The 56,560-nt window shown below is 64.9% G+C and carries 50 protein-coding genes and 7 pseudogenes (2 of these 57 running past the window's edge); 15 read left to right on the top strand and 42 right to left on the bottom strand.

Going from position 1 to position 56,560, the window contains the following annotated elements; genetic code table 11:
- The 5 genes from H5V44_RS13140 to H5V44_RS13120 form a co-directional block, all read right to left on the bottom strand.
- On the bottom strand, positions 1 to 429 hold the 5' end (the start) of the coding sequence (locus H5V44_RS13140; protein WP_185193580.1) for a DUF1611 domain-containing protein. It extends 663 nt beyond the left edge of the window; the window shows 429 of its 1,092 coding nt (coding positions 1-429); it begins with the start codon at positions 427 to 429; its stop codon lies off the left edge, out of view.
- A gap of 76 nt (positions 430 to 505) precedes the next feature.
- A complete protein-coding gene (locus tag H5V44_RS13135) occupies positions 506 to 1,450 on the bottom strand; it encodes a Vms1/Ankzf1 family peptidyl-tRNA hydrolase (protein WP_185193579.1) in 945 nt (314 codons plus the stop codon).
- A 214-nt stretch (positions 1,451 to 1,664) separates the two neighbouring features.
- Positions 1,665 to 2,015: a DUF5802 family protein gene (locus tag H5V44_RS13130; protein ID WP_185193578.1), complete on the bottom strand. Its 351-nt coding sequence runs from the start codon at positions 2,013 to 2,015 to the stop codon at positions 1,665 to 1,667.
- 142 nt (positions 2,016 to 2,157) lie between these two features.
- Positions 2,158 to 2,478, bottom strand: a complete 321-nt coding sequence (locus H5V44_RS13125) for a hypothetical protein (RefSeq protein WP_185193577.1) — start codon at positions 2,476 to 2,478, stop codon at positions 2,158 to 2,160.
- Positions 2,468 to 3,514: a zinc-binding dehydrogenase gene (locus H5V44_RS13120; RefSeq protein ID WP_185193576.1), complete on the bottom strand. Its 1,047-nt coding sequence runs from the start codon at positions 3,512 to 3,514 to the stop codon at positions 2,468 to 2,470. Before H5V44_RS13120 ends, H5V44_RS13125 begins: the two co-directional genes overlap by 11 nt.
- Before the next feature lie 110 nt (positions 3,515 to 3,624).
- On the opposite strand from H5V44_RS13120, the gene dnaJ reads away from it, so the two are divergent.
- The gene (dnaJ, locus tag H5V44_RS13115) at positions 3,625 to 4,803 is read left to right on the top strand and encodes a molecular chaperone DnaJ (protein ID WP_185193575.1); all 1,179 of its coding nucleotides are present in this window, start codon (positions 3,625 to 3,627) and stop codon (positions 4,801 to 4,803) included.
- 189 nt (positions 4,804 to 4,992) lie between these two features.
- Here the strand turns inward: dnaJ and H5V44_RS17620 are convergent.
- From H5V44_RS17620 to aglJ, 3 genes and pseudogenes are all read right to left on the bottom strand, one after another.
- Positions 4,993 to 5,339: pseudogene (locus H5V44_RS17620) on the bottom strand (type II toxin-antitoxin system PemK/MazF family toxin).
- A 47-nt stretch (positions 5,340 to 5,386) separates the two neighbouring features.
- Positions 5,387 to 5,693, bottom strand: a pseudogene (locus H5V44_RS13110) (MarR family transcriptional regulator).
- Positions 5,694 to 5,906: 213 nt separating this feature from the next.
- Entirely contained in the window at positions 5,907 to 6,830 is a 924-nt protein-coding gene (gene aglJ, locus H5V44_RS13105; protein ID WP_185193574.1) for an S-layer glycoprotein N-glycosyltransferase AglJ, read from the bottom strand.
- 983 nt (positions 6,831 to 7,813) lie between these two features.
- Between aglJ and H5V44_RS13100 the strand changes: the two genes are divergently transcribed.
- A complete protein-coding gene (locus H5V44_RS13100) occupies positions 7,814 to 8,260 on the top strand; it encodes a sugar phosphate nucleotidyltransferase (protein WP_185193573.1) in 447 nt (148 codons plus the stop codon).
- 801 nt (positions 8,261 to 9,061) lie between these two features.
- Here H5V44_RS13100 and H5V44_RS17880 read toward each other — a convergent pair.
- The 4 genes from H5V44_RS17880 to H5V44_RS13085 all read right to left on the bottom strand — a co-directional run bounded on the left by H5V44_RS17880 (position 9,062) and on the right by H5V44_RS13085 (position 12,639).
- The gene (locus H5V44_RS17880) at positions 9,062 to 9,193 is read right to left on the bottom strand and encodes a hypothetical protein (RefSeq protein ID WP_281381267.1); all 132 of its coding nucleotides are present in this window, start codon (positions 9,191 to 9,193) and stop codon (positions 9,062 to 9,064) included.
- Between the two features lie 137 nt (positions 9,194 to 9,330).
- A complete protein-coding gene (locus H5V44_RS13095; protein ID WP_221625716.1) occupies positions 9,331 to 10,833 on the bottom strand; it encodes an FGGY-family carbohydrate kinase in 1,503 nt (500 codons plus the stop codon).
- Between the two features lie 43 nt (positions 10,834 to 10,876).
- Positions 10,877 to 11,683: an ABC transporter permease subunit gene (locus H5V44_RS13090; protein ID WP_185193572.1), complete on the bottom strand. Its 807-nt coding sequence runs from the start codon at positions 11,681 to 11,683 to the stop codon at positions 10,877 to 10,879.
- Entirely contained in the window at positions 11,680 to 12,639 is a 960-nt protein-coding gene (locus tag H5V44_RS13085; RefSeq protein WP_185193571.1) for an ABC transporter permease, read from the bottom strand. Before H5V44_RS13085 ends, H5V44_RS13090 begins: the two co-directional genes overlap by 4 nt.
- Positions 12,640 to 12,928: 289 nt before the next feature.
- Here H5V44_RS13085 and hisD point away from each other — a divergent pair, with 289 nt between their 5' ends.
- The 3 genes from hisD to H5V44_RS13070 all read left to right on the top strand — a co-directional run bounded on the left by hisD (position 12,929) and on the right by H5V44_RS13070 (position 16,346).
- Positions 12,929 to 14,179 (top strand): histidinol dehydrogenase, encoded by a 1,251-nt coding sequence (gene hisD, locus H5V44_RS13080; RefSeq protein ID WP_185193570.1) that lies wholly within the window; start codon positions 12,929 to 12,931, stop codon positions 14,177 to 14,179.
- Positions 14,180 to 14,231: 52 nt separating this feature from the next.
- Positions 14,232 to 15,011, top strand: a complete 780-nt coding sequence (locus tag H5V44_RS13075) for an SDR family NAD(P)-dependent oxidoreductase (RefSeq protein WP_185193569.1) — start codon at positions 14,232 to 14,234, stop codon at positions 15,009 to 15,011.
- 135 nt (positions 15,012 to 15,146) lie between these two features.
- Complete coding sequence (locus H5V44_RS13070) at positions 15,147 to 16,346, top strand: extracellular solute-binding protein (RefSeq protein ID WP_185193568.1); 1,200 nt, start codon at positions 15,147 to 15,149, stop codon at positions 16,344 to 16,346.
- 16 nt (positions 16,347 to 16,362) lie between these two features.
- On the opposite strand, the gene H5V44_RS13065 is transcribed toward H5V44_RS13070, so the two are convergent.
- The 3 genes from H5V44_RS13065 to hutI all read right to left on the bottom strand — a co-directional run bounded on the left by H5V44_RS13065 (position 16,363) and on the right by hutI (position 20,405).
- Positions 16,363 to 17,478 carry a glycerol dehydrogenase gene (locus tag H5V44_RS13065; RefSeq protein ID WP_221625715.1) on the bottom strand — a complete coding sequence of 372 codons (1,116 nt, stop codon included), beginning with the start codon at positions 17,476 to 17,478 and terminating at the stop codon, positions 16,363 to 16,365.
- A gap of 142 nt (positions 17,479 to 17,620) precedes the next feature.
- Entirely contained in the window at positions 17,621 to 19,195 is a 1,575-nt protein-coding gene (gene hutH / locus H5V44_RS13060) for a histidine ammonia-lyase (protein ID WP_185193567.1), read from the bottom strand.
- Positions 19,185 to 20,405, bottom strand: a complete 1,221-nt coding sequence (gene hutI / locus H5V44_RS13055; RefSeq protein WP_185193566.1) for an imidazolonepropionase — start codon at positions 20,403 to 20,405, stop codon at positions 19,185 to 19,187. The genes hutH and hutI overlap by 11 nt, the downstream gene beginning before the upstream one ends.
- 584 nt (positions 20,406 to 20,989) lie before the next feature.
- Here hutI and H5V44_RS13050 point away from each other — a divergent pair.
- Positions 20,990 to 21,640 (top strand): helix-turn-helix domain-containing protein, encoded by a 651-nt coding sequence (locus H5V44_RS13050; protein ID WP_185193565.1) that lies wholly within the window; start codon positions 20,990 to 20,992, stop codon positions 21,638 to 21,640.
- A 78-nt stretch (positions 21,641 to 21,718) separates the two neighbouring features.
- Positions 21,719 to 22,840, top strand: coding sequence for an ABC transporter ATP-binding protein (locus H5V44_RS13045; protein ID WP_185193564.1), 1,122 nt, complete (start codon positions 21,719 to 21,721; stop codon positions 22,838 to 22,840).
- A 1-nt stretch (position 22,841) separates the two neighbouring features.
- Here H5V44_RS13045 and H5V44_RS13040 read toward each other — a convergent pair whose 3' ends face one another.
- The 7 genes and pseudogenes from H5V44_RS13040 to H5V44_RS13015 form a co-directional block, all read right to left on the bottom strand.
- On the bottom strand, positions 22,842 to 23,966 hold the full coding sequence (locus H5V44_RS13040) for a pyridoxal phosphate-dependent aminotransferase (protein WP_246403970.1): 1,125 nt from the start codon (positions 23,964 to 23,966) through the stop codon (positions 22,842 to 22,844).
- Between the two features lie 89 nt (positions 23,967 to 24,055).
- A complete protein-coding gene (locus H5V44_RS13035; protein WP_246403968.1) occupies positions 24,056 to 25,039 on the bottom strand; it encodes a C-terminal binding protein in 984 nt (327 codons plus the stop codon).
- Positions 25,040 to 25,186: 147 nt separating this feature from the next.
- Positions 25,187 to 25,630 (bottom strand): RidA family protein, encoded by a 444-nt coding sequence (locus H5V44_RS13030; RefSeq protein ID WP_185193562.1) that lies wholly within the window; start codon positions 25,628 to 25,630, stop codon positions 25,187 to 25,189.
- Between the two features lie 61 nt (positions 25,631 to 25,691).
- Positions 25,692 to 26,366 carry a M20/M25/M40 family metallo-hydrolase gene (locus tag H5V44_RS13025; RefSeq protein WP_343067749.1) on the bottom strand — a complete coding sequence of 225 codons (675 nt, stop codon included), beginning with the start codon at positions 26,364 to 26,366 and terminating at the stop codon, positions 25,692 to 25,694.
- A gap of 14 nt (positions 26,367 to 26,380) precedes the next feature.
- A pseudogene (locus H5V44_RS18200) lies at positions 26,381 to 26,771 on the bottom strand (RNA-guided endonuclease TnpB family protein); the annotation flags it as partial.
- Positions 26,772 to 26,905: 134 nt separating this feature from the next.
- On the bottom strand, positions 26,906 to 28,642 hold the full coding sequence (gene hutU, locus H5V44_RS13020) for a urocanate hydratase (RefSeq protein ID WP_185193561.1): 1,737 nt from the start codon (positions 28,640 to 28,642) through the stop codon (positions 26,906 to 26,908).
- 197 nt (positions 28,643 to 28,839) lie between these two features.
- Positions 28,840 to 30,270: a YjiH family protein gene (locus tag H5V44_RS13015; protein ID WP_185193560.1), complete on the bottom strand. Its 1,431-nt coding sequence runs from the start codon at positions 30,268 to 30,270 to the stop codon at positions 28,840 to 28,842.
- A 424-nt stretch (positions 30,271 to 30,694) separates the two neighbouring features.
- Between H5V44_RS13015 and H5V44_RS17295 the strand changes: the two are divergent.
- Positions 30,695 to 31,069, top strand: a pseudogene (locus tag H5V44_RS17295) (transcription initiation factor IIB family protein); the annotation flags it as partial.
- A 764-nt stretch (positions 31,070 to 31,833) separates the two neighbouring features.
- Positions 31,834 to 32,283, top strand: coding sequence for a UPF0179 family protein (locus H5V44_RS13005; protein ID WP_185193559.1), 450 nt, complete (start codon positions 31,834 to 31,836; stop codon positions 32,281 to 32,283).
- A 69-nt stretch (positions 32,284 to 32,352) separates the two neighbouring features.
- On the opposite strand, the gene H5V44_RS13000 is transcribed toward H5V44_RS13005, so the two are convergent.
- Complete coding sequence (locus H5V44_RS13000) at positions 32,353 to 33,171, bottom strand: succinylglutamate desuccinylase/aspartoacylase domain-containing protein (RefSeq protein ID WP_185193558.1); 819 nt, start codon at positions 33,169 to 33,171, stop codon at positions 32,353 to 32,355.
- Between the two features lie 60 nt (positions 33,172 to 33,231).
- Here H5V44_RS13000 and H5V44_RS12995 point away from each other — a divergent pair.
- A pseudogene (locus H5V44_RS12995) lies at positions 33,232 to 33,390 on the top strand (DUF309 domain-containing protein); the annotation flags it as partial.
- 41 nt (positions 33,391 to 33,431) lie between these two features.
- Here the strand turns inward: H5V44_RS12995 and H5V44_RS12990 are convergent.
- From H5V44_RS12990 to H5V44_RS12980, 3 genes and pseudogenes are all read right to left on the bottom strand, one after another.
- Positions 33,432 to 33,926 (bottom strand): DUF309 domain-containing protein, encoded by a 495-nt coding sequence (locus H5V44_RS12990; RefSeq protein WP_185193557.1) that lies wholly within the window; start codon positions 33,924 to 33,926, stop codon positions 33,432 to 33,434.
- 166 nt (positions 33,927 to 34,092) lie between these two features.
- Positions 34,093 to 34,596: pseudogene (locus H5V44_RS12985) on the bottom strand (tyrosine-type recombinase/integrase); the annotation flags it as partial.
- Between the two features lie 30 nt (positions 34,597 to 34,626).
- Positions 34,627 to 35,307, bottom strand: a complete 681-nt coding sequence (locus H5V44_RS12980) for a hypothetical protein (RefSeq protein WP_185193556.1) — start codon at positions 35,305 to 35,307, stop codon at positions 34,627 to 34,629.
- A 76-nt stretch (positions 35,308 to 35,383) separates the two neighbouring features.
- Between H5V44_RS12980 and H5V44_RS12975 the strand changes: the two are divergent.
- Positions 35,384 to 35,704: pseudogene (locus H5V44_RS12975) on the top strand (DUF309 domain-containing protein); the annotation flags it as partial.
- Positions 35,705 to 35,713: 9 nt separating this feature from the next.
- Here the strand turns inward: H5V44_RS12975 and H5V44_RS12970 are convergent.
- From H5V44_RS12970 to udk, 3 genes are all read right to left on the bottom strand, one after another.
- Complete coding sequence (locus H5V44_RS12970; RefSeq protein ID WP_185193555.1) at positions 35,714 to 36,748, bottom strand: AIR synthase-related protein; 1,035 nt, start codon at positions 36,746 to 36,748, stop codon at positions 35,714 to 35,716.
- 69 nt (positions 36,749 to 36,817) lie between these two features.
- The gene (locus tag H5V44_RS12965; RefSeq protein ID WP_185193554.1) at positions 36,818 to 37,714 is read right to left on the bottom strand and encodes an alpha/beta fold hydrolase; all 897 of its coding nucleotides are present in this window, start codon (positions 37,712 to 37,714) and stop codon (positions 36,818 to 36,820) included.
- Entirely contained in the window at positions 37,711 to 38,400 is a 690-nt protein-coding gene (gene udk, locus H5V44_RS12960; RefSeq protein ID WP_185193553.1) for a uridine kinase, read from the bottom strand. Before udk ends, H5V44_RS12965 begins: the two co-directional genes overlap by 4 nt.
- A gap of 217 nt (positions 38,401 to 38,617) precedes the next feature.
- Here udk and H5V44_RS12955 point away from each other — a divergent pair, with 217 nt between their 5' ends.
- Positions 38,618 to 40,018 carry an ABC transporter substrate-binding protein gene (locus H5V44_RS12955; RefSeq protein WP_185193552.1) on the top strand — a complete coding sequence of 467 codons (1,401 nt, stop codon included), beginning with the start codon at positions 38,618 to 38,620 and terminating at the stop codon, positions 40,016 to 40,018.
- Between the two features lie 257 nt (positions 40,019 to 40,275).
- On the opposite strand, the gene H5V44_RS12950 is transcribed toward H5V44_RS12955, so the two are convergent.
- The 7 genes from H5V44_RS12950 to H5V44_RS12920 form a co-directional block, all read right to left on the bottom strand.
- Entirely contained in the window at positions 40,276 to 41,052 is a 777-nt protein-coding gene (locus H5V44_RS12950) for an ABC transporter ATP-binding protein (protein WP_185193551.1), read from the bottom strand.
- Positions 41,049 to 41,927, bottom strand: coding sequence for an ABC transporter ATP-binding protein (locus H5V44_RS12945; RefSeq protein ID WP_185193550.1), 879 nt, complete (start codon positions 41,925 to 41,927; stop codon positions 41,049 to 41,051). The genes H5V44_RS12950 and H5V44_RS12945 overlap by 4 nt, the downstream gene beginning before the upstream one ends.
- Positions 41,920 to 43,251: a branched-chain amino acid ABC transporter permease gene (locus H5V44_RS12940; RefSeq protein ID WP_185193549.1), complete on the bottom strand. Its 1,332-nt coding sequence runs from the start codon at positions 43,249 to 43,251 to the stop codon at positions 41,920 to 41,922. Before H5V44_RS12940 ends, H5V44_RS12945 begins: the two co-directional genes overlap by 8 nt.
- Positions 43,248 to 44,186: a branched-chain amino acid ABC transporter permease gene (locus H5V44_RS12935; protein ID WP_246403989.1), complete on the bottom strand. Its 939-nt coding sequence runs from the start codon at positions 44,184 to 44,186 to the stop codon at positions 43,248 to 43,250. The genes H5V44_RS12940 and H5V44_RS12935 overlap by 4 nt, the downstream gene beginning before the upstream one ends.
- A 260-nt stretch (positions 44,187 to 44,446) precedes the next feature.
- Positions 44,447 to 46,108: a methyl-accepting chemotaxis protein gene (locus H5V44_RS12930; protein WP_185193547.1), complete on the bottom strand. Its 1,662-nt coding sequence runs from the start codon at positions 46,106 to 46,108 to the stop codon at positions 44,447 to 44,449.
- A gap of 122 nt (positions 46,109 to 46,230) precedes the next feature.
- Positions 46,231 to 46,776 carry a DUF7344 domain-containing protein gene (locus tag H5V44_RS12925; RefSeq protein ID WP_185193546.1) on the bottom strand — a complete coding sequence of 182 codons (546 nt, stop codon included), beginning with the start codon at positions 46,774 to 46,776 and terminating at the stop codon, positions 46,231 to 46,233.
- A 128-nt stretch (positions 46,777 to 46,904) separates the two neighbouring features.
- Positions 46,905 to 47,744 carry a ubiquinol-cytochrome c reductase iron-sulfur subunit gene (locus H5V44_RS12920; protein ID WP_185193545.1) on the bottom strand — a complete coding sequence of 280 codons (840 nt, stop codon included), beginning with the start codon at positions 47,742 to 47,744 and terminating at the stop codon, positions 46,905 to 46,907.
- A 148-nt stretch (positions 47,745 to 47,892) separates the two neighbouring features.
- Between H5V44_RS12920 and ppc the strand changes: the two genes are divergently transcribed.
- Entirely contained in the window at positions 47,893 to 50,586 is a 2,694-nt protein-coding gene (gene ppc, locus H5V44_RS12915) for a phosphoenolpyruvate carboxylase (RefSeq protein WP_185193544.1), read from the top strand.
- A 36-nt stretch (positions 50,587 to 50,622) separates the two neighbouring features.
- On the opposite strand, the gene H5V44_RS12910 is transcribed toward ppc, so the two are convergent.
- The 5 genes from H5V44_RS12910 to H5V44_RS12890 form a co-directional block, all read right to left on the bottom strand.
- Positions 50,623 to 51,054: a ribbon-helix-helix protein, CopG family gene (locus H5V44_RS12910; protein WP_185193543.1), complete on the bottom strand. Its 432-nt coding sequence runs from the start codon at positions 51,052 to 51,054 to the stop codon at positions 50,623 to 50,625.
- Between the two features lie 42 nt (positions 51,055 to 51,096).
- The gene (locus tag H5V44_RS12905) at positions 51,097 to 51,234 is read right to left on the bottom strand and encodes a hypothetical protein (RefSeq protein WP_185193542.1); all 138 of its coding nucleotides are present in this window, start codon (positions 51,232 to 51,234) and stop codon (positions 51,097 to 51,099) included.
- Between the two features lie 128 nt (positions 51,235 to 51,362).
- Positions 51,363 to 53,099: an alpha/beta hydrolase gene (locus tag H5V44_RS12900; protein ID WP_185193541.1), complete on the bottom strand. Its 1,737-nt coding sequence runs from the start codon at positions 53,097 to 53,099 to the stop codon at positions 51,363 to 51,365.
- Between the two features lie 172 nt (positions 53,100 to 53,271).
- Complete coding sequence (locus tag H5V44_RS12895; protein ID WP_185193540.1) at positions 53,272 to 53,907, bottom strand: RPA family protein; 636 nt, start codon at positions 53,905 to 53,907, stop codon at positions 53,272 to 53,274.
- 1 nt (position 53,908) lies between these two features.
- Positions 53,909 to 54,838, bottom strand: a complete 930-nt coding sequence (locus H5V44_RS12890) for a replication factor A (protein WP_185193539.1) — start codon at positions 54,836 to 54,838, stop codon at positions 53,909 to 53,911.
- Positions 54,839 to 55,069: 231 nt separating this feature from the next.
- Between H5V44_RS12890 and H5V44_RS12885 the strand changes: the two genes are divergently transcribed.
- Entirely contained in the window at positions 55,070 to 55,363 is a 294-nt protein-coding gene (locus H5V44_RS12885; protein WP_185193538.1) for a DUF7091 family protein, read from the top strand.
- A complete protein-coding gene (locus H5V44_RS12880; protein WP_185193537.1) occupies positions 55,363 to 56,463 on the top strand; it encodes a mannose-1-phosphate guanylyltransferase in 1,101 nt (366 codons plus the stop codon). Before H5V44_RS12885 ends, H5V44_RS12880 begins: the two co-directional genes overlap by 1 nt.
- A gap of 23 nt (positions 56,464 to 56,486) precedes the next feature.
- Here the strand turns inward: H5V44_RS12880 and H5V44_RS12875 are convergent, their stop codons facing one another.
- On the bottom strand, positions 56,487 to 56,560 hold the 3' portion of the coding sequence (locus H5V44_RS12875; protein ID WP_185193536.1) for a Tfx family DNA-binding protein. Its footprint extends 484 nt past the window's final position; the window shows 74 of its 558 coding nt (coding positions 485-558); its start codon lies off the right edge, out of view; the stop codon is at positions 56,487 to 56,489.

The following is a 56,560-nucleotide window of genomic DNA, read 5'->3' as shown; positions in this document are numbered from 1 at the left end:
CGCGACGCCCAGGTCCGGATCGGGCTTGCGGACGTCCCGGAGGGCGACGCCGTGCTCGTCGGCGAGGGCGGCGAACTCGTCGTCCTCCGAGAGGAAGTAGTGGAGCCCGGCGACCACGTCGCAGCCGCGCTCGATCGCGGTCCGGACGTCCGGGCGCCACGACTCGTCGAAGCCGCCGCCGATGGGCGCGATGCCGACGAGCAGCGTGTCGGCCTCGGGTGCCTCCGCCATCGACGCGACGATCGGCACCTCGGGGAGGTCCGATCGATGCCCGGACGCAACGGTGCCGGCGCGGTCGCGATCGAGGACGGCGACGATCTCGTCGTTGCTATACTTGAGCACGCCGACCGCGGTCTTCGCCCGCTCGGGGAACTTCCCGTGTGCGAGGACGACGACCCGCTCGCCGCCCGCGTCTGCCGTTTCAGCCATACTCGCGGGCAACGACGGCCCGAATCTTAATTGCCGCGGTCACCCACCCGCGACGACCCCGGCGGGCGCGGCCGGCTCACAGAAGCGACAGTCGGACGGCCCAGAAGTCCCGGACCGCACTCCGGAGCGCGTCCGCCGGCTCGCCCGTCGCATCCACGGTCGCGGTCCGATCCGCGAGGTCGGTGAACCGCCCCAGTACGGTCCCCTCGCCCAGCACGACGACGTCGGCGTCGGCCGGGGGCGTCGGGTCGCCGTCGCCGGCTCCCGACTCGCTGGCGTCACTCCCGAGGTGGGCTTCGAGGGCCTCGCGGGCGCGTTGGAGGTGCTCGTCGATCTGCTGGTCGCGCCGGCGCTCGAACCGGGCCTGGGAGAACCCGCCCTTCGAGTGGGAGGCCTGCACGTCGGACTCGATGTCGTCGACCGGGGTCACTGTCTCGCCGTCGTAGACGCCGAGCGCGAAGCGGTCCGACCGCACCAGGGCGACCCACGTCGGATCGACCGGGGCGAACCACGAACGATCGATCCGGAAGCCCCCGCCCCACTCGACGAACGGCGCGGGCGGGGTCGGCGGGGCGAGCGCGGCCGCGATCAGGCCCGCGTCGTCGACGCAGACCAGACACGGGGCCGCCCGCCGGACCAGCGCCGACCGCTCCCCGAGAACGTCGCGGACGGCGTCGGGGACGTCGTCGCGGACCATCGCGGTCAGGGCGCCCTCGGCGTCGGTCGACACCGACGCGAGCCGCGCGAGGACCTCGTCGCGGCGGTCGTCGCGGAGGATCTCGGTCCCGCGGAACGACACCTCGACGTCGTCGGTCCCCGAGAGGCGGTCGATCCGCTCTTCGAGCCCCTCAACCTTGTCCTCCAGCCGGTTGACCTCGGCCTCCGCCTCCTGGCGCTTCCGTGCGGCCTCCGAGCGCCGTTCCTCCTCGGCCTCCGTGCGGCGTTCGAGGTGGCGGTTCTCCTCTTCGAGTTCCTCGATCCGGTCTTTGAGTTCGGCCCGGCCGAGGAGTTGATCGAGCATAGTTCGACGCCCGAACGCGGGGTACTTATACTGTCGGCCGGTGATGTAGGGTCGGTTCCTGTGGACTGCAACTGTCGTCACCGAGGAGAAGCGGCCTTCGGAAGCCCGCGGCCCCTTCCAGTTCCACACCAGCGGTGGATTCTCCGCCGGTCGACACTACACGAGGGTTCGCACCTTCCAATTGCGTAACTCCGGGTCGATAGACGCCGCCCGATTACGTCACCGCGCCGTCGTCGCCGAAGCGGTAGCCGGAGTACTTCAGGAGTTCGGCGGCCCGTTCGGACTTCGCGAGGAGAACGTCGCGCTCGGCCGGGAGGTCCCGGTCGTCGATGTCGTCCGGGACCGCGAGCGTGCCGGACGGCACGTCCTCGTCACCCAGGACGGGGATGTGGCCGGTGTCGAGTTTCATGACGAGCGGCGCGTCGACGCGGAACAGCCCCTCGTCCCCGTAGAGCCGCTCGTTCACGCGCTCGTGGTCCTCGCGCCGGATCGCGGGCACGTCGCGGTCCGACGGCTCGACGTAGAGCCGCCCGAGGTAGTAGCCCGTGGAGAACGTCTCGAACATCCCTGCGAGTGGATCACACGCACACACCCTAATAAGTCTTCCTCGGACGTCGGCTTCGGATCCACGAGAAAAACCGACGGACGGATCCCGTCCCCCCGGCACGAAACCGTGGCCTCGGGCGGCCGACCCGCTCGCCCTGCGCTCACTCGTCGTCGCGGGTGGCGGCGGTCATCGCCCAGACGGCGGTGAGCCCCAGCGCGACCGCCGGGACAAGCGGGAGCACGAGCAGGGAGGCGATGTACGGGATCCCGACCGCCGAGAGGAGCCCGGGCCGGAGGTAGATGATCCCGGGGATCACGAGCGTACAGACCACGAGCACGCCGACGAGCACCCACCCGCGGGAGCCGAACCCCTCCGGCGCGGGCGCCCCCGTCGACCCGGCCGCGGCTCCCGGGGCGTCGCTGTCGGCCGTGGCGTCCGTCCCGCCGGGGCGGTGGACGTAGCCGTCGTCGTCAGAACTCACTGTCGGGGATTACGACCACCTTGCCAAAGCCCTCACGGTCCTCGATCAGTTCGTGGGCCCGCGCGGTCTCGCTCATCGGGAGCCGCTCGCGGATCCGCGGCGCGAAGGTGCCGTCCCAGACGCGTTCTAAGACGCGCTCGGCCTGTTCGGGGGTCGCCATCGTCGAGCCGATCACCGACAGCTGGTTCCAGAAGATCCGCCGGAGGTCGGCGTCGGGGTTGCCGCCGGTGGTCGCGCCGCAGGTGACCAGCCGGCCGCCCTTCCGGAGACACTTCAGCGACCCCTCGTAGGTGGCCTCGCCGACGTGGTCGACGACGACGTCGACGCCGCGGCCGTCGGTCAGGTCGTAGACGGCGTCGGCGAACGACTGCTCCTCGTAGTTGATGCCGTGATCCGCGCCGCACGCGGCCGCGTGGTCGAGTTTCGCGTCCGAGGAGGCGGTGGCGATCACCTCACACCCCGCGTGGGCGGCGATCTGGACCGCCGCGTGGCCGACGCCGCCGGAGGCGCCGTGGACTACGACTCGCTCGCCGGGGTCGACGTCGGCCCGGTCGGTCACCATCCGCCAGGCGGTCCCGAACACCAGGGCGGCCGAGCCGGCGACCTCCCACTCGACGCCCTCGGGAACGGGAACGAGGTTCGACGCCGGGACCGCGGCGTACTCGGCGTGGACCCCCGGCGTGTGCTCGCCGATGATGTGGAACCCCGGGGAGAGCGTCGGGTCGTCGCGCCGGGGGGCGGTGCGGTCGCCACCGTCGCCGGCGACACCCGCCAACAGCGCGACGCGATCGCCTGGCTCGAACCGGCCCACGTCCTCGCCGACGGCCTCCACGATCCCGGCCATATCGCTGCCGGGCGTGTGTGGGAGTTCGAGGTCGATCCCCGGGAGCCCCCGCCGGGTCCACACGTCGAGGTGGTTCAACGCGGCGGCCTTCACGTCCACGAGCGCCTCGTCGCGGCCGGGCTCCGGCATCGGGACCTCGGAGTACTCGATGACGTCGCGGTCGCCGTGTGCGGTGAACTGGACGGCTTTCATACCCCGGTGGTGGCCCGCCGGGTACAAAATAGCGCCCCAAGCCGGCGTTCCGTTCCGGATACGTCACCCGTACGGTTGAAGTGGCTCAACCGACTACCCACTGGTAACGAATGAGCGAGGACTTCTACGACGTCCTCGGCGTCTCCCGGGACGCCACCGAGGACGAGATCGAGCAAGCCTACCGCAAGAAGGCCGCGAAGTACCACCCCGACGTCTCCGACGAGGAGAACGCCGAGGAGCGGTTCAAGAAGATCAAGAAGGCCAAGGAAGTCCTCACCGACGACGAGAAGCGCCGGATGTACGACCAGGTGGGCCACGAGCGCTTCGAGCAGGCCGAGAAGCGCGGCGGGTTCGACAACGGCGGCGCCGGCGGCGGTGGCCGCGGTCAGGGCAACCCCTTCGGCGGGATGGGCGGCGGCGGTGGCCGCGGCCAGGGCAGCCCCTTCGAGGACATCTTCAACCAGTTCTTCGGCGGCGGCCAGGGTCGCGGCGGGGGCCGGAACCGCCCCCGGCAGGGCAGCGACGTCCGCACGCAGGTCACCCTCGACCTCGAGGAGGTTTCCCGCGGGGTCGAAAAGCAGTTCACGCTCACCCGGCCCGAGAAGTGTTCGGAGTGCGGCGGCCGCGGCCACCCAGCCGACGCCGACGTCACGACCTGCCCGCAGTGCAACGGCCAGGGCCAGACCACGACCGTCCGCGACACGCCCCTCGGACGCGTCCAGCAGACCCAGACCTGTCCCCGGTGTGAGGGCGCAGGCGAGACCTACAGCCAGTCGTGTTCGGTCTGCGGCGGCGACGGCGTCACCCGCGAGGAGGCGACGCTGTCGGTCGACATCCCCGCAGGGATCCGCGACGGCCAGACCCTCCGGATGGAGCGGGAGGGCGCTCCGGGCGAGAACGGCGGCCCGAAGGGCGACCTCCTGATCGACGTCGCGGTCCGCGATCACCCCGACTTCGAGCGCGACGGTGACGACCTCTACCACCGCCACCCGATCTCGTTCCCGAAGGCCGTCTTCGGGGCCACCGTCGAGGTTCCGACCGTCACCGGGTCGACCGACCTCGACGTTCCCGCGGGCACCCAGAGCGGCGAGGAGTTCCGGCTCCGCGGCGAGGGGATGCCGCACCTGCGGGGTCGCGGCCACGGCGACCTCTACGTCCAGGTGCAGGTGGTAACGCCCGACAGCCTGAACCAGGAACAGCGTGAAGCCCTGGAGGCGTTCGCGGAGGCCGGAGGTGAAGACGTGGATGTTTCGGAGGGGTTCTTCGAGAAGATCAAGAACAGCTTCTAATCCACCTTTTTTATCGGGGGTCCTCGGCCGCGCTCCGCGCGGCCTCGAACCCCCGCAAAAAATCTGGACCAAAAATTGCCGCGAGGCTCGCGTTCGCTCGCCTCGCGGTACTACTGCTGGACCGCTCTGTCCGTATAGCACCACGGTCGACTCGCACTCTCTCCTATCGGCTGTTCCGTGATAGTACCACTACCGGAGTTCCTCGACGAGTGCTGCAACCGCCTCGTCGACAAGGGCGTCGGTGAGGCATCCCTGCCGGAAACTGATGTCCTCGCGGGCGATCGACTAGACGCCCCACGGAACGATCCGACTCTACTCGGGGGACCCGCCGCAAAGCCAACTCTCCTTGGGGATCTCGATGAGGCCATCCAGCCAAGATCTCGTCGTGAGCGTGACCGCGATGTACTGCTCGCCGTGGAACGGACTCCTTCGTGGTTCGAGAGGACGAGCCAGGGTCGAGCGTCCTCGCCACTTTTGAACGGGTCAGCACCGTAGACGACGTCGCCCCGTTCGAAGAGACCTTCGTTGTCGGTCACTGTTCGTCTTCGACGCTCGGGTGTGGTCTCCGGGGGGCGTGCTCGCGCTACGCCTCCTCGTCCGCGGGACCGAGACGGTCGTTGAACGGTTCAGTCGCCCACTCGTAGCCGCTGTAGCCTTCGAGGCGCTCGGCGTCGTCAGTCATCGCCCAGTACGTTGCTTTGTGTTCGACGAGGTCGCGAGAGGGCGGTACTGACCGCCCCCTCGTCGACGTCGATCCGGGACGCAATCTCACGCGCTTTGAACGCCTGATCCGCGTGGGCCGCGAGGAATCCGAGGACCCGATCCGGCATCGAAAGCTCTGCGAGTTCGTCCTCGCTTGCATTCTCGAAGATGTCTCGGTCGATGGACATCGTTGCGCTGGGATACGGTATGTTTTGTGAAAGAATTGAAAACACCGACTGGGAACTCCGTACATCGATTCACTCGCCGTCGAGCGGACGCTGTCAGTCGTCGTCGGGATCGCCGCCGAGCCCGTCAGCGAGCGCTTCCCCTTGGTCCTTCATCTCGTCGCGAAGCGCTTCGAGGTTTTGATCGGTCATCAATCCGTGATCCCGCGCCGTCTTTCACTCCGGGCCCGTCTCCTCGTCGATCTTCTGGAGCGTGTCGCGGTGCAGCGACAACACCAGATCCGCGAGCACCCCGAACATCAGGAGTTGGACGCCGACGATGATTCCGAACCCCGAAACCACCGCCATCACTTCGTGGGAGATGCCCCGAGTGATCCACTCGATCCCGACGTAGGCGGCGATGACGAGGCCGGAGACCGTCGAGAGCACGCCCAGGCTACCGAAATAGAAGAGCGGATTGTTCGTCTTCGCGCGGCGGTAGAGTTCGAGGAAGATGATCCCGCCGTCGCGGATCGGCCGGAGGTTCGTGTCCGACCCCGAGGGCCGCGGGTGGTAGGTGATCGGGACGACTGCCGTGTCGATGCCGCGCTTGGCACACTCGACGGCCATCTCCGTCTCGATCCCGAACCCGTCCGCCGAAAGGGTCATCCTCAGGAACGACTCGCGGGTGAACGCCCGGTACCCCGAGAGGATGTCGTCGTAGCTCCGCCCGTGGACGAACGCGAACCCCCGATTGATGAGGCGGTTGCCGAACTGGTTGAACCGCGTCATCGCACCCTCCCGGAGGTCCGCGAAGCGGTTGCCGATGACGTGTTCGGCGTCGCCGGCGCGGAGGGGTTCCAACATCGCTTCGGCGTCGTCGACGCTGTAGGTCGCGTCGCCGTCGAGCATCAGGACGTGTTCGCGATCGACGTACTCGCGGATTCCCTCGCGGACGGCCTGGCCCTTGCCCGACCCCGACTGGATGACGACGCGGGCGCCCTCGCTGTCGGCGATCTCGGGGGAGTCGTCGTCGGAGCCGCCGTCAACGACGAGGACGTCGTCGAAGCCCGCCTCGCGGAAGTCGGCGACGACCTGCCCGATGGTCTCGGCCTCGTTGTAGGTGGGCACGAGGACGGTGACGTCGTCGAAAGGAGGCATTGGTTGGACTGCGTCGGGGGCGCATCAAAGTGGTTCCGGAACGACGCCGATACTGTTCAGGTAGGACTGAAGTGGGTGAAAACAGTGCCGAGACGACCTCGGAAGCCCCCGCGCTCCCGACTCGATGGACCCGCTGTCGTTCACAAGACGCTACGGGTCTTTCGTGACGTGGCCAGCACGCTGAGCGTTCCATTCCCGCCCGTCGGTAGCCTCTCGCTCGGGCGACGGTCGTCGCGTCAGCGAAGCTCAGTTCCTGGTCGTCGTCCCGATCGAACACTCCCGTCGCGTCGGAGAACGGACCCGCGGAGACCCGTAGTAGCCCGAATACCTGCGGGAACCGCTCGCGATCCGGGGGTCGGTCACTCAACCGGGTGGCAACGTCGACGGATCCCGTCCGCGTCCGGGCCAGCGTGATCGTTTCGTCGAAGATGACGTCGCTGCTGTACGGTTGTCCGAACTCGCCGTCGTGGATCACAGCCAGTGCCGTCGCGGCAGCCTCGTGTCTCGTTGGCTCCGTGTCGTTCTCGGCGTAGAGGACGTTAGTGTCGACGAGAACCATCGCCCGTGAAGTATCTCGGGGACAAGCCCCGAGGCTTCACCGTTCAGGATTCTGCACCGCACCCGCAGGCGAATTTAGTCCCTCCCGATCCTGTGCAGATGCACTCGGTTGGAATTAACACCCGAACGCTCGATGCGTCCGTGGGAGTCGGTCGCTCCACCACGACCGGATAGTGTCCGTCTCACCGCCACCGGCGGATTTTGAGAGACACCACGGTTCCATAGTTGTCTCATACTGTCGGCTGTAGTCCCGTGACGGGGTTCGACACCCCGGGGTGTCGAACATCTTCACGTAGTTATAGCCAACAGTATCAGTCAGCGTTGGATCAAGCTCGTTAACCCGTCTTTTGGAGTCTCCGACCGTACTCTACCGTACGAAATATGATTTAATTAAAAGTTCGTGTCGGCTTCACCCTCAGGGTCAAGTGGCTCGAGAGACGGAGTCTCTCGTCATCACGGAAATCTTCGATTTCCGTACGACCCCGAGGCACTCGCCTTGCTTATCCGTAGCGAATATCGTCGACGATCGCTTCGTCGTCCTCATCGGTGACGTGCTCGGTGAGGCGTCGCTCCCGTATGTGCTCGCGAATGCCGGCGGCTACGCGACCGCGACGATGACGGTTGCGGATCCGGGCTCGTACGGGGTCGTCTCTGCCGGTGACAATGACGATCTTGACGCAACTGTGGAGATGCCGGCCGAGCCTCCGACGGACCGCGGGAACGTCGGCTGGTACGCCTTCGAACCGGAAGTCTTCGACTCCGTCGAGCGAACTATCGTGGCGTTTGTAAGTCTTCGCTCACTCGATTGCACGACGGCGTGCGATCGGATGTGCAACCAGTTGCAAACGCTACTACAGGGAACACGAGCGTAGGGGAGTTCGAGACCACTGAAACGCTGGAGCGCCCCTTGCCCGCGAGTGAGTTCTTTCGGTTCCGTTTCGACCCTATTCTCCGGCCGAGTACTACAAAGTTGTATCCGACGCCCGAAAGAGACGGAACTACAGAGGGGATCGGCTCCGCAAGCAGGCTACACACGCCGTCTGTAGCGCCAACCGACTGAGGTACTGATTGCACGCCTGCACCCACGAACTGGGAGTCGCTGCAGCCACCGCTCGTGGCCGGCGTTCGAGCGGACGCGTGACCTATCCCCCGTGGCGTGGGTCCGGTGTCGTTTGTGTCTGCTCCCCGCGCTCGTCAGTGGCGCATCGCACCCCCGTCGGTGGGATCTCAGCACGCTTGTCACCGCTCCGGGATCGGCTCCGCAGAGCAACACGCACGGGCAGTCCGTACCTCGAAGCACACGCTGGTCGCGGCGTCCCGCCGGCAACCGCGGTTCTCACGCCCGGGGCCGACGCTGTCAGCCTCGATAGGCGGCGGGCCACACTCACGTCGCGTCCTCTCTCCGTGGCCGATGTGGGTCCCGTAACTGTCCCCGGCGGCGTCCCCCGCGTCCTACACTGGGTGCCGACACGCGGGAATCAGTCCCTGCGGACGATATGGGCGCTGTAGTCGTGGCACCGACGGCGCCTCCAGCGGCCTCCGGCTCTGCCCGAATGGCTGCTCCCGTCCCCCGCCCTGTGTCCGTTCCAGTCCCAGCGCCCCGGCCACTCACACGCCGCGGGGCGTCTCGTCTACTCGCGTCTCGCGGGCACACTCGAAGGTCACCACGTCCGTCACCCCCGGCGTGTCGAGGCGATACTCTCGGGGGTCATATGCTCGCTGTAGGTGCGTGGCACCCGCGGCTCGCCGTCGGGTGGCTCGGAGAGCGCTTCGAGCGCCGCGTGGCCATCACTGCGGGTTTTCATCACCCACCACGCCGCCTCGGGGTCGCAGGCCGCAATCTTACCGAAGTCCGCGGGGATGGCCTCCGCCGATCGTTGTCGTTAGTACTTAGAAAGGCCCTCGACGGGACAATATTCGATGACGACACAGACGGAGGGTATCACTCCCCGGACTCGGAGCCCAGTCGATCGAATGCTGTCGCACGCCGCGACCAGATCGAGTTCATTTCCTGCTTGGTTTCCGAAAAGAGGTCAAACAAGATGTCGTACTGATCTGCGACCCGCTCTCGTGGGTTATACCGGCGGTCGATCGTGACCATCCGTTCGATCGCCGCCGAAAGTGAGGGGTATTCACCCTGCGACATCGCGAGCAGGACGGCCGCACCCTTCGCCGTCGCTTCCGAACTCTCGGGTACAACGATAGTACAGCCGAGGCAGTCGGCAATCAACTGACACCACAACTCCGAACGGGTCCCGCCGCCAGCCAGGGCCGCGGTCGTCGGGTCGGCCGGAAGATGTTCGACGCAGTCACGGATCGCCAGCGAAAGCCCCTCATATACCGCTCGAACTAGGTGTTCGGTCCCGTGGTTGGGTGTCAGCCCGACGAACTGCCCACGGGCGTTCGGATCGATAAACGGTCCTCGCTCCCCACTCGTACTCAGATACGGGTGGTATACCACCCCGTCGCTCCCGACTGGTGCTGTCCGAGCTAGCATCTCAAGCGCTGCGACCTCCTCGCCTCCGATTAGGGTTTCGGCGACCCACTCGAGGCTCGGCGTCCCGGCGTTTGAGCTGATGGCGTACGTCCAAAGCCCTTCGATTCCTAGACTCATCTGGATGCCCGAGGTGTCCGGCTGCGGGCCATCGACAAACACCTGGTGTGTCAGGGACGTACCGAGCGTGATCGAGAGGCCGTCGCTGGTCGCCGCTCCGGTCCCGATGCCCGACGCCGGCACGTCAAAGACCCCTGATACGACTGGGAGTCCGGGATCGAGGCCAGTCTCGGCTGCGGCAGTCGCTGTGACTGCCCCGACCACCTCAGTCGGAGCGACCAGCCGCGGGAGCATCGACTTTGCGTCCGGTAAGTCGACCACCTCGAAGATATCCCGGTCGTAGCGCTCGGTCGCTTTGTTCAAATACGGGATGGTCGCCTCGGTGTGATCCAGCGTCCGTTCGCCCGTCAATCGGAACGTGAGCCAGTCCTTACACGACAGGATGGTGTCGACCCGCTCGTACTGTGTGGGTTCCTCGCGGGCCAACCACGCCAACAGCGGGAGACTCATACCCGGATATGGCTTCGATCCACACTGGCGAACGATCCGGTCCAGACGTCCGTCTGAAGCCCACTCTTCGAGTATCTCAGTAGAACGGCTGTCGGACCACAGGGCAGCATTGCGGACTGGATCACCCGCCTCAGTGATCGCCCACAGTCCATCGCCCTGCCCAGTGACGCCCACGCCGAGCGGCGTTGCCCCGTCGGGAAGAGCGGCAGTCACCTCGCGGAGCGTTGCCACCGTCTGATCCCATATCGCCGACGGATCTTGTTCAACGTGGCCCGGTGTAGGCCTGAGCGTCGTCGTCTCCCGAGTTGCGATCGCCAACTCCGTCCCACTGAGGTCAAACGCCACCGTCTTAATCGAGGATGTACCGGCGTCGACGGCCAACAGGACGCGTGTGTCGGTCATACACTCGGGCGATGGGTGGCAATCAGGTGTGGAGGAAACGTTCGAGGCCGACGAGGCGGTCGGCGACGATGATAGCGACGATGGCGACGACGACGTAGATACTTGAGACTGCGGCAACCTGGGGGCTGATGTTTCCACGGATTGCCCCGTAGATCGCGACCGGGAGGGTCTCGGTGCTGGTCACGGTAATAATGAGGCTGACGATGAACTCGTTGAGCGCGAGCATAAACATCAGCAGCGCGCCCGAGATCACCCCCGGCATCAGCGACGGGAGCGTCACCTTGAAGAAGGTCTGTATCTCCTCGGCGCCGAGACTGCGGGCAGCGTCCTCAAGGGTCGGGTCGAACGCGTTGACACTTGAAGCGACGCTCCAGATCATGAATGGAATATTGATGATCGTCAGCCCAAGCCCCACTGCCCAAAGCTGCCCGATCCAGCCCAGACGGCCGAAGATGATGAGGAAGATGAATCCCGAAACAACGAGCGGGACGGTGAACGGCAGGAGAAGATAGATCTGGATTCCGTCCTCAAAGCGGATGTCGTAGCGGTTCAGCCCGAGCGCTGTCACGATACCGATCGGTATAGAGATAGCAGTACAGAACGTGGCGACGACGACGCTGTTGATGAAAGGACTGACGTACTCCGACTGGTCGAGTAGAGACGCATACCACTTCAATGAGAGCTCCGTCGGTGGGAACGAGATGATCTCGCCCGAGCCAAGCGAGACGACCAATATGATGATCGAGGGGAGAATCAGGAAGACGAGCTCGACGAGTGTGAACGCGGTCAGGTAAGGATGATCGCCGCCGAACCGACGCAGGAGGCTCACGCCTCGTCCACCTCCACACCAAGCGTGCCGGTTCCGTATATTTTGAACACGATCAAGACGAACGATGAGGCGACAGCAACCAAGGCCAGACTCAGAACTGCTGCGAACGGATAGTTCAACGTGCCGAAGACCTGATTGTAGATGAAGTTCGCGACGAAACTTATCGTCCCACCACCGAGCAGGTCGGGGATCGAATAGTTGGCCATACAGATGGTGAACGCGACAATGGTCGCGGCAGTGATGCCTGGCCGTGCCAGCGGTAACACCACGTGGCGGAACGTCTGCCACTGGCTTGCGCCGCAGTTTCTCGCGGCCCGCTCGAGGTCGGGGTCGATGCTTGCAATCGCGGGTGTCAACATCAACACCGCGAAGGGAAGCAGGTACTGCAGGAGACCGACGAACACTGCTACGGGGGTTCCGATGAAGCTCATCGATGGAAGCGAAAGAGCGCTGAGCACCCAACTCAAGAGGCCGTTCTTGCCAAGTATGATCAGCCAGCCGTACGCTCGGATGATGACTCCGGTAAAGAAGGGGACGAACAGCCCGAACAGGAGGAGATACCGAAACAGGGTCCGATCGGTGCGGACAACGAGATACGCGTACGGGATCGCCAGCGCGACACAGCCGACGGTGACCACGGCGGAATACAGTATTGTCCGGAAAAAGACTGTGTAGAACGCCCCGGTGTCGACGAGTTCTTCCCAGTTCCCCAGGGTGTACTCGTAGATGATGATCTCGACGGTATCGTAGGTGAGGACACTGTACCAAGCAAGAAGAACCATCCCGACAGCGAGGAAGCTCACCAGGAGGATTCCAGGGATGATCAGGGCGTACCCGAACCGGTCGGAGATGTCCTCGAAATGAACCGGAACGCGTTCCTTCGCTGCGATGAGTGCGTCGACGACGCGCCACTTGGCGCGGAGGCTTCCGTAGCGGAGCCCCTCTCTGATACTCATCCGTGGATCACACCTGGCGTAATCGCCCGCCACTGGTGCCAAATCCGTTCATCCTCATTGTGATGATCCACAATTGCCTTTCGAGGAATGATAACAGTTATCCCACCAGCCGAGCAGGTGAGTGTCCCGGTCTGCCGACTGAGACGCCCCAACGGGTTATTCCTCGCCGGTCGCCGATTGCTCACGTGACGCATCTCACTCCGGCTATACCACTAATGATCATACATCCGCCTCCCCCGTATGGCGGACGTTTTATATATTAAACGCCGGATCGGCTCGCGACACCACTATGTGGCGGATGGTAATTAATATTGACACCCCCCTGGACCGGGATGCCGGGGTTGACGAGGTGCGCCAAGACGTGGCCGACATCATTGCGCAGGTGCGGACCGAAGGCGACGAAGCCCTTCGGTCGTTCAGCTGGGACTTTGACGGCGTCGCGCTCGACGCGCTCGACGTAACCGACGCCGCGGAGGCGGCTGCAGACCAGATCGATTCAGGGATACCCGAAACGATATTGTCCGCCATTGAGAACGTCCGGAAGTTTCACGAACGCCAAGTCAGGGAGGACTGGGTGGATTCCTTCGGCAACCGGACGATGGGCCGACAGTTCCGCCATATCGAGCGCGTCGGCGCATACGTCCCCGGTGGAAACGCCACGTATCCATCGACAGCGGTGATGACGGTCGTTCCGGCGAAGGTCGCAGGCGTCGAGAAGGTCGCAGTCGTGACGCCGCCAGCCGAGGAACTGAACCGAGTAACTCTTGCGGCGATCCACCTTGCGGGCGCCGACGAGGTATACGTGTCCGGCGGGGCACAGGCCGTGGCGGCTCTCGCGTACGGAACCGAGACAGTCCCGTCCGTCGAGAAGATTGTCGGCCCGGGAAACCGGTGGGTTGCAGCGGCCAAAGCCGAGGTCCGCGGCGATGTGGCGATCGATATGATTGCCGGACCGACGGAGGTACTTGTCGTTGTAGGCGGAAGCGCGGATGCTGAAATCGTCGCCGCAGAGCTCGTTGGGCAGGCCGAGCACGACCCCCACTTCTCCACAGTCGTGGTCACCCCGGACGGATCGCTCGCCGCAGCCGTGACCGAGGCAATCGAACGACAGACCCCGGATCGGGAGCGCTCCGGGATCATCCGCGACGCGCTCCGGAACGACAGCAGCGGCGTGTTCGTCGCCGACTCGATGGACGACGCGACCGACTTCGCCGAGGCGTACGCCGCCGAGCACCTGGTTGTGATGACCGAGGAGCCCGGGGAGACGCTTGAGAACATCGACAGCGCGGGAAGCGTCTTCCTCGGGGAGTACAGCCCGGTCGCAGCGGGCGACTACGCCGCCGGCCCCAACCACGTGCTCCCGACGTCGGGAGCGGCGCGGACGGCTGGAGGACTCTCCGTCGACTCGTTCGTCCGGTCCCGCACTGTCCAGCACCTGGATGAGGCCAGGCTGGCGTCCATCTCGGAGGCGGTCGTTTCGCTGGCCGAACTCGAAGGTCTCGAGGCACACGCCGAGAGTGTCCGCAAGCGATTCGAGTGACCCACCTGTTGGAGGGGCGGAAGTTATGGATCCGGGCGCCAGTGGCTGGCGTATGTCGGTACTCGACCAGTTCGTGCTCGACGACAAAACGGCGATCGTAACCGGAGGAAGTCGTGGGATCGGCCGCGCGCTCGCAGAAGCCCTCGCGGAAGCGGGCGCGGACGTCTGCGTCGCGAACCGGAACGGCGATGAGGCGAGGGCAGCGGCCGAAGAAATCGCGGAAACGACCGGCGTGGAGACAACCGGTGTGTCGGCCGATGTCGGCACAGAGGACGACGTCGAGCGGCTGGTCGAGGAGACAGTCGATCAGTTGGGCGGGATCGACGTGCTGGTCAACAACGCGGGCATCGCCCGGACCGCACCGGCCTACGAGATGTCCCTGGAGACCTGGAACGAGGTACTTCGGACCAATCTCACCGGCGTGTTTCTCTGCACGAAACACGCCGGGGGGTGGATGGTCGCCAACGGCGGCGGGACGATCATCAATATGGCGTCGATGTCGGCGTTCGTCGCAAACTACCCGCAGGAGGAAGTCGTCTACCACGCGAGCAAGGGCGGGGTGGTGTCGTTCACGCGACAGTTGGCCTCCGAATGGGCGGAACACGGCGTCCGAGCCAACGCCCTCGCCCCGGGATACATTCGGACGGAAATGATCGACGAACTCCTGGCGGAGAACCCCGAGATGGAGGCGGCGTGGCTCTCGGAGATGCTGATGGAGCAGATGGCACCGCCGGAAGATCTGGGCGGGACGGTCGTCTATCTCGCCTCCGACGCCAGTTCGTATATGACCGGTGAGACCATCGTCATCGATGGTGGATACACCGTCAGATGAACACGGGCTCGGCTCCGATATCCGGAAGGGATATAATTGAACACTCCCAGAGCGGAAGCCGCTGGGATTAATAAATATGTTACCGTATGGTGGGCATATTTGTATACCTTTGAATAGATATCCCTGAAACGAGATATGAGAAGGAGTGACAGTAGCACGGAGGGGAGAGAGACCATCGGACGGAGACACTTCCTCGCGTCAGCAGGGGCAGCGTCGGCGATCGCATTCGCCGGATGCAGCGGCGGTGGCGGCGGCTCCGGCGGCGACGGGGGCTCCGGTGAAGACACGAGCGATGGTGGAGACGACAGTAACGGCGGAATGACCGAGCAGAGCAGCGTCCCTCCGAAACCGGATTCGATCACGGTCCGGGCGTGGGGCGGCGCCTGGCAGGATAACCTCCACAAGTACATCTCGAAGCCGTTCACCGAGGAGACTGGAATCCCTGTTGAGTACGACAACTCCAACGAAGACGAGATGCAGGCAAAGATTCGGACAGCGATCCGACAGGACCGAACGCCACCGGTCGACGTACAATGGTCGTTGACGAAGACGAGCTTCCAGTCGCTTCAGATGGACCTGATGACGCCGCTCGACACGGAGATTGTGCCGAACATCACAAATCTCCTGGCGGCGGGGAAGCCCGAGGCCGAGGGCGCTGAGTGGCCATTCGTTAACCTCTACTCGTATACCTACTCGCTGACGTACAACACCGACCGGCTGGACTCGAAACCGACCTCCTGGAGCATCTGGTGGGAGGACCAGTGGGACAACGATATTGGCCTCTACACCAGCGGTCACGGCGTGACTCCGGTCATCGGAAAGATGACCGACACGGAGTTGGGGCCGGTCGGGGAGATGGGGCCGGTCTGGGAGAAGTATCGCGAACTCAAACCAAACGTCGGCGCCATCGGGGACGACTCGACGCTCACCCAGAACCTTCGGCAAGGCGAGGTCGCGATGTCGGTGATGCTCCCCGCGAACATCGTCAACGCGCGAGACGAGGGCGCGCCGGTCGACTACACGATCCCTGAGGAGGGCGCACGCGCCGGCCGCGACACGATGTGGATCCCCAAGAACCTCGACGACTCACATACCTACTGGGGACAGAAGTACATCAACACCGCCGCAAGCGGTGAGAATATCGGTCCCTGGTGCCGGAATCTCGGTGTCGCGCCGCTTCACCCCAACGCGGAGATCCCAGGGTGGATGGTCGAGGATGTCGCCTTCCCGACGAGCGAAGAGCAGTTCAGCAATATGATTACGCCATCGCTGGAAGTCCTGACGGAACACGAGCCTGACTGGGAGAGCAGGGTCAACGAGATTATGGGCGGCTGACGGCCAGTCCCGTCGGCTATCCGGGTTCGCGGGTGTTCCGTCGCTGACGCGCTAATTCGTCGGCGGTCACCAGGGCCTCCCGGACTGCTTCTGGCGACACGTCGAACGGCTCGTTATGGATCGTCTCCTGCGGCTGGCAGGCCGCCTCGGCAATCGTCCGCAACTGCTCGTCGCTCGGGTCCGTCAGCCCGATTTGGGCGAGCGTCACGGAGAGATTGAGGTCGAGCGAGAGATCGACGATGTCGTGGAACTCTTCGATGTCCCGGCCTTCCAAGACGAGTTGTGTGAGCGTACCGATGTTGACCTTCTCGCCGTGCGTCGCGTCGTGCGTGGGCTCGATCCGCGTGAGGCCATCGTGGACGGCGTGGGCCGCCGCGAGCCCACCGCTCTCGAACCCGATTCCGCTCAGGAGTGTGGCGGCCTCGACGACTGACTCGACGTTTTTAGTGACGGCGTCGCGTTCAACCGCCGCGAGGGCGCTCTCGCCGTGGGCCTCGACCGTCCGGAAGCACTCGCGGGCGATAGCGCGGGCAGCCCGGGTCGACTGCCCGCCGAAGACATTCTCCGCGCCCGCCTCGATTGCGGTCTCGGCCTCGAACCGAGTTGCGATTGCGTCCGCGATTCCCGACCTGAAGAAACGGATGGGCGCGGCCGCGATGACGGCGGTGTCAACGAGGACCAAGTCAGGGTGGACCCCGTGGAACCGGAGTTCCTCGAACTCCCCTTCTTCAGTGTAGACGACTGAAAGGCTGCTCGTCGGCGCATCGGTCGAGGCGATGGTGGGAACCGTCACCATCCGGGTATCGTGTCGGGCGGCGACGGCCTTCGCAGTATCGAGGGTCCGTCCGCCACCCGCCCCGACCACGAGGTCAGCTCCCTCGGCTTCCTCGGCTGCGCGGTCGATCCCGGAGTCGGTGCACGTTCCGCCGAAATCAACGAAATCAGTGGTCAGTCCAGTGGCCTCCAGCCCCGATCGGATCGAATCGCCGACGATCCCACGGACTGCCGGGTCCGCAATTATCACGGCGCGGGACCCGTCGGTTTGGGCGTGTTCGCCGATGTTGTCGATTACGTGGCGCCCTTGAACGTACGCGCTCGGCGAACGGAAGATGCGGGTCACGGGCGCCCCCATACTGTGTCGGAATCCGTCTGCCAGTCCATACTACGTTTCCGTCCCGGGTGAGTGACAACCACCCGGGTGGAACCCCCCAATGCAGGACGCAAAACGGAACGATCGGACGATAACGCGGTTGCTCGGAAATGTTGTGACATACCTATTGAAGGTTGCCGTCGACAGCGTTCTCAACCCATTCAAAAAGCGTATCATCGGTGACGAGGTCACGTGCGGTCTCAACATCGTCGGCGACCGGGCGATCCTCGTCGAGGTGTGGAACGTGCTCACGGACCAGCACGGCCGCGGCGCCGGTCCCATCGCCGGGTTCGAGACCGTCGGCCACGAAGTCGAGTGCCTGCGTCGCACACACCAGTTCAGTCGCGACGACGTGGAGGACGTTCTCGATGGCTTCCCGGGATAAACGGGCGGTTTGGGCGCTCATACTGACGTGATCCTCCTGGTTGCCGCTGACGGGAATACTGTCCGTGGAGGGACGCCCGAGATTTCGGGTCGAACTGACGAGGTCGGCTGCGGTGTACTGGGCGATCATATACCCCGACTGAAGGCCACTGCTCTCCGTTAGGAATGGTGGGAGGTGGTCTTCTTGGATCTCAGGGTTGAGCATCCTATCCACGCGGCGCTCGGCGATAGCTCCAAGCTCCGCCAGCGCGCTCGTAACATAGTCTAAGGGGAGTGCAAGCGGTTCGCCGTGGAAATTCCCACCCGAGAGGATTGCGGCGGTGTCGGTCCCGCTGGCCCGCTCATCGACCGAGTCGGCGTCGAATACAAGCGGATTGTCGGTCGCGCTGTTGAGTTCTGTCTCGACCACTGATCTGAGATGGGACACGGCGTCGCGGACCGCACCGTGAACCTGAGGAAGACACCGGACGGAGTAGGCGTCTTGGACCCGGTCGCAGTTGCGGTGAGACTCAACAATTCCCGATCCAGCAGTAAGCAGGCGGACGTTCCGAGCGGACTCACGGTGGCCCTCGTGAGGGCGCACGTCGGTGATCCGGGAGTGGGCGGCGGCGGTCGTCCCCATCGTTACTTCGGTCGTCAGCGCCCCGGCAATGTCGGCGGCACGGACCGCGCGCTCGGCGTCTTGAATTATCAGAGCACCGAGCCCAACGGTCAGTTGCGTCCCGTTGATCATAGCGAGGCCCTCTTTGGCACGCAGATCGATAGGAGTGAGGTCGCGGCGAGCGAGCGCCGCGTCGCCGGGCAGACGGTCGCCGTCAATGCGTGCCTCGCCTTCCCCGATCGCAACCAACGCCAAGTGTGCAAGCGGCGCGAGGTCACCACTCGCGCCGAGGCTCCCTTTCTCAGGCACCACGGGGTGGACCCGCTCGTTGAGCATCCCGACCAGCAGACTTATTACACGCTCGCGGATCCCTGAATAGCCCTTAACCAGGGCATTGATCCGGGTAACGAGCATCGCACGCACCTCTTCGGTCGCCAGCTCCCGGCCGGTTCCGGCGGCGTGGCTCCGGAGGAGGTTACGTTGGAGTTCCCCGATATCCTCCGCTGAGATTCGCTCCCGGACCAATTCGCCGAATCCCGTATTGACCCCGTAGACCGCTTCGCCGGACTCAACAATGTCTTCTACTCGTTCCCGTGATTCCCGAACACGCTCGCAGGCCTCTTCTGGCACGACGACGGAAGCACCCCCGCGTGCAACCGCCTCAACGTCTTCCGGTGTCAGAGACTCGCCGTCGATGCGCACCTCATCGGGCATCGTGGACAACCTCCCCTGATTTGAGAACTGTCTCGACAGTACTGACACCGAAGTTGTACGGCATATGCTCGTAATCGGGGACGTCGGCGATCACGAGGTCGCCGGGGTCCCCCTCGCGAAGCCGTCCGGGACCATCCGGACGGTCGACGGCACTGGCGGCACCGGCGGTCGCCGCCCGGAGGGCCGACGCAGGGTCCATTCGCATCCCGTGACACGCGAGGTCAACGGTGAATTCCATACTCTGCGAAAAGCAGTTTGGGTTGAAATCCGTCGCAATCGCGACTGTTGTGCCCGCGGCCGCAAACTGCTCGGGGTCGGCATACTCGGCATCCAGTGCGAAGGCCGTCCCCGGAAGCAGTACGGGCACCACGTCAGCCCTGGCTAAGTCTTGGGCGTCTTCCGGGGTCGCCTGTAGAAGATGATCTGCACTCGAGGCGCCGAGTTCGGCGGCGAGTTCCGCACCGCCGATTCGCTCGAATTCCTCGGCGTGAATCTTCGGGGTCAACCCGTACTCTCGGCCGGCTGTAAGCACCCGCCGGGACTGTTCCACGGTGAAGATGCCCGTCTCACAGAAGATATCACAGAACTCCGCCAGTCCGCGATCGGCGACGGCCGGAAGTTGCTCTTCGATCACGTGATCGACATAGTCGTCGGTGTCCCACCCCTCGGGGACGGCGTGTGCGCCCATAAATGTCGGAACGAGATCGATGGGATGTCGCTTATCCGCCTCACGAATCGCCTCCAGTAGCTTCGTTTCGCTTTCGACGGTTAATCCGTATCCGGACTTGACCTCGGCGGTGGTGGTCCCGTGGGCGAGCATCCGGTCAAGATGAGAAAGCAGGTTCCGAACCAGCGCCTTGCGGGGAGTCTCTTGGACGGCTCGGACGGTCCGGAGGATGCCGCCACCCTCTGAGGCGATCTCTTGATACGTTTTCCCCTGGAGCTTTGCGGTGAATTCGTCGGCTCGGTCGCCCGCGAAGACGGCGTGAGTGTGGGGATCGACGAACCCTGGGAGGACGGTTTTCCCATCGGCGTTGATCGCGACTGCGGCGTTCTCGGGGGGGTACTCTTGAACCACCTCGACACTCGGTCCAGCCGCCACGACAGTGCCGTCCTCAACGACGACAGCAGCGTCCGGAACGGCATCAAGTCCCTCATCGCGGTTCCGGACGAACTGTGCGGCATCGTGGACGACGGTGTACTCAGCCACGACAATCACCCGGGGTCGTTCCGTGGTCCGTCACCAGACAGTGCCACTCCGTGGACTTTAGGGACATTAGAATCGATCCCGGATCGAAGTGACATTCGATCGTTCGGCTTCGGTTATGACGTCCTCATATGGATCGTCGGCGTGGCACGTCACACTCAAACCCTTTCTTGATCGGCGGTGAGAACGATCCGGCTTCCGGGTCGACACCGTAGTATTGGTAGACACATTCAGCCGGTGAGTGGGTGCTCTATCGGAGGACGGCTCCGGTACCGAAGGAGGCCCCCGACCTGCGATCCTTTGGCCGCACACGATCTTTCCCCCGTCTTTGAGTTCGTGGAGGTGTTCCCAGTTGCCAGCGAGTGCAGAGGTGACGGTCAGGACACTGGGCTGGCGCAGGCCATTTGTTTGGAGTTCGATGCCGGTTGGCGGGCCCCGATACCTCCACCAGCGCTCGCTCGGAACATCGCGTTGTTGTTCGGACATTCTACCCCGATATACTGGGAAGGTAGCAATGAAACGCGACCCATCATATGGCGAGCGATTTAAATGTAGTACAGGTGAATGGTCCGTGAGTAACGATAACTATGTACGAAGCGACTCTCAGAATCGATCACGACAGCCCATATGCCGCAATCACGAGGCAAAACGACGCGCGGGTGGAGCTGTGGTGTAACCGATACTGCGATCTGCTACATCTAACTGGGCAGGATCTGGATCCGTCGCTGTCTATGATCTCGGACGAAGTGGGGATCAAGGACATCGTCCACAAGGACGAAGAGATTGTGCTCATCACCGAGAACTGCCTGCTGGACTCACACGACGACCTCCTCGAAGAGTATCTCAAAGACCACAACTCCCTCTCGCTACCGCCGTTGACGTACGATCACGGGACGCTCCTGACCCGTATCGTTTCACTGACCGAGGCTGAGTTGACCGGAGTCTACCAAGACATCAACCGCGATCATTACGTCGATGTCGAGTCGAAACACGAGATCGAATCGGTGGTCCCGGATGTGCCGCTGTTGATGTTGGACTCGGCGCTACCGAACCTCTCGGACGGTCAGAAGCAAGCCATTTTCACTGCTATCGACGAGGGGTATTACGAGATCCCACGGGAAACCACTACGGCCGAGATTGCCGAACAACTCGACATCTCGCGGCGCACTTTCGAGGAGCATCTGCGCCGAGCGGAGAATAAGCTCGTGAAGAACATCGTCGAGTACATCACGGTATGAACGCGGGTCGTACTTATCCAAGCCTCCGCTTGGAGGGGTGTATCTATTTTTGTGTGGGTGAATAGCCCTCACACAGGAATGGTATCCAAGCAGGTATCCGAGAGTGGGGGCGACAAAGAGGAGGAAACCGTGGTCGAGATTGACCGCGTCACGAAGCGGTACGGCTCGCTCGTAGCGGTCAACGACGTATCGATTCCGATCCGGGACGGGGAGTTTATGACGATTCTCGGTCCGAGCGGAGCGGGCAAGACGACCCTCTTACACATGATCGCGGGGTTCGAGCGACCCACGGAGGGCGAGATCTACATCGACGATCGTCCGGTCTCCGATGAGCCGCCGAACGAGCGAAACATCGGACTCGTGTTTCAGAGCCTCGCGCTGTTCCCGCATATGACCGTCAAGGAAAACATCGCCTTCCCGCTGAAGATGCGCCGAGAGGATCCCGAGGACATCGACGGCCAAATCAACGAAGTACTCGAACTGGTACAGCTACCCGTCGATTACAAGAACAAACCGGTCGGAGACCTCTCGGGCGGGCAGCAGCAACGCGTCGCCTTCGCACGGGCAATCGTCTACGAGCCGACGCTATTGTTGCTGGACGAACCGTTGAGTTCGCTCGACAAGAAACTTCGCGAGGAGATGCGTAGCGAGCTTACACGGATCCACGCGGAGACTGATTTGACTATCGTTCACGTCACCCACAACCAAACCGAAGCACTGTCGATGGCCGATCGGATCGCCGTTATCAACGGCGGCGCACTCGAACAGCTTGCACCGGCGAAGGAGATCTACGCACAGCCGGCGACGCCGTTCGTCGCGGGTTTCATCGGCGACACGACAATGCTCGACGGGACAGTCAACCGGATTGATGGTCGACGGGCCGCCGTCGCCGTCGGCGGTGGGGAGGTCACAGTCGAGAGTGACGACCGGGTCACAGTTGGCGACGATGTCCGGATCGCGCTCCGGGCCGAAAAGATCGCCCTTGATCACGATGATGTTGACGCGGACAACGCCTACGAAGCGACCGTCGAACAGGTTGCTTTCGAGGGGGATCAAACACAGTACACGATCTCGGTCGCCTCACTGGATGCTGTGATCGACGTGACACACCAGGATCCGGACCCCGAGACGGTCTTCGACCGTGGCGATGTCATCACCGCTGGGTGGGACGCCGCCGAGGTATTCGTTTACAATCAATAAATCACTGCGTCTCCACCGCGCGTTCGAACCGGTCCATCGCCTGCCGGATCACCGTCTGGTCGTTAGCGTACGAGAACCGCAGGAATCCCTCCCCCGCTTCGCCGAACACTGATCCAGGGACTGCCGCCACCCCTTCGGAGAGCAACTGTTTTGTGAACTCGCTGGTGTCGTCAGTCAACGCCGAGACATCTGCAAACACGTAGAACGCGCCGCGTGGGGTGCCGGGATCGACGCCCGCGATGTCGGTCAATCGATTGAGGATTAGCTCCCGCCGGCTGGCGAAGGCGTCGTGGATCCTCGACGCGACCCCGGGATGATCAAGCGCTGCCATCGCCGCGACCTGGGCGGGCTCGGAGGCACACGAGACCGTGTGTTCTTGGAGGACACGCATCCGCTCAATCACGTCTTCCGGGCCGGTTGCGTACCCGATCCGCCACCCCGTCATCGCGTAAGATTTCGAGAAGCTGTGGACCGTGATTGACCGTTCGAAGAACTCGTCGTCACTGGCGAGCGAGTGATGCGTCGCGCCGTCATAGACCAGATCCTCGTAGGTTTCGTCGAGGATCGCCCAGACGTCGTGTTCGACAAGCAGGTCGCCGATCTCTCGGAGTGTCGATGGCGGAACGACGGCACCCGTGGGGTTATTCGGCGTGTTCAGAATCAGCCCGACGGTACCGTCTGTGATCCGTTCGGCGATGGCCTCAGGTCGTGGCACAAAGTCGTCCGCGGCGGATGTCGGGACGGTGACGAGGTCCGCGCCCGTGTTGGCGATATGTCCGTGGTAGTTCGACCAGTACGGGTCGGGGAGCAGTACCTCGTCGCCGGAATCGGCCAGAACCTGCGTTGCGGCGAAGAGCGCACCCATCGCCCCGGGAGTGACCATCACCTCTGTCACCGGGTCAGCCTGAATATCATTTGTATTTGCGAGTTTCTCCGCGATCGCTCCTCGGAGGTCCGCCCGTCCCACGGTCTGTGTGTACCCACTGGTACCATCTCCGATAGCGTCGGCCACCGCGGTAGCGACGGGCTCGGGCGTCGCGAAGTCCGGTTCGCCGATACTCAAATCCGCGAGGTCGTTGTAGGCCTGTGCGGCATCAAATATCTCGCGGATTCCCGACTGTGGCATCCGTGCCATTCGGTCGGTAAACTCGAAAGTGTGCGACATAAGCCACCTTCCGAAACCACCGGGTAAATGCTACCACCTCCGTATGGCGGTCACGCCTCCCCGAGGACGTCCGTGTTGACCAGCCCGTCGACCTCTTCCCCACGGAGGGCGGCAACTGCGATTTCGGTGCCCCGGCGACGGAGTGTCTCCTCCGACCCGGTGGAATACCAGGCTGCGTGTGGCGTTGCGATGACGTCGTCGCGACTGAGCAGGGGGTTGTCGGGGTCGGGTGGTTCCCGGGCGAGAACGTCTAACCCAGCACCGCGGAGTTCGTCGGCTTCGAGTGCGTTGATCAGCGCGGTCTCATCCACGACACGCCCGCGTGAGGTATTGATCAGGATCGCGTTATCGTCGAGCCGAGCAAGCGCGTCAGCGTCGATCATCTCCTCGGTCTCGTCCGTGAGCGGCGTATTCAGCGAGAGCACGTCCGAAATATCGAGCAGCTCCTCGAAACTGACCGGGGTGGCACCCTTCGCTTCCAGTTCGTCGTCGCTAAGATAAGGATCGTGAGAAGCCACATCGAAACCGAGAGCACGGGCACGTTCCGCGGCAGCCTGTGCCTTATTCCCGAAGGCGAGGAACCCGAAGGTCTGCCGTTCGGGCGGATGGATGGGGGCTGCGAGATCCCACTCCCAGGTCCCGTCCTCGGTGGACGCATCGTACATCGGCAATCCACGGCTCAACGCCATCGCCAGCGAGACGATATGTGTCCCCACCTCGTCGTTACAGTAGGTGGGTACCCGTGTTACACGGACGCCCCGTTCAGTAGCGGCGTCGACATCGATGCCGTCGATTCCGGTTGCGTAGCGACTCACGACTTGACATCCCGTTGCGTCCATTACCTCAGCCGAGACGCCGGTATAGTGGGACAGTAGCAAGTCAGCTTCCCCGACGCGGTCGGGGATCTCGTCTTCCTGACAGTCGATCGCTTCAACGACGACGTTATCAAGGAGGTCTCGGAAATGGTCACGTTCGGCGTCAACATCGCCAAACCAATCCGGATCTAGCATCACCGCTCGGATCGCATCGTTCATACCGAAACGCGAACCGTCGATCGTATTGTAGATTCCCCCTCCGTGTGGCGAAGGACGTAATTCAGTGGAGAAACTAAGCTGCGACATTCCTCCACGCAGCGGTAGGGTGAGAACGATACCTGTTGAAGTGGGATAGCGAGGTGCTCCTCAAACCTCACGTATGATCTCCCCGTCGGGCGTGATGTCGTCTACATCTTGCTCCGTGAGTGGGGCTTCGACTTCGACCTCAATCAGGTAGTCCTCGTTCGCTAGCTGGTCGTGTCCGAGAACCGTGTGGCACGGATACGGTTCGTCAAACGTCTCCCAGTACACGTCTTTGTACCCGTCATAGTAGTGGGTCTGTGGATCGACGATGTGGGTCGTAACTTTCGCGACGTTAGCCAGTGTTTTTCCGATCGTTTCCAGGAGGATCTCAACGTTCTCATAGACTTTGCGTGCTTGGGTTTCGATATCTTCACCCACGATGTTCGAGTTTTCGTCCATTGCGACCTGGCCAGCCATAAAGAATGTTCCATCTTCGACGATAGCGTGGTTGTAGCCGATCTCGCGAGCATTCTTGAGCTGTGGTGGATTGATCGTGTATCGCGACATACCACTGGGTAGACGACCGATTCGCAAAGAGTCGGTCCCTCCGTATGGTGGAACTGGACTATCAGCCACGCCGTGCCAGCGACCGGACGGTCTCGGCGAGGACCGCGGTAGCGACCGCACAGCCCTCCCAGTCGGTCCACTCCCGAAGAGAGTGCGAGACACCCCCTTCCGAGGGTGCAAACAGCAGTCCGGCATCGGTGACCGCGGCGACGTTGGCGGTGTCGTGCATCGCTCCCGAGTGTAAGCGAATGGCGTCGCTTCCACACGCCTCGGCGGCCGCTCCGGCGGCGGAGATACAGCGTTCGCTCATCTGACTCGGTTCACTATCCCGATAGCGTTCCAGCGGTGTCTCGACATCCCGACGGCGCTGGAGTCGAGCGAGGCGCGACCGGCATCGGTCGACCAGTCGGTCCATCGTCTCGTGTGATACGTCCCGAATATCAAGTTGCAGCTGAACCTCCTCGGGGACGATATTCCGGGCGTTTGGGGAAACATCTCCCTTACCGGTAGTTCCAACGGCGGCTTCGCTTCCCGTAGCACATTCTTCGGCCGCGCTCTCGAGATCGAGTATGGACGCCGCGGCGGCCGCAAGCGCATCACTGCGATCGAGCATCGGGGTTGAGCCGGCGTGAGCCGCCTCACCCGCGACCGTGACTTCGCGATTGTTAATCCCAACGATTGATTTGACGATCCCGACACCAACTCCGGCCTCAGTCAACCGCGTTCCCTGCTCGATGTGCAGCTCTAATCTTCAATCCGACCGTCTGTGGTGGCGAGAGACACGGAGTAATCGGGGAACGTGGCGGTACGGTGGTCGTAAACGACGTGCGGCGAAGTCATACGCGGCTTTTGACGCCTTCTTACCGTGCCTCCAGCGCACAACGACGGTTTTAGACGCTTCAGCGGCCTTGTTTCGCGCTGCTTGGATGAACCCGCCGTTGAATCCGTCTGCGGCTTCTCGCACGTCGTCGTCGGTTTCGTCCTCCAGCGTGGCTTTGCTGGTGGCGACGTATTCGCCTTGGCAAGCGTGGTCTACGACGTATTGGGCGCACCGGAGAAACGTGTCTACAGTGTCTTCGAGAAGCGCGGCATCCTCACTGTCTACGTCGAGCGTGACGGGGACAGTACGCCGGACTTCTATATCTTATACGTAAAATCTGTGCTTGGCAAATATTGGGGAGTCGGCCGGCCACTGTCCGGTGGTTTGATTCCCAGCTGTCGGCTTCATCCCACCCCTAAGGGGTGGGTTTTCGCCGTGTACTCTCTACAATCCACTCACCGATCGCGCATCGGGATCGGGACATCCGAGGAGTCGGCCTGGTCGATGGCATCCTCGTAGCCGGCGTCGACGTGGCGGACGACGCCCATCCCCGGATCGGTGGTGAAGACGCGTTCGGCCTTCTCGGCGGCGAGGTCCGAGCCGTCTAGAACGACGTGATTGTTCGTGTGGAGCGCGTTACCGATGCCGACGCCGCCGCCGTCGTGGACCGACACGATATCGGCACCCGCCGCGCAGTTGAGCAACGCATTGAGGATCGGCCAGTCCGCGACGGCGTCGGTACCGTCCTTCATCGCCTCGGTCTCGCGGTTCGGGCTGGCGACGCTGCCGGCGTCGAGGTGGTCACGCGTGACGACGATCGGCGCCTCGATCTCGCCGTCGGCAACGAGGTCGTTGATCCGGAGCGCGAACCGGGCGCGTTCGGTCAGCCCTTCATCGTTGGTGTTGTATCCCAACCAGCAGACGCGGGAGGGCAGCCCCTGGAATTGGACCTGTTCTTGGGCGAGATCGATCCACCGCAGCAGCGATTCCTTCTCGGGGAACAGCTCCCGGATCGCTTCGTCGGTCCGATAAATATCCTCGGGATCCCCGGAGAGCGCGGCCCAGCGGAACGGTCCTTGGCCGCGGCAGAACATCTGCCTGACGTACGCCGGGACGAAGCCGGGGAAATCGAAGGCGTCATCGCGGCCGCGGTGTTCCTTGATCTGACCGCGAATATTATTGCCGTACTCGAAGGCGATCGCGCCCCGATTCTGGTGTTCGAGGATCGCATCCACGTGCCGCTCCATCGTGTCTAAGCTCTCCTCTCGGTACTTTTCGGGGTTGCGCTCCCGAAGCCGGTCGGCTTCTTCGACCGTATACCCACTCGGGTAGTAGCCTTCGAGTACGTCGTGTGAACTCGTCTGATCAGTAATGACGTCCGGGACGAAGTCCCGCTCCAACATCGCCTCCAGCATATCCGCGGAGTTCATCGGGACGCCAACCGAGTACTCCTCCCCGCGGTCTGCAGCGTCCTCCGCCCGCCTGATCGCCTCCGAGAGGTCCTGGACTTTCTCCTGACAGTAGCCCGTTTCGATCCGCCGGTCGATGCGTTCTTCGTCTATCTCGGCGGCGATGCAGATGCCGTGATTCATCGTGACCGCCAGCGGCTGTGCGCCACCCATCCCACCGAGGCCGCCGGTGACGACGATCTTCCCCGCCAGATCGCCGTCGTACTCCTGCCGGGCGAGTTCCGCGAGGGTCTCGTAGGTGCCCTGAATGATACCTTGGGTGCCGATGTACGCCCACGAGCCGGCCGTCATCTGGCCGTACATAATTTTCCCCTCGGCTTCGAGCTCGTGGAAGTGCTCCCAGTTGTCCCACTTTCCGACCAGATTCGAGTTCGCAATCAATACTCGTGGCGCTTTTTTGTGTGTGTCGAACCGACCTACTGGTTTCCCGCTCTGGACTAACAGCGTCTCCGTATCGCCGAGTTCGCGCAGTTCTGAGAGGATCGCATCGTAAGCATCCCACGACCGTGCGGCACGGCCCGTGCCGCCGTAGACGACGAGGTTCTCGGGGTCCTCGCCGACCTCCGGATCCAGATTGTTGTTCAACATTCGGAGAGCGGCCTCCTGTCGCCAGCCCTTACACTCGATGTCGGTACCCGTCGGGGCGCCCTGGTATTCCTTCCATTGATCGCTTGGCTCCCCGATCCGGTCTTCCTTATCGGCGGCAGTCTGTTGTGGCCCCATATCTAGAGGTTAGTAATTAAGAACCAGTATCGTTCGCCCTCCTATCGGAGCCCGATTTAAATGGCCGGTCCCAGCAGGTTACTTACCACGAGGTCCCGCTCCGACTTTTGATGTTGGTGATCGGCTTCCGTGATTGAGCCGGTCAACGGGCTCAGAAGCGGCCAGCCACAGCTTGTCATCCGGAGATTTTCATTCACCTACAACAGTCCTGCTGCAGCAACCAAGTGGGTGATGCCCGCGATCAGCGGGACCAGGATGACGGTTCGCATCACGAAGAGCGCGATGAGATCGCGGAACCGGATCGGCACGTCGGAGAACATATCCATCGCCATCGGGCCGACAGCCGAGAAGAAAATGAGCTGTGACACCGCCAGCACGGCGATGAAGAAGCGGGCCATCGGCTCGGCCTCCACGACGAGGAGGACCGGGACGTACATTTCGGTGATTCCGACGATCGTCGCGGGTGCAACAGTCTCCGCGTTCGGGATCCCGAGGGCCTCGATCACGGGCACCAGGGGTGCACCAAGGATGTCGAACGTCGGCGTATTCGCCGAAAGCAAGGTCGCCGCGAGCCCCACGGCGAGGATCGTCCCCAGGATGAGGCTCGTGAGTTTGAGCCCATCGATGAAGCCACGTTTGGCAGCCCCGAGGAAGGTTTCACCCTCGGCAGCTTTGCCGACGGCCTCACTGACGGCAAACCGGAAGTACTCGCCGAGGGAGCCCTCAAACGGAATCTCGGGATCCGGTTCGGCGATGTACTCGTCCGGAACGGAACTGATCGGCGGGACCCGCACAAGGATGGCGGCCGTGATCACGACGCAGACGAAGTATGCGAAGAAGATGAGGGGGAACAGATTCAACATTTCGACCGTGGCGGCGACGACGCCCACGAACCCGATACTGACAGTGGAGAAGCACGTCGCAATCGTGAACACCTCTCGCTTGTTGTACCCGCCTTGCTCGAAGACGTTACGGGTCACGTAGAACCCAACGCTGTAGGACCCGACCCACGAGGCGAGGCTGTCGAGCGCCGCCCGGCCCGGGAGTTTGAACAGTGGGTTCATCACCGGCCGCGCCAGCGTTCCGACGAATTCCAGGCCACCGAGTTCGACGAAAATGGTGATGAACACGGCCCCGATGGGAATGATGACGCCGACGCTGTAGATCAGCGTGCCCCACATAAACCCGCCCGTCCCCGGCGTATGGAGCAACGAGGGGCCGAGTTTGAAGAACATCACCGGAGCGAGGATCGCTCCGACGAGACGGAGGAACCAGAACACGGCCGAACTCTCGAAGTACGACAGATCATATCCTAGTGAAAGGACCTCCCGTTTGTCAAGCTCCGCGACGGTCGTGAGGACGCCGCCCGCGACGATGATCGCCAGCGCGTACACCCCCACCGCGTCGGGGAACGTTTCCGTGATCCGACTGACGACGATATCGAACGGGACCGTTATCTCCCCCTGCCAGGGAACCGGCAGGAGAAAGAAGAACGCCCCGATTGCGAAGGCAGCGACAAACTTGATGACTGCCCCCGAATCGAACGTGTTGAGGTCGACATCACTGATTCCCCGCGTCGATGGCTCACTGTCGAGTGTGTATACGTTGTCCGAGGGCTTGGTAGCCATACCCTACCATATGCTAATACTTATGGTATAATGAATACCGCCACTTGGAGGTGGTTTATTGAATTACCGGGATGAAATCCAGTCGACGCGCGCCCTGTACCTGTGGAATCGCATAAAAAGGAACGCCGACCCGCGTCCGAGAGGGTTCTGCGTTACTCAAACGAGTGCTACACCTCATACTGTTGGCTATAACTACGTGAAGATTTTCGACACCCCGGAGTGTCGAAATCCGTCATGGGACTATAGCCGACAGTATCAGCTCTACGAGAGACGGCGGTCGCGTTTGATTTGATCCCCCCGATCGGAGGGGGAGTCCCACGCGTGATCGGGCCAGACCGGTATGCGACGGGACCGAGCGTCTCGAATCAGCGGGGCACACCAAAGGCTGCTGTATACGTATCTGGACGGAAGGAATGGCGACCGATCGCAACTCCTCGACGACATCCTGGCGGTCGCGACGGTCGGGGAATCGCGAGTCACGAACGCATACAAAAGGCTCAACGAGGAGTTGAGACTCCCGGCCAAACCCGCGACGCCGACGATGTACATCTCGCGGCTCGCATCCGATCTCGACTGTCCGGAGCGTATCCGACGCCGGGCGCGAGCACTTGCCGAAGCGGTCGAGGACGCCGCCGGGACGACCGGCGTCCATCCCGCCGGCTTCGCTGCGGCCTTCTCCTACACAGCCGGCCAGGAGGCGGGTGGATGAGTAACACAGGCCGAGGCCGCGGACATAGCGAACGTCACGCCAACGACCCTCCGAATGCATCACGAGACGGTAGCGGAGCAGGTAGCCTGACAACGCACCTGCACAACTACTGCTTTCAGATAATTTTCTCAGGAAACTGTTTGTTTCTCGTACAGACACGACGAGAGGACCATACCGATCCAAGACACAGCGCCTGCGAGCAGCGGGACTCCGATCGATCCGGTGAGGCTCGCCGGGATCGTCTGCGATGGGGTTCCAAACCCGTCCGACGCGTTCAGGACTCCGAACGCTAACGCAACCATCGAGAGCCAAAACGCGAGAAAGCAGACCGCCGCCACGCGCTTTGCTAGCCAACGGACGGTATTATCGTGACGAATGAACCGCCCGAGGGACTGTACTGATCGGGCCTGGTTCGGCGGGCGGAGCTCCTTTCGGCCGGGAGTCCGTGCGCCGAGACCTGACCACGCGGCGATGATCGGGAGTGCACTGCCGATCGTACGGCCCGGAGTGGCCACGGTGTTCGCTCTCGGATCAGTACCTCCGGAACGGGAACCCGCTGCGGGGCGCCTCTACGTTCTCCGGGCGATCACGAGCGACCGCAGCCCGGTGTCGGTCGCCGCCGCCATCGCGGGGATGGCCGGCCCCGACAACTACCGGCGTGTCCTGAAAGTACACCGCCTCGCCAGCGAACTGCTGCAGCCGAACGACGGCCGGCTGCAATCCTCAGTGGGCCGGTCGCTTGCCGCCCCTCGCACGTCGACCGTCGAGGGTGGTCGCGGCCGCCTTCGACGGGCGCAGCACGGTCGGGCGCCCGACAGTACTGTTATCCGCGCGGGTCGACTACGTCACTGTAGATGTCCAACGTCACGCTCATCGGCGACCGGCTCGCGACGCCCGGGACGGAGTTCGTCTACGGCGGGGAGTCGTCGGCGTGTGAGGGCTGTCCCTACCGCCAGCAGTGTCTGAACCTCACCGAGGGCGTCCGCTACGAGGTGACGTCGGTCCGCGAGAACGGCCAACTGCTCGACTGTGCCGTCCACGACTCCGGGGTGCGCGCCGTCGAGGTCGAGCCCGCGTCGCTGACCGTGAACGTCGCCTCGAAGGGCGCCTACGCCGGGAGCAAGGTCCGACTCCCGGGGTCGTGTCCGCACACCGAGTGTCCGAGCCACGAGTACTGCGTCCCCGACGGCGCGGAGTTCGACACGGAGTACCGTATCGAGGAGGTCCGCGGTGACCCCCCACACGAGTTCTGTTACCTCGATCGCGACCTGACGCTCGTGGAGTTGGCACCGCCCGAGGAGTGAGCGGGGACAGGTGCCGTCCGCGACGCGTGAGCCGCAGACGCTGGTCCCCGTGGACGGTTCCCGGGCCGCCTACGCCAGCGTACCGACCCGGTCGGCGGCGTACCCGAACACGTCGTCGTAGCCGTTCGCAGAGAGGAGAACCGGATAGAACTCGGTGTCGGCGCTGAACGCCTCGCCGTCGGCGGCGGCCACCCGGTCGCCCGGCGCCACCCGCTGGAAGTTGTCGACGAACACGCGGTACTCCTCGGCGGGACCCTTGGGGATCTGATCCAGCAGCCTGAACACGACCACCTCGTCGGCGTCGCGCCGGCGGAGCGACAGCGGCGGCTCGGTGTCGCCCGCAACCGGCGCCGGCAACACGCCCGTCGCCGACAGGAACGCCCGGAGAATCCAGTAGGCGTTGGCCGCCGCCTCCTCGCTCCCCTGGAGGCCGCACTCGACCTCGACGGTGTGGGCGTGTTCGATGAGTCGCCCCTCGGAGAACCGGCCGGTCTCGACGAGATACTCGATCGGAAGGTGCGGACAGATCGACCGCGTCACGGCGTCGACCTCGTCGACGAGGGCGAAGGGTTCGGCGTACGACTGCGTGGAGTGCAGCGACAGCACCGTCGTCCCGCGGATCTCCCGCGAGAGGGCGTGCGCCAGCCGTCCCTCGTGGGTGTCGGCATCGGGGTCGCCGGGGAACGCCCGGTTGAGGTCCTCGTCGATAAACCGTCGGCCGGCGTCGAGAGCTTCCTCGTTCGCCACGATCAGCTTGACCGGCCGCTCCACCGTCGGCTCCTCGTCGACGAACCGTTCGATCGCGCGCTCGCCGCAGGGTTCGTCACCGTGGATCGCGCCGACCACGGACACCTCGGGGGTGCCGTCCCCGAGTTCGTAGATTCGCATTGTCTGTTCCAGGCGACGAAGGGTCAAATCTCTTTATTTGTGGGGCGCAAACCCGGTGGTGTGGGCGACCACACCCGCGACGACACCGTCGGTCCGCCGACCGCCGGCGAGCCCGCCGGCTGGGATCCGCGGCGGGCGGCGTCGAACGGGTGGGAACACGGAACCCTCCGGCGCGCGACGGTCCACGGCGTCCGGCTGTACAACGCCGGCGACTACCACGCGGCCGTCGGTATTTCGTGAGTGTAACTAAATCGTAGCGGTCACCCTAATCGTTCGGCGTACTCATAATCAGGAGAGGTTCCCACTGGTCGATCTCCATCAAGTTCGATTTTCCATCCGTCGAGGGCTTTCGGGTCGTCAAGGGCTGCCTGAAGTGTGGAACGCACGTTGTTGACATCCACCCCGTAATAGTCCGACGGTAGCCCTGAGAGATATTCAAGCGCCGTGTGAAAGAGCGAACGCATTCCGTCGTCGTTCTCGAAGTCGACGTGCTTGTACGTGCCGGCCGCGACCTGTACCATCCCGTGAAGAAACGCGCTCTCGGTGGTCCCACGCCCATAATTATACCACTCCACTTCGAAACAATCGTGCGCCATATGATACTCTCCGGTGTTATAGAGCCGTACCCCGTGAATTACGGCTCGCCGGAGTGTGCCGTGTTCCCACCCGTTGGACGTGCCGCGATGAGCATCCCACCCAGTCGGACTCCCCGACGCAGGAGGCTCCACGGTATTGTCTTGGGTATGATCATCCATAGTTCAGTCTATCAGTCCTTTCTACCTAATCGCGTCGGACGGCTTCCCCAACCGGATGGTTTGACGGGAACGACAGCGAGTGACGTTACTCTTCGCCAAGTTTCTTCAGTAGCGCGGCCTTCACAGCGGGGTCGTCGAGTAGTTCCTCAAGGGTGTCGATCTTGCCCTAGGTGTCCGTGTCCTCGGGATCGGTGTCGCGGTAGTCGGCTTTCACGTCGGCTTCTACCCTTTCTTCCGCTTCTTTGGCATCCGGGGAATATACGAGCCCGCAGTAGGGACACGACTTCCAGTCGCCTTCTAATGGCTCCCCACAATGGTCACAGACCGGTGGAGTAAGGGGGCTATCCTCCTCGGGATCACGAAGTCCTTGAGCCACCTCAGCAGCCTCGATGTGGTCTTCATCGGTGAGATGGGCATAGGTTCGTTCCATCACCTTGCTATCTGGGTCGTGCCCGATGAGGTGTTTTACTGTATCGTTATCCATACCGTAGTCCCGCTTGCACACCGTCACGAAGTAGTGCCGGAAATTGTGAGCGTTTACCGGCTTGTCTACGCCGGCTGCGTCGCCAATACGTTTGAGTTGCCGGTACACCGTACTCGGGTTCAACTTGTCCCCAGGTCGTACATCGTCACGGTTGCTCTGATCGTGCTTGTGCGTGATGAGATAGTCCTCGGGGTCTCCCGTCGGGTGTTGGCGTTTCTAATCTCTGACGGCCTTGTTGGCTCCCAAGAGTGGACGTTTCCCGTTCGCACCCTTTAGATCACCGTCGTCTTCGTTGAGGTAGAATATCCCATCCTCAGGCTTCACATCCTTAAGCCGAAGGTTGAGAATAGCACTCCGCCTTTGGCCTGTATAGAGAAGCAAGTCTACGAGACAAGCATCCCGGGAGCCACGACGTTTCGCTTCCTCACGGAGTGCTTGCACGTCCTCAGTGGAGAATATATCTCTCTCGTCGACAGGGGATTCGTCTTGGTCGGCAAAGTGAATGTCTTCACGGTCAACCCTCAACTCCTCGTGGTAAAGGTAAAACCGACGCGTTGGTCCCTGGAAGTTCCGCACGGAACTACTTGCCAACCCCTCGTCTTTGATCTCCTCCACGTTGCCGTTGAGATAGTCGTCCATGAGAGCGTTAATGTCATAGGCCGTAGCCTCAGTAAGATCCGGTTCCAAGTGTCTCGCCACGCGACAAAGAGCTCGAGCGTAGCGAGCGAGCGTCCCGTCACTCTTAGTCTTGCCGTCGGGCATTTGATAGGTATTTCGACGAGGGTCGTTTGCATCCAAAAATTCGAGCATCAGCCGGCTTTCCTCGCCGCTCACGTCCTCATCATTCTTAATCCGTTCACGAGCGGTCTCATACCGCTCCCGCATTGATTTTGCCATAGGGGAGCGCCTCGGCTTCACCAGTATGACCACTCAGCATAGTTCTTAGGATTTATTTACACCTGCGCAGTCAGTCTTCGAGGACGAGTGGTACAACTACGGCAGCGGGACCACCGAGAGCGCCTTCGCCCACGGGATGGTCCAGGTTGCGGCGGGCGCGTACAAACACGTCGACTTCGAGGACGATTCGGGAATGCGGTCGCTGTTTCGGACCGCGCTGCAGTACCTCCGCGGCGTTCCTGACGACTACTACGGCGTCGACGTCGCGGACGTGCGGGCGACCCTCGAGGCGGCGCTTGAGGACCCGAGCGCACTGGCGGGGTGGCGGATCGAACTCGACGGCGCACGTCCGGAAGCGGGGGCTGCCGACAGGGAGTACGCCGAAAAGCTGGGGTGAACGCCCCGCTCATCCGTCCCCGTCACCGTTGCTCGCCGCCGCCAACTCCTCGTAGGCCGCCCACGCGGGGTCGACCTCCGGGTGGGAGATCCCCTCGCCGTCGACGACGACGCCGGAGCCGCGCTCGACGGTCCCCGCGAGGCCGACGGCGGTACCGCCCGCGTCGAGGGCCTCCCGGACCGCCGCGGTGTGATCGGGGTCGACCGCGATCACGAGCGTGCCGCCGGCCCCCGCCGCCCAGGGGTCGATCCCGAGGGCGTCGCAGGCCGCCCGGACCCCGGGCCGGATCGGGATGCCGTCGGTGTCGACCGCGAGGCGGACATCGGCGCTCGCTGCGACCTCCAGGAACGCGCCGTAGAGCCCACATTCGGTGGCGTCGTGCATCGCGTGGACGCCGCCGTCGCCCGCCGCCGCGGCCGTCATCGCGTCCCGGACGCAGGCGGCCTCGTCGAGTCGCGCCTGCGCGGTCGACAGCGTCGGCTCGTTGAGGCCGATCGCGTCCGGAAACAGCGTCGACAGCAGGCCGACGGTCTCGACTGCGGGGCCGTTCGTCACCAGGATGTCGTCGCCGATCGTGGCGCCGTCCGGGCGGATCACGTCGTCGTGATCGCCGACCGCGAGCGCGGTCGCGCCGCCGACCCACGGGAACGAACAGCCCGAATACCGGGCGGTGTGACCCGTGACGATCGAGACGCCGAGGTCCGCGGCCTCCTCGTTGATCGCGTCCCAAACCTCCGAGAACGACTCGTCGTCCATCTCGGGGGGGAGCGTAAAGGAGATCGCGAGATGCGACGGTGCGAGCCCCGACACCGCCACGTCCGCGAGCACGAACTCCAGGGCGAAGCGGCCGGCGCGCTCGAAGCCGAGTGCGGGGAGGATCGAGATCGGGTCGGCGGCGATCGCAAGCGCCGTGCCGTCGACGTCGAGCAGCCCGAAGTCGACGCCGTGGGCCGGGCCAAGGGCGACATCGTCGCGGTCGGCGCCCAGGTTCGGGAGCACGCGGTCGGCGAGGAACGCCCGGTCCGCCTTGCCGAGGTTCGGCATACCTCCGCGTCCGTCCGCGCGGGCTTGAACGTGGCGCTCGCCGGGGAGGGTCGGCCGGACGGGTGCCGGTTACGACCCGCCCGCGGCCGCGAACCGTCGAGTGAGTTCGTCGGCCACCCGCTCGGGGTGTTCGTGGTGGAGCCAGTGGGTGGCGTCTTCCCACAGCACGAGCCGGCCGTCGTCGCAGTACGCTGAGCTTTTCGCCGCCAGCGGCCGCCGGAGGAACGCATCCTCGGCGCCCCACAGCACGAGCGTCGACGGATCGACTCGGCGGCGCCGCGGCCGGGCGTTGGCCCTGAAGACCACCCGATACCAGTGTATCATCGACCGGAAGGCGTCGGGGACCGCCCACGCCCGGCGGTACCGCTCGAAGTCGGTCGCGTCGAACGCCTCCGGACGGCTCGTGTCCGCCATCGACGCCACCGCGCGCCGCCAGTCGTTTCGCCGGGCGAGGAACTCCGGAAGCCGCGGGAGCTGGAAGAACCCCCCGTACCAGCTCCGCAGAAGCTGCCGGGGGTCGGTGAGAACGGCACGCCGGGGGACCGCGGGGTGGGGAACGTTGAGCGCCGAGAGCGTCCGAACCCGCCCGGGGGTATGAAGCGCGAGCCACCGCCCGACGAGGGCGCCCCAGTCGTGGCCGACGACGTGGGCGTCGGCGGCGGCGACGGCGCCGAGCAGTCCCGACACGTCGCCGGCGAGCGCGTCCGGGTGGTACGCCGACACGGCCTCGGGCTTGTCGCTCCGGTTGTAGCCGCGTTGGTCGGGGGCGAAGACCCGATAGCCCGCGGCCGCGAGCGGTTCGACGATGTCGTGCCACGCGTACCAACACTCCGGGAACCCGTGGAGGAGCACCACCGGCTCGCCGTCGTCGGGGCCGGCGACGACCGTATGCAGGCGCACCTCGCCGACGTCGACGGACCGCGAGGTTCCGGGACAATCGGTTTCCGACGGCAGGAGGCCGGTCATCCGTCGGGGTCGGCCGCGACCCGCTCGCCGAGCGCCTCCTCGATCGACTCGCGGGTCCAGTCCCCGGCTGTCCCCGTGACCTCGGCGCGGATCCGCTCCTCCAGCAGGTTCACCGCGACGCTGTTTGCGCCCTCCGGGACGATGATGTCGGCGTGTTTCTTCGTGGGTTCGACGAACTGCTCGTGCATCGGCTTGACCGTCGAGAGGTACTGGTCGATCACGCCCTCGAGGTCGCGGCCGCGCTCGATCACGTCGCGCTCGATCCGCCGGAGGATCCGTACGTCGGCGTCGGTTTCGACGTACACCCGGAGGTCACACAGGTCCCGGATCGCGTCGTCGTAGAGCGCGAAGATCCCCTCGACGATGACGACGTCGGTTGGCTCGACCCGCGTCGTCTCGTCGGTCCGGTTGTGGATCTCGAAGTCGTAGTTCGGCATCTCGATCGGGGTGCCGTCGAGCAGCGACGACACCTGCTCGCGGACGAGTTCCCACTCGAAGGCCGAGGGGTGGTCGTAGTTGATCCCCTCGCGCTCCGCTACGGGGAGGTGGCTCAGGTCCTCGTAGTAGTTGTCCAGCGGGATCCGGGTGACCGAGTCGCCCGCACTCCGGGCGACCAACCGCGCGACGGTGGTCTTCCCCGCGCCGGTGCCGCCGGCGATCCCGATCACGAACGAGGGGGTCGTCATCTACTTCCCACACGATAGTCGGAACGCTTGATCCTGACGGTTCGAGCCGCACGAGCCGGGAGAACCCACATCCCTGACACGTACGATTATGCTTCCGGGAGGACGGGCGACTGGCTCGGGAACCGGGTTGTTCTCCGGGTGAGATCCCGATCATCGTTTATCCGAGTTCGGCGTTCCAACGGATACATTTATGGGGTGAAAACCCGATTTGACGGATATGGCACGTGATATCGTCCGTCGCGACTTCATAAAGCGCGTCGGTGCCGCGGGCGCGATCGGCGCATCGGGACTGGCTGGTTGTATCGGGAGCCCCGACGGCGGTGGGGGCGGCGGCGACGACGGTGGCGAGATGACCGAGACCGACTCCGGCGGGGGCGACGACGGTGGCGAGATGACCGAGACCGACTCCGGCGGCGGCGCCGAGGGCCCCGACGGCCTCGTCGTGATCGGTTATCCCGAGAGCGGGATCCAACTGTTCCGGGACTACTACAGCGCCTCCGACGGCAACGAGGAGATCCTGGTCTCCGACGGCCTCCGCGACCCGGCGATGCCCGGCCAGGTCGGCAACGACATGGCGAACGTCACCGGAACGGCGCCCGCCGCGGGCGGACCGAGCCAGGAGGCGTTCAACGAACTGTTCCAGGAGGAGTACGACGCCTCCCCCGGCGTGTTCACCGCCCAGTCGTACGACTCGGTGGCGATCCAGCTGCTCGCGAACGCCGCGGCCGGCGAGAACGACGGCACGGCGATCCGCGACCAGATGCGGAACGTCGCCAACCCCGGCGGGATGGAAGTCACCCCGGACAACCTCATCGCGGGGATCGAGGCCGCGGCGAACGGCGAGGACGTCAACTACCAGGGGGCGTCGTCGGTAACGAACTTCAACGAGGCCGGTGATCCCGCGTCCGCAGCGTACAACATCTGGGAGTTCAACGCCGACGATGGGAGCGTAGAGAACGTCGAGAAACAGAGCTTCGAGGGTGCCAACCCCGAGGGTGCCGGCCCCTCGGCCGACAGTATACCGGGCGGAACCGACCGCGAGATGTCGGTCGGAATCCTCCTGCCCGAGACGGGCGGACTGGCCTCCGTCGGCGGCCCGATGATCCAGGCCGCCCAGCTGCCGGCGATGCAGGTGAACGACGCCAACCCCGCCGGCCTCTCGGTGAACGCCCAACTCGAGGACACCCAGACATCGCCCAGCGCCGGGACCGCCGCCGCGGAATCGCTGGTGAGCGCGGGTGTGCCGAGCGTCTGTGGGTCGGCGTCGTCGGGTGTGAACGTCCCGGTCTCCCAGCAGGTGTTCATCCCCAACGAGATCGTCGGCTGCTCGCCCTCGTCGACCGCGCTGTCGGTGACGAACCTCGACGACAACGACTACATCTTCCGGACCGCACCGTCCGACCTCCTCCAGGGCCGCGTGATGGCGCAGGTGATGGCCAACCGACTCGGGGCCGACACCGTGTCGGTGCTCCACGTCAACAACGACTACGGCCAACAGCTCGCCGGGCGGTTCGTCGAGACCTTCGAAGGCGAGGTCTACCATCAGGTCGCGTTCAACAAGGGCGCGTCGTCGTACTCCTCAGTCATTAGCACGGCGCTGTCGCCGCCGGACAGCTGACGACCGTAGCGACACTGCGCTCCGGCTTCTCTCGGCAGACAAGACAATCGAGGCTGTCGGTCCGGTACGGACGTAGGTTTATGTACAATACCGGGGGCAAACCACGCGTGACGGAGGAATCGCCCCGCGTCGGGTTGCGGTCGCTCGGCACGTCGACGCGGGCCGAAGAGGGGGTCGGTCGATGGCTCCCGGGTCGGCCGACCCCGATCCGCGCGTGCCGACTGTTCGCCCCGAATCGACCTTTCCCCCGCGACCGATCAGCCGCCGAGGAAGTCCTGTCGGACCTGCTCGTCGTTCAGCAGCGCGTCGCCGTCGTCCATATACCGGTTACGGCCGTTCGCGAGGACGTATCCCCGGTCACAGCGCCGCAGAGCTTCCTTCGCGTTCTGTTCGACCATCAGCACGGCGGTTCCGTCGGCGTTGATCGCGTCGATGCGGTCGAACATCTCGTCGACGAGGTCGGGCGCGAGACCCGCGGAGGGCTCGTCGAGCAGGAGGAGCGCCGGTTCCAACATCAGCGCCCGACCCATCGCCAGCATCTGCTGTTGGCCGCCCGACATCGTGCCGGCCTTCTGTGACTCCCGTTCCTCGAGGATGGGGAACCGGTCGTAAACCGCCTCCAGGGCCTCGTCCGGAAACGTATCCAGGATGTACGCGCCCATCTCGAGGTTCTCCCGGACCGTGAGCGACCGAAAGATGTTGTTGTTCTGCGGGACGTACCCGATCCCCTCGCGGATTATCTCCTCCGGTCTGAGCCCGGTGATGTCCTCGTCGTCGAACGTCACCGTGCCGTCCATCAGGTTCGTGAGCCCGAACACGGACTTCATCACGGTCGATTTTCCGGCGCCGTTGGGGCCGACGATGGTGACGTACTCCTCGTCGCCGACATCGAGGTCGACGTCGGTCAGGATCTGGAGGTCGCCGTAGCCGGCGTCGAGCCCGCGGACTTCGAGCAGCGCCTCGCTCTCGCGGTCCGGGACCGTCTCCTGTGAGACCGCGGCGTGGCCCCCATCGGCCGCGTCGTCGGTGCTCATACGTTCCCTCCCAGATAGGCCTCGATGACTTCCTCGTCGGCCTGGATCTCGGCGGGGGTCCCCTCGGTCAGGACCCGGCCCTGGTGGAGCACGATGACGCGCTCGCAGTTCTCCATAATCAGGTCCATGTCGTGCTCCACGAGCAGGAAGGTGTAGCCCTGTTCGCGGAGTTCGTGGATGTGCTCTAAGAGCCGCTTCTCCAGGGAGGGGTTTACGCCCGCGAACGGTTCGTCCAACAGCAACATATCCGGGTCGGTGAGCAGCGCACGTGCGAGTTCGAGTAGCTTCCGCTGTCCGCCGGAGAGGTTCCCGGCGTACTCCTCGGCGAGGTGGTCGATGTCGAAAAACTCGAGCACCTCCCACACCCGATCGAGGAGGTCCGACTCCTGGTCGATCACGTCGCCGCGAACCCCTGGGACGACCGACCGCCACAGCGACTCCCCGCGCTGGCCCTTCGGCGCCAACATCATGTTCTCGAGGACGGTCATGTCCTGAAGTTCCCGGGCGATCTGGAACGTGCGCACCAGCCCGCGGTTCGCGATGGCGTGCGGTTTCAAGCCGGTGATGTCCTCGCCGTCGAACGTCACGGTGCCGGCGTCGGGTTCGAGCATCCCCGTGATGAGGTTGAACGCCGTCGACTTCCCGGCGCCGTTGGGGCCGATGAGGCCGGTGAGGGTCCCGCGTTCGACCCGGAAGGAGGCGTCGTCGACTGCAGTGATCCCACCGAAGTCCTTCCGGAGCCCCTCGACCTGGAGGGGGTACTCCTCGCCGATACCCGGCCCGCCGGAGCCGAGATTCAGGCCGTCTGAACCGGCGGCGTCGGGCGCAGTCGGGGGGGCTGCCGACTCGTCTTCCGCCCCCGCGGCGTCACTCATCGTCGCCACCTCCGCCGCCGTCGGTTGCGGCTTGACCCTCCCGGGCCCGCTGTGCCGTCAGCGGAATACCCGCGGCCGTCTCCTTGCGGTGGCCGAGCATCCCCTCCGGACGGTTGTGCATCAGCCAGATGAGCACGAGTCCCATAAACACCAACTGGAGCTGCCGGATGCTGTCGAGGGTATAGAGGAGCAGCGGCGCCGGATCAAGCTTCGCGATCAACGGTGCGACCGCCGGCCCGAACCCCGACGGCGCGGTGGCGTTCGGGAGGACGGCCTCGATGAGGTTCTTCAGCGTCCGCGGCCCCTGGTAGAGTAGGGCGGCGAAGACCGCGCCACCGAGAATGCTCCCGGTGTTCGACCCCGCGCCGCCGATGATCAGCGCGATCCAGACGAAGAACGTGATCCGGGGACGGAAGGTGTTCGGGGTGACGGCGCCGCTCCGCATAAACCAGAGGACTCCCGCGAGCCCCATCAGTCCGCAGCCGAGCATAAACGCCTTGATCTTGAACCGGTTCGTGTTCTTGCCAAGCGAGTTCGCGACGTCCTCGTCCTCCCGGATCGCCTTGAGCACGCGGCCGAACGGCGACTCCCCGGTGCGTTTCAGCAGCCAGTAGTACGCCGCGACGAACGTCAGAAGGACCACGCCGTAGACCAGGCCGTCGATGATCGGTTTCGGGTTGTTGGGGATGAAGAGTTTGAACGCGTCGACGAACCCGAGGTAGGCGTCCCAGAGCCCGACGAACGACAAAAACACCTCAAGCGGGTCAGTGTAATCCAGGATAAGCCCTCCTCCGCCGCCGAACCCCACGCGTCTACCGAACAGGCGGAACTGCTGGAACTCCCCCGAGAGGAAGGAAAACCGGACGATCTCCGACATCGCGATGGTCACGATCGCGAGGTAGTCGGCCCGGAGCCGCAACGCGGGGAGCGCGACTACCAGTCCCAGAAGCGCGGCGGCAACCGTCCCGGCGATCATCCCAACGACGATGGGGAGTCCCAGTCCACCGACCTGTGCCGCACCGCCCGCCTCGTATAGCGGCTTCGAAACCAGCCCCATTACGTAGATCCCGACCGCCATAAATCCGACAATACCGATGTTAAACAGCCCGGTGTACCCCCAATGGAGGTTCAAAGCGAGCGACAGCATCGCGAAGACGCCGATGAAGAACGTCAACGTCGCAATAGTGTTGAGTTGTCCGCGCAGGGTGAAGCCGAGACCGACGCCGGCGAGTACGTACGCGGCGTACGTCACGAGCAGGACCGCCACGATGAGCCCCGCATCGCCGCCGGGGATCCGATCCGCAATGTCGTTGTGGACGCTCATGCTGTCGACCTCCCGGAGAAGATCCCTTCCGGCTTCACCAGCAGGATGACGATCATCACGAAGAACGCCGCCGCCCGGGAGAACGCCGAGGGGATCCAGATGACCGACATCGACGCGGTCAGCCCGATCGCGAGCCCGCCGACGATGGCGCCGTAGATCGAGCCGATCCCGCCGAGGATGACCGCAGCGAAGATGAGGAGAAGGAGGAGCCACCCGTCGTTGAACCCGAGCGTCCCCTTCCAGAGCACGAACATATACCCCGCGACGCCGGTGAGCCCGCCGCCGATAACCCAGACCGCCCGGACCACCTGTTCGGTCGGGATGCCGGTGATCTGTGCGAGGTCCTCGTTGTCGGCCATTGCGCGCATCGCCTTCCCGAGCTTGGTGAGCTGCAGCAGGAGGTGGACGCCGAGCATCAGCCCGCCGGCCACGACTGCCAGCGCGATATCGTGGGCGTTGATCCGGACGAAGCCGTCGACGAAGTACAGCGAAACCGACGGGGGCTGGTCGGTGGTCCCGCGCACGCTCGAACTGAACACGAACTGGATGATGTACCGGAGTGCGAACGCAACCCCGACGCTGGTGATGAGAAGCGTGATCCCGCTCTCGTCGCGGATGGGTTTGAACACCGTGCGGTCGACGAAAAGCGTGAGCGCGACGGTGGATAGCCCGGCCACTACTGCCCCGGCGACGACCGCCAACGGCGTGCCGGTGACGCCGATGCCGAGTGTCCCGCCGAATACCGACCCGCTGGCGCCGACCAGGAGGAGAGCGCCGACATCAGCCCGACCGAACCCGGCGATCAGGTAGCTGGTCGCCCACCCGGAGAACGCTCCGGCGGTGATGTAGTCGCCGTGGGCGAAGTTCGCGAAGTTCAGAATGCTGTACGTCATCGACAGCCCGATGCCCGCGAGCCCGATCACCAGCCCGCGCATCAGCCCGTCCCACATAAGCGACCCGACGCCGCTGAACGAGTTGTCGCCGGTGGCCAGCCCGACGCCCAAGTCGAACAGCAGGACAGCCACGACGAGCCCCAGGAGGACGGATCCCGGGCGCGCGACCGCAACCTGCCGCCCGCGAGTGTATGTTTCGGCGATCCCCATTGATAACTATCCTCAGGATGACTGCGGTCGTGAGACGATGTTAAGTCTTTCCTCCTGCGGGCGACGGGGTTTCGACCGGAATCCCGCGGGTGTCAGTCGGGACGGCCGCCGTCCCCGGCGACGGCGCTCCGCCCCGGAGGCGATCCCCCGGCGTCGGGTCGGGTGTGATCTCCTCCGGTCTCGAACGCCGAGACGACGGCTTCGAGCCGGTCGGCGACCGTCGAAAGCGACGCGACGGTGTCGCCGACCGTCGAGACCGAGGCGGCTTGCTGTTCGGCGGCCGCGGAGGCGGAGCCGGCCTTCTCGGCGGTGGTCCGGCTGATCGCCTCGACCTCCTCGACCATCGACACCGCCTCCTCGGCGCTGGCGGCCTGATCGTCGGTCGCGTCGCTGATCTCCCGGATCCCGCTGTCGGTCCGCTGGCTGTTCTCGGAGACGCGCTCGAACAGTTCGACCACGTTCTCGACGGCGTCGACCGACTCGGCGACGTGATCCCGGGCGGTGCGGACCTCCGCGACGGTGGTTGCGGTCTGCGCTTGGACCTCGTTGATGAGCCCCTCGATCTCCTCGGCGGAGTCGCCCGTTTCGGCGGCGAGTCGCTTGACCTCCTCGGCGACGACCGCGAAGCCGTCGCCGCCGCCACCACTTCCGGCCCGTGCGGCCTCGATGTTGGCGTTCAACGCGAGCATGTTCGTCTGCTCGGCGATGTCGCCGATGAGACCGACGATCTCGCCGATCTCGGCCATCCGGTCCTCCAAGGCCTCGACGTTGTCGACGGTGGAATCGATCACGGCCGCCACCTCGCGGACGTCGTCGATGGCGTCGCGGGCGGTCGTCGCCCCGGTCTCTGCGGCCTCGGCGGTTTCGGTCGCCGTCTCGGCGACCGTCTGTGCCGACGACGCCACCTCCTCGACGGTCGCCGAGAGGTCGTTCATCTCTCCGGACACCTCCGCGAGCATCTCCCGCTGGTCGTCGGCGTCGCCGGCGATCCCCCGAACCGACGCGCTGACCTCCGCGCTGGCCTCCTCGATCTCCGCGGCCCCGGTCTCGGCGTCCGCCGTCGCGGCGGCGACCTCCCCGGCGAACCCGCGGATCTCCTCGACTGCGGCCTCGATGTCGTCCATCATCCCGTTGAACGCCGTCGCGATCTCCGCCATCGACTCGGTTTCGGAATCGACGGGGAGCCGCTGTGTGAGGTCGCCGTCGGCGGCCGCCCGCATCGTCTCGCCGAACGCGATCGCCTGCTCGTCGAGGTGGGCGTGGAGCTCCCGGGCCCGCTCACGCTCGGCCTCGGCGTTTTCGCGTTCGGACTCCGCCCGCTCGATCGTCTCGCCCAGCGACCGTGCGGTCTCCTCGAGGGCGTCGTAGGTCTCCCCGATCTCGTCGATCCGGTCGGCGTCGAAGGAGACGTCGAACTGGCCGTCGTCGACTCGCTTGATCCGGGTGTTGATCTCCCGGAGCGCCCGGTACATCTCACAGTAGCCCAGAAAGCCCGTCGCGGTCACGACGGCGGCGATGAAAAGCGCCGCCGCGAGCACGTCGTCGAACGCGACGACCGCGATTCCGGGGGCGACGACGATCGAGACGAACGCCAGCAGGAACACCCGGAGCCCGAAGTTTCGGCGAACGATCGCCGGAATGTACGGTTCGATCGCCATCGGGACCGCCCCGACGGCGACGAGCACCTCGCCGAAGACCCCGACGTTCCCCGTCGGGTCGATCTCCCGGTCGGACGCCGCAGCGGGTGTGGACATAGGAGTGTCTGTTTCGGGCGTGGTCGACGGATCCGAATAATAGCTCCCCTCGGAGTATCAGCGCTGAAAACGGGGCCGGCCTTCGGGCCCCGTCGTATCGAGGCCGGGGAGGTCGTTCCCGCTCAGTCCGCGCCGAACCCGGCAGAGCCGCCCCGGGCCTGGACGTCGTACAGCGCGGCGCCGACGAGCGCTGCCGCGAGTGCGAGGCCGACGCCCGCCGGACCGACCGCCCGGAGCCCGGGAACCCCCGCGACGGCGGCGAGGAGCGCTCCACCCCCGAGGACCCCGAGGCCGACGTAGTAGCTTGGCGGAACCCCGCCGCCGTCGGCGTCGACGTTCAGGTACGCCTCGAGGGCGCCGGCGTTGGCCGCCAGTTCGACCGTCTTCCCGTCGGGGTCGTAGTCGGCGATCCCGAGTTCGTCGAGTTTCGGGAGGTGGGTCTGGTGAAGGGAGACGTAGACGCTCTGTCGGACGTTCCGCGGCGGCGGCGACTCCCCGGCCTCGATCCCGCCGATGTGTTCGGCCAGCCCCGAGACCGTCTCGGCGTCCCCGGTCGCCCGGAGCCGTTTCAGGACGAGGCGACGCCGGTCGTTCCGGAGCACGTCGTGGATCTCCGAGGTCGACAGTTCGTCGGCCACGTCGGATCCCGCCGCCCCCACGTCTGTCATCTCGTCTTCCCTTGAGGACCGACCTACATGAATGTATCCGACTCGGACACCTTCGGGCCGCGACGGTCGACTCGGACGCGGACAACGACCGAAACGGGCGGAGAACGCGTGTGACGACGGCCCTGCCGTCACTCGGGCCGGGGGCGCGCCACGAACAGGGTCTGGACGAGACTGTACGGGTCGTAGACCGACTGGTGACACTGACAGTACACGTCGTTTTCGGCGCCGAACTTGGCCGAGCCCTCGTTTTTGAACTGCGGGACGCAACAGAAGTGCGTGCACTTGTTGAGCCACGCGATGAATCCGTCCTGCGTCGAGGCTTCGATCCACGGGTCCTGCTGGGCCAGTTCCATCACTCGGTCGGATTTGATGACCTGGATCGGGATGATGTCCTCGGCGTCTTCCGAACGCCACCGGCCGGTGGCACCCTTGCCGACTGCCTCGCCCATACCGCCGGTCCACGTCTGATAGTTGGAGAAGTCGTCGACGTGGAGGCGGTCGCCCTCGGAGTACGTCTCACTCTGCCACTCGTAGCCGGGGTTCGAGCCGACTCTGAAGTAGTTCTCGGAGTCGTAGTCGGGTTCGAGCCCGGCGTAGGACTCGACGCCGCAGTACTGGAACCACTCCGAGGTGTAGGTCACACCCGAGCCTTTGAAGTTCTCCGTCTCGGCGATCTGAATCGAGATCCCGCCCTGTTTCTCGGTTTTGACCTCGGGCCAGACGCCCTTGAGGTACCCCTCATCGTCGATTGCGACGGGGATCTGCGGCATTCCCCGGGGGGCCGGGCCGTCCGTGTTCTCGATGGCGTACGCCTGGGTCGCCCCGCCACCGGCGCCGCTGGCCTGCGTCGCGGAGTTGATCGCGGCCGCGCCCGTCGCGCCGACACCCGCGAGCGCCGCGCCGCCGACGACGCCCTTGACGAACCGGCGGCGACCCGACTCCGCCGGGTACTTGTCGCTCTCGCTCATGCCCGAACCTTCGGGCCGCCGGTAAAAAGGATGACGACCTGGCCGTCAGCCGGGGGTCCCGAACCGGCGTCACCGTCGGGACCGGCACGGGGAAGCCGAAACCGCCGCTCTCGGTAGTTTTTACACGGGCCACAGTATACGGCCCCGTATGGAACTCCACGGCAGGGACGTCAACCAGGACGTCCGGGAACTCGGCGCCCTTCTCGGCGACGTGTTGGCCGAGCAGACGTCGGAAGGATCGTTCGAGACGGTCGAGGACATCCGGAACGCAGCGATCTCCTACCGGGAAGGGGAACACGACTCCCGGGGGGAACTGGACCGACGGCTCGAAGGGCTCTCGCCCGACGGCGAGAGCATCGTCGCGCGGGCATTCACCACGTACTTCGAGCTGATAAACCTCGCCGAGGAGCGCGAACGCGCCCGGGTCGTCCGGGAGAGTTCCCAGGGCGGGGACCTGGAGGACGGGCTGGTCGCCACCGTCGAGACGCTCGTCGAGGCCGACGCCGACCCCGAGACCGTCCAGCAGGTGCTCGACGACGTCCTCATCGAGCCGACGTTCACCGCCCACCCCACCGAGGCCCGCCGGAAGACGGTGAAGGCGAAGCTCCGCTCGATCGCGAACCGCTTAGAGGAGCTCGACGAACGCCGGCTCACCGACCGCGAACACGACCAACTGTGGCGGAAGGTCGACGCCGAGGTAACCAGCCTCTGGCAGACCTCCCAGGTCCGCGAGCGCCGCCCGGAGCCGCAGGACGAGGCCCGGAACGTCCAGTGGTACCTCGAATCCATCCTGTTCGACGTCGTCGGCGAGGTCTACGCCGAACTCGAGGACCTGCTGGCCGACGAGTACCCCGAGGTCGACGTCCCGAAGCTCTACGAGTTCCGGTCGTGGGCGGGGTCGGACCGCGACGGCAACCCCTTCGTAACCCCGGAGGTCACCACCGACACCCTGGAACGGCAGCGGGCAGTCGTCTTAGAGAAGTACCGCCAGGCGCTGAAGCGGCTCTCGGGCTTCCTGAGCCAGGACGGCCGCCGGGTCGACGTCGGTCACGAACTCGAACGGTCGCTGAAGGCCGACGCGTCGCGGCTCCCCACCATCGCGGACGAGGCCGAGGAGCGGTACCCCGGCGAGCCGTACCGGCAGAAACTGAAGCTGATGCGCGAGCGGCTCCGCCGGATCGAGGACGTCCGGCCGGGCGGCTACGCCGAAAAGGAGGAGCTGCTCTCGGATCTCGACACGATCGACGGGAGCCTCCGGTCGGCGGGCGCGGGCGTTGTCGCCGACGAGTACGTCGAGCCGCTGATCCGACAGGTCGACACGTTCGGGTTCACGCTGGCGAGCCTCGACCTCCGCGACCACCAGGAGAACCACACCGAGGCGGTCCACGAGGCGCTCGCCGAGGCGGGGATCGACTACTACGGGCTCGACGAGGAGGGCCGAACGGAGGTCCTCACCGAGGCGATCCTCCAGGACGAGCCGGTGATCGACCTCGAAAACCCCGGCGACGTCTCGGACCTCGCCGAGCGGGTGCTCCGGCGGTTCGGGATGTTGGGGGAGTGGCAAAGCGAGTTCGGCGTCGGCGCCATCGACACCTACTGCATCTCGATGACCGAAGAGCCCAGCCACGTGCTCGAGGTGCTGTTCCTCGCCGACCAGGCCGGCGCGGTCGCGCTGCCGGACCACTGCGGCATCGACGTGGTCCCGCTTCTCGAAACCGAGTCGGCGCTCAACGGCGCCCGCCGGATCATGGGCACGCTGTTCGAGAACGAGGCCTACCAGCAGGCGATGGCCGCCCGCGACAACGTCCAGGAGATCATGCTGGGCTACTCCGACTCCAACAAGGAGAACGGCTTTCTCGCCGCGAACTGGGACCTCTACAAGAACCAGCGCCGGCTGGCGAACATCTGCCGGGACTTCGACGTGAAGATGCGGCTGTTCCACGGCCGCGGCGGGTCGATCTCCCGGGGCGGCGGCCCGATGAACGAGGCGATGCTCGCGCTGCCGAACGAGACGGTCTCGGGGCAGATCAAGTTCACCGAGCAGGGCGAGGCGATCGCCGAGAAGTACGCGAACCCGCAGATCGCCGAGCGGAACCTCGAACAGATGCTGAACGCCCAGATCCGCGCACGGCTGCGGGCGATCCGCGAGCCCGAAGAGGAGGTTCGCGAGGAGTGGGTCGACGCGATGGACACGATGGCGCCTGCCGCCCGTGAGGCCTACCGCGGCCTGCTGGAGTCGGAGGGGTTCGTGGCGTACTTCGGGCAGGCCACCCCCATCGGCGTGATCGAGAACCTCAACCTGGGGTCGCGGCCGGCGTCGCGGTCGGGCGAGCGAACCGTCGAGGACCTCCGGGCGATCCCGTGGGTGTTCTCCTGGACCCAATCGCGGTGTATCATCACCGGGTGGTACGCGCTGGGGACCGGCATTCAGGCATACCTCGACGACGGGGGCGACATCGAGACGCTGCGCGAGATGTACGACGAGTGGCCGTTCTTCCGGACCACCCTCGACAACGCTTCCCTCGCGTTGGCCCGGACGGACTTCGAGATCGCGAGCCACTACGCGGACCTCGCGGACCCGGAGCTCAGAGAGCGGTTCTTCCCGGAGCTCAAAACCGAGTACGAGCGCGCCCGCGACGTCGTCCTCGACATCTCCGACCGGGAGTCGCTGCTCAAACGCGAGTGGCTCGACGAGAGCCTCCGCCGACGGAACCCCTACGTCGACCCCCTGAACCTGCTGCAGACGAAGCTCCTGGCGCAGTCCCACCGGACCGACGAGGAGGAACAGACCCTCCGGCTGACGGTGAAGGGGATCGCCGCCGGGATGAAGAACACCGGGTAGCGGGGACGCCAGTTCGGCGGCCGGCGTGTCGCGGAACTACCGGTACGACGTACCGTCGTCCGACCCGAGTCGGACGGCCTCGTCGTCGTCGCGATCGAGATCCTCCAGGTGGATGATCTCCTCGTCGTCGGCTTCGAGCCGTTCCTGGAGGTAGGTGACGTACTCCTTGTGTTCCTCCAACTGCTCCCGGAGGTGTTCGGCTTCGAGTTCGAGCCGCTCGTGTTCCCGAACGAAGCTCTTGGGCACCTCGACCGTGGGCGGGAACGGCTCGGCGTCGTCGTCGCTGCGGAGCTGTTCGAGTTCGTGTTCGGGGACGGCCTCGACCTGGCCGTCGTGGGCAACGAGCGTGTCGACGTAGTCGCGGAACACCGCCGACAGGGAGATGTCGCGCTCCTCGGCGATCTCGCGGAGTGTCTCGAACGCGTCCTCGTTGACGCGGAACGAGATGGTCTTGTTCTTGTTGCCCATTGTCTTGTACGGACATCGTCCGCGAGTGCACTTAACGTTTCGTCAGACGCCGAGGGACGAAACGATCGCGACGACACCCGCGATCGCGAGGAGCAAACCCGTCGTGGCCGCGATGCTTCTGAGCGTCAGCGGGGCCGGCCGTCGGAGGGCGGCGTCGGCGGGGCGGAGCGTCTGCAACATACCCACTCGACAAATAGGGCGGAAGCCGGCATAAGACCGGGCATAACTCAAAATCCGGTCGAACTCACGTCTGGTGGTTCCGCCAACGGGCGAGTGATCCGGCGCCGACCCGTCTGTGTCGGGTCCGGCTACAGCGGCACGTGGGTGGCTGTGCCGGCGACGAGGATCGTCGTCACCAGGAGGGCGTTGACGAACGCCCCGGTCCAGACGCGGCCGGTCTTCCGGAAAAAGTACGTCGATACCGCAGTCGCGATGGTGAGGACCGCAACGAACTGGAACGCGACGATCGTCAGCAGCGGCTCGCCGAACGGGAGCGGCTGCCCCGACAGCAGCACGCCGTACTGGACCGCCAGGAAGGCGACGAACCCGCCGACGGCGGCGACCCAGTTGGTCGCGAACGCACGCCCGAACCCGTCGCCGTCGGTCCGGAGCTGGCCGTTCAACAGCAGCTCGAACGCCAGGAAGAACAGCGTGAGCGGCAAGAGATACCGGAAGACGATGCCGAGTTGGAGTGTGGAGGGGAGCTTGACCGCGAACACCCAGAACCGGAAGTCGGTCCCGAACAGATAGCCGACCCCCGCCAGGAGGAGATAGAAAGTACCGACGACGGCCACCGCCGCGGCGGCGGAGGCGGCAACCGTTCGCGGACCGTCAGCATCGAAGCCGTACCGCTCACGGCTCGTCCCCCGGTTGTCGACCAGGTGCCACACCCCGAAGAGGCCGACAATGATGGCCGCGTTCGCCACTGCCCACACCAGGACGCCGTTCGTGATCTGCTGGGGGAACAGCCACGACGGGCTGATGCTGTTCTGTCCGAGCAGGTTCAACGGCAGGTAGGTCGCCACAGGGATGATTGCCGCGAGCGCGAAAGTGAGATACCGGCTGATCCCCGTTGCGCCCGCCGCTGCAGGCCGATCCCGAACGGCGGTGCCGAGACGCCGGTCCGAGAGGAGCGTCGCGCCGAACGGGAACAGAAACAGCACACCGCCGAGAAGCGACACCAACGTCGCGAGCTCCTTCACCCACCAGATCTGATCGCCTGGGGGTCGGTCGTCGGTCCCATCAAGCGTCCGCTGCTGCCACTCGATCGCGTCGCCAACTGCCGTCGTCGAGAGGTGATCGCCGGGGTGGGTGGTCGCCGGCGTGTAGAGTTGGCGTGCGGTCCCATCCTCGATACTCCCGTAGGTGCGGCCCTCCTCGATCGGGTCGTCGGTACCGAAGAGCCCTTGGAGCTTCTCGCTTCGCTCGACGTCGGAGGCGTGTGGAATCCCCCACATCAGCATCGAGAACTCGTCGTACTCGCTGAACACGACTGCCGTGTTCCGCGGGAATTCGGTGTTGCCCTCCGGCACGCCCGGGAACGAGGCCGTCGAAGACCCCACGAGCGTGACCGACTCGTACCCCTCGGGGTAGGTGGCAGCGGCCGCGACACTCGCCCATCCACCCATCGAGTGGCCCTCGAGCCCGATATTATCGTCGTCGACGAACGACAGCGACTGCATATACGACAGCGCCGGTGGGCCGCCGAACCCGGCGCCGAACGCCGGCGGGTCGGAGTAGCCGTGGCCGGTCTGGTCGATCGCGAGCACGACCATTCCTCGCCTGGCGAACTCGATGGCGAACGGCGACTGCGTCTCCTTGGAGTTGATGTACCCGTGTGTCGCCACCACCCCGGGTGCAGGGTTCTCGTCGGTCGCCCCGGGCGGAATGTACAGGTCGCCTTCGACGGTCTGCCCGTCGGGTCCGGCGAACCGGACCTCCTTCACCTCGACCTGGCCGCCGTTGGTCTGGACGGCGGCCGCCACCAACCCCCCGGCGACTACCATCAGCACGGCGATAATCAATACAGCGTGTCGTCTGTGCATACCCCGTATGTTCGGAAGTGCGTAAAATAACTTGTGGCAAAAAGCGTAGTGAAATTTAATACGGTTTGAAAGATAATTCGGGAACCGAATACGAGCGTCTACCGCTTCCCGTCGGGGCGCCGCTACCCGGTGGCGGTCGGGACGACCGTGACCGGGCCGGTCGTAGCGCCGACTATGGCTCGGGCTGGAGGTCCGCCCCGGAACCCGCGCCGCCGACGCCGAGTTCGTCGCCGTCGGACTCCTCGACGCTCTCCAGCGCCGACACGGTCGACTCGACGTACCGCTCGACCGGGATGTCGTACTCCTCACGCGCCATCCGGCCGTACTCGTTGCCCTCGTCCTCGAAGGCGCTGACCCGGTCGATGGTGCGCTCGGCGGTCTCGACCACCCACCGGTCGCGGGTGGCGGCGTCGACGACCTGGATCGACTCGGGGCGGACCGAGACGTTGACCGTGCCGTCGTCGGTCTCGTAGGTGCGGGGCTTGCCCACGACCGCGACGTACGCCGGGGGTTCGAGGTCCCGAAGCGTACTCGTGGCTTCGGGCTGGTACTGGCCGGCGTACACGAAGAACGTGCCCGTCGGGTCGACGATGCGACCGCGCCAGTACTCGTTGTCCTCGCCGACGTCCTCCTTCTCGGTTAGGGTGCCGACGAAGAACACGCGGTTGACCTTCTCCCCCGTCGGAAGCAGGGCGTACACCGGCGCGCGGTCGTCGTCGGACTCCTTGAAGCTGAACGTCGCGTCATTGAACTCGTCTGCGAACACACGCCGTGCGACCTCTCGGGTCGGAATCTCATTGGAACTCATCTCAGATCGACCTCGCTTTGATCAGGACCGCTTCGGGATCCGCCGGTTCGGCGAGCCGTTCGACCTCGTCGGCGAGGACGTACCGGCCGAGTTCGGGGCCCGAAATCCGGTAGTACGTCCCGAGCAGGTCCTCGCGCATCTCCTCGACGACGACGGTGGTGTCGAGGGCGTCCTTCGCCATCTGCTGGGCCTCCTCGAGGGTGATACCCGTGAGTTCCTCGGTGGTCTCCCGGCCGAAGATGGTCTCGTGGACGGTCTCGCCGTCGTCGAGCACCCCCTTGATCCGGAGGTCGAACTCGCCGTCGACGTCGCCGTGCTCGGAACACCGGCCGTTCTGGAGCACCCGGGTGCAACCCTCCTCGGGGCACCGCTTGATCAGGCCGCTGCCCGACTGGATGTCGACTAAGGCGCCCTCAACGGTGACGGCGTCGTTGCCGACCTCGATATCCTCGTCGACCTTCTCGATCGAGGTCGTGCGGTTGAGCTTCACCGAGAAGTCGCCCTGGTACTCGTCGGTGACGAGGTTACCGAGGCGGTAGACCGCGCCCTCCTCGAGTTCGGGGAGGTCGGAGGTCTCGAAGGCGATGAACTTGGTCCGGCCGGACTCGTCGCCGAGGAGCCCCACCTGTGCGACCGAGTCGCTGCGGGGCTCCCAGAGTTCGACGACCTTCGCGGTGGCGTCGATCCACTGTTCGTCCTGGTCGATGTCAGCGAGGCGGACCTTCTCGTTGCCGCCGCGGCCGAGTTCCTCGCGTTCGAGGCCGGCCTCGTCGAGGTAGCTGTTGACGACCGAGCGCCGCGCCTCCTCGACGGGCACGCGGTACTCCTCGACGAGGTTCCGAAGCCGCTCTTCGACCTCCTCGTCGGTCACGTCCAGGTGGTCCGAGAACTGTTCGGCAATCTCCGCTGCGTGGGTTCGCAGGTCTGACATGGTGGGCTCGCCTCCGCCTTGGTTTTCGTTGGGAGGCACACAGACGTTGGTTCGCCATCAGTAATAAACTGTCGTAACCGGGGTGAAAGTGAAACCGCGGGGCGGCGCCGGTGCCCCTCCGCGGGAGCGCGTTGGCTCGTCTGGCGAGGCTCTCCCGGCGAAAACCTGGCGGTCGGGGCCGACCGGCGCCACCAACGGATCTATACCGATCGCCGCCCCAAGTCCGGGGCGATGGACGAGCGTCTCGAAGGCCTGCTCAGACGGAAGTTCCGGGAGGCGGGCCGGCAGTACGCCCGCGCCCGCGACGCCTACCGCGAGGGCCGCGACGGCGACAGCGGGGACGACGCCGTCGCGTCGCTGCCCCGCGACGACGAGGGGCGGGCGCGACTCGTCTGCCGCCGCCACGCCGACCGGCGGGCGGTCGCGATCGACGACGACGGCCGCCCGGCGTGTTTCAAGGCGGGACACCCCGACTGCGAGGGGTGTCTCGAGGACGTCCGCGACGGGATCGTGGAGACGTGGTGATGGCCGGTCCCGATCCGGGTTCCGGGGCCGGCCCCACGGTCGTCGCCGTCGTGCTCGCGGGCGGCACGGGGTCGCGGCTCTACCCCGCCAGTCGGTCGGACAGGCCGAAGCAGTTCCTGTCGCTTTTGCGCTCGGCGTCGCTGCTCGAACGCACCGTCGACCGTGCCCGAACGGTCGCGGACAGCGTGGTCGTGCTCACCCGCGAGTCGTACGCCGCGGGCGTGGCCGAACGGGTTCCGGACGCCGAGGTGCTGGTCGAACCCGCCGGCCGCGACACCGGGCCGGCGCTCCTGTACGCCACGCACTGGATCGGCGAGCGGTACGACGACGCCGTCGCGCTCGTGCTCCCGAGCGACCACCTGATCGGCGAGTCCAACGGGGAAACGGCGGGGTTCGCCCCCGCGGTCCGGCGGGGCGTCGCCGTCGCGGCCGAAACCGACCGGCTGGTGACGTTCGGCGTCGAACCGACGCGGCCGGAGACCGGCTACGGGTACATCGAGGCCGGGGAAGCACCCGGAACGGTCGAGGACGGGGTCCCTCCTGCGACCGACGCCGAGTGGTACCCGGTCGCGTCGTTCCACGAGAAGCCCGATGCGGAGACCGCAGAGTCCTACGTCGCCGCGGGCCACTACTGGAACGCCGGGCTGTTCGCGTGGCGCCCGGAGGTGTTCCTGGCTGCGGCCGACGCGCCGCCGCTTTCGCCGCTCGTCGACGCGCTCCGGTCGGGCGACGACGCCGAGGTGGCCGCGGCGTTCGAGTCGGTCGACCCCGTGAGCGTCGATTATGCGGTGCTTGAATCCGCCGCCGACGTCGCCGTCGTGCCGGCCGCCTTCCCGTGGGACGACGTCGGCGCCTGGGACGCCCTCGACCGGGTGCTCGACGCCGACGCGGACGGGAATGCCGCCACCGAGGGCGTCACGCTGCGGGCGCTCGAGGCGGCGGACAACGTCGTCGCGGCCGACGACGCCCACGTCTCCGTGGTCGGCGTCTCCGGGCTCGCTGTGGTCGCGTGGGACGACCGGGTGCTCGTCGTCCCGAAGGAGCGGGCCCAGGACGTCAAGCGGCTTGTCCGCCGGCTGGAGGACCGCGGGGAGTTCTGACCCGGGGTCGCCGTCCGCGAAGGTCAGCCGTCGGAGCGCCGCACCTGAACCTTGCCGTCGGTCGTCACGCCGACCAGGAGCGACTCCCGCACCTCCC

Source organism: Halobellus ruber (genome assembly GCF_014212355.1).
In the GTDB taxonomy this organism is placed as follows: Archaea; Halobacteriota; Halobacteria; order Halobacteriales; family Haloferacaceae; genus Haloquadratum; species Haloquadratum rubrum.
The sequence above is the reverse complement of the archived record's forward strand: the minus strand, read 5'-3'. Positions and strand labels throughout refer to the sequence as shown.

Excerpts from the sequence above, each read along its gene's own strand:
- H5V44_RS13135 (WP_185193579.1), bottom strand. The coding sequence starts at position 1,450 with ATGCTCGATCAACTCCTCGGCCGGGCCGAACTCAAAGACCGGATCGAG.
- H5V44_RS13130 (WP_185193578.1), bottom strand. The coding sequence starts at position 2,015 with ATGTTCGAGACGTTCTCCACGGGCTACTACCTCGGGCGGCTCTACGTC.
- H5V44_RS13120 (WP_185193576.1), bottom strand. The coding sequence starts at position 3,514 with ATGAAAGCCGTCCAGTTCACCGCACACGGCGACCGCGACGTCATCGAG.
- dnaJ (WP_185193575.1), top strand. The coding sequence starts at position 3,625 with ATGAGCGAGGACTTCTACGACGTCCTCGGCGTCTCCCGGGACGCCACC.
- aglJ (WP_185193574.1), bottom strand. The coding sequence starts at position 6,830 with ATGCCTCCTTTCGACGACGTCACCGTCCTCGTGCCCACCTACAACGAG.
- H5V44_RS17880 (WP_281381267.1), bottom strand. The coding sequence starts at position 9,193 with ATGAAAACCCGCAGTGATGGCCACGCGGCGCTCGAAGCGCTCTCCGAG.
- H5V44_RS13085 (WP_185193571.1), bottom strand. The coding sequence starts at position 12,639 with ATGAGTATCAGAGAGGGGCTCCGCTACGGAAGCCTCCGCGCCAAGTGG.
- hisD (WP_185193570.1), top strand. The coding sequence starts at position 12,929 with ATGTGGCGGATGGTAATTAATATTGACACCCCCCTGGACCGGGATGCC.
- H5V44_RS13075 (WP_185193569.1), top strand. The coding sequence starts at position 14,232 with ATGTCGGTACTCGACCAGTTCGTGCTCGACGACAAAACGGCGATCGTA.
- H5V44_RS13070 (WP_185193568.1), top strand. The coding sequence starts at position 15,147 with ATGAGAAGGAGTGACAGTAGCACGGAGGGGAGAGAGACCATCGGACGG.
- H5V44_RS13065 (WP_221625715.1), bottom strand. The coding sequence starts at position 17,478 with ATGGGGGCGCCCGTGACCCGCATCTTCCGTTCGCCGAGCGCGTACGTT.
- hutH (WP_185193567.1), bottom strand. The coding sequence starts at position 19,195 with ATGCCCGATGAGGTGCGCATCGACGGCGAGTCTCTGACACCGGAAGAC.
- H5V44_RS13050 (WP_185193565.1), top strand. The coding sequence starts at position 20,990 with ATGTACGAAGCGACTCTCAGAATCGATCACGACAGCCCATATGCCGCA.
- H5V44_RS13045 (WP_185193564.1), top strand. The coding sequence starts at position 21,719 with ATGGTATCCAAGCAGGTATCCGAGAGTGGGGGCGACAAAGAGGAGGAA.
- H5V44_RS13040 (WP_246403970.1), bottom strand. The coding sequence starts at position 23,966 with ATGCCACAGTCGGGAATCCGCGAGATATTTGATGCCGCACAGGCCTAC.
- H5V44_RS13035 (WP_246403968.1), bottom strand. The coding sequence starts at position 25,039 with ATGAACGATGCGATCCGAGCGGTGATGCTAGATCCGGATTGGTTTGGC.
- H5V44_RS13030 (WP_185193562.1), bottom strand. The coding sequence starts at position 25,630 with ATGTCGCGATACACGATCAATCCACCACAGCTCAAGAATGCTCGCGAG.
- hutU (WP_185193561.1), bottom strand. The coding sequence starts at position 28,642 with ATGGGGCCACAACAGACTGCCGCCGATAAGGAAGACCGGATCGGGGAG.
- H5V44_RS13015 (WP_185193560.1), bottom strand. The coding sequence starts at position 30,270 with ATGGCTACCAAGCCCTCGGACAACGTATACACACTCGACAGTGAGCCA.
- H5V44_RS13005 (WP_185193559.1), top strand. The coding sequence starts at position 31,834 with ATGTCCAACGTCACGCTCATCGGCGACCGGCTCGCGACGCCCGGGACG.
- H5V44_RS13000 (WP_185193558.1), bottom strand. The coding sequence starts at position 33,171 with ATGCGAATCTACGAACTCGGGGACGGCACCCCCGAGGTGTCCGTGGTC.
- H5V44_RS12990 (WP_185193557.1), bottom strand. The coding sequence starts at position 33,926 with ATGGATGATCATACCCAAGACAATACCGTGGAGCCTCCTGCGTCGGGG.
- H5V44_RS12980 (WP_185193556.1), bottom strand. The coding sequence starts at position 35,307 with ATGGCAAAATCAATGCGGGAGCGGTATGAGACCGCTCGTGAACGGATT.
- H5V44_RS12970 (WP_185193555.1), bottom strand. The coding sequence starts at position 36,748 with ATGCCGAACCTCGGCAAGGCGGACCGGGCGTTCCTCGCCGACCGCGTG.
- H5V44_RS12965 (WP_185193554.1), bottom strand. The coding sequence starts at position 37,714 with ATGACCGGCCTCCTGCCGTCGGAAACCGATTGTCCCGGAACCTCGCGG.
- udk (WP_185193553.1), bottom strand. The coding sequence starts at position 38,400 with ATGACGACCCCCTCGTTCGTGATCGGGATCGCCGGCGGCACCGGCGCG.
- H5V44_RS12955 (WP_185193552.1), top strand. The coding sequence starts at position 38,618 with ATGGCACGTGATATCGTCCGTCGCGACTTCATAAAGCGCGTCGGTGCC.
- H5V44_RS12950 (WP_185193551.1), bottom strand. The coding sequence starts at position 41,052 with ATGAGCACCGACGACGCGGCCGATGGGGGCCACGCCGCGGTCTCACAG.
- H5V44_RS12945 (WP_185193550.1), bottom strand. The coding sequence starts at position 41,927 with ATGAGTGACGCCGCGGGGGCGGAAGACGAGTCGGCAGCCCCCCCGACT.
- H5V44_RS12940 (WP_185193549.1), bottom strand. The coding sequence starts at position 43,251 with ATGAGCGTCCACAACGACATTGCGGATCGGATCCCCGGCGGCGATGCG.
- H5V44_RS12935 (WP_246403989.1), bottom strand. The coding sequence starts at position 44,186 with ATGCGCGGGCTGGTGATCGGGCTCGCGGGCATCGGGCTGTCGATGACG.
- H5V44_RS12930 (WP_185193547.1), bottom strand. The coding sequence starts at position 46,108 with ATGTCCACACCCGCTGCGGCGTCCGACCGGGAGATCGACCCGACGGGG.
- H5V44_RS12925 (WP_185193546.1), bottom strand. The coding sequence starts at position 46,776 with ATGACAGACGTGGGGGCGGCGGGATCCGACGTGGCCGACGAACTGTCG.
- H5V44_RS12920 (WP_185193545.1), bottom strand. The coding sequence starts at position 47,744 with ATGAGCGAGAGCGACAAGTACCCGGCGGAGTCGGGTCGCCGCCGGTTC.
- ppc (WP_185193544.1), top strand. The coding sequence starts at position 47,893 with ATGGAACTCCACGGCAGGGACGTCAACCAGGACGTCCGGGAACTCGGC.
- H5V44_RS12910 (WP_185193543.1), bottom strand. The coding sequence starts at position 51,054 with ATGGGCAACAAGAACAAGACCATCTCGTTCCGCGTCAACGAGGACGCG.
- H5V44_RS12905 (WP_185193542.1), bottom strand. The coding sequence starts at position 51,234 with ATGTTGCAGACGCTCCGCCCCGCCGACGCCGCCCTCCGACGGCCGGCC.
- H5V44_RS12900 (WP_185193541.1), bottom strand. The coding sequence starts at position 53,099 with ATGCACAGACGACACGCTGTATTGATTATCGCCGTGCTGATGGTAGTC.
- H5V44_RS12895 (WP_185193540.1), bottom strand. The coding sequence starts at position 53,907 with ATGAGTTCCAATGAGATTCCGACCCGAGAGGTCGCACGGCGTGTGTTC.
- H5V44_RS12890 (WP_185193539.1), bottom strand. The coding sequence starts at position 54,838 with ATGTCAGACCTGCGAACCCACGCAGCGGAGATTGCCGAACAGTTCTCG.
- H5V44_RS12885 (WP_185193538.1), top strand. The coding sequence starts at position 55,070 with ATGGACGAGCGTCTCGAAGGCCTGCTCAGACGGAAGTTCCGGGAGGCG.
- H5V44_RS12880 (WP_185193537.1), top strand. The coding sequence starts at position 55,363 with ATGGCCGGTCCCGATCCGGGTTCCGGGGCCGGCCCCACGGTCGTCGCC.